51 protein-coding genes (1 of these 51 running past the window's edge) are annotated in these 57,671 nt (G+C 71.7%); 38 read left to right on the top strand and 13 right to left on the bottom strand.

Annotated features, from left to right (window positions below; genetic code table 11):
• From proS to AB0C01_RS23455, 18 genes are all read left to right on the top strand, one after another.
• Nucleotides 1-589, top strand: the final stretch of a protein-coding gene (gene proS / locus AB0C01_RS23540) for a proline--tRNA ligase (protein ID WP_357250419.1). Its footprint begins 818 nt before the window's first position; 589 of the gene's 1,407 nt are visible here — the last part of the coding sequence; its start codon lies beyond the left edge, outside the window; the stop codon is at nt 587-589.
• Nucleotides 590-602: 13 nt separating this feature from the next.
• Nucleotides 603-1,250, top strand: coding sequence for a DUF402 domain-containing protein (locus AB0C01_RS23535; protein WP_357250416.1), 648 nt, complete (start codon nt 603-605; stop codon nt 1,248-1,250).
• Nucleotides 1,251-1,352: 102 nt separating this feature from the next.
• The gene (locus AB0C01_RS23530) at nt 1,353-1,931 is read left to right on the top strand and encodes a hypothetical protein (protein ID WP_357572129.1); all 579 of its coding nucleotides are present in this window, start codon (nt 1,353-1,355) and stop codon (nt 1,929-1,931) included.
• Between the two features lie 115 nt (nt 1,932-2,046).
• Entirely contained in the window at nt 2,047-5,808 is a 3,762-nt protein-coding gene (locus AB0C01_RS23525; protein WP_357572128.1) for a PKD domain-containing protein, read from the top strand.
• Nucleotides 5,801-6,037, top strand: coding sequence for a hypothetical protein (locus AB0C01_RS23520; protein WP_357250408.1), 237 nt, complete (start codon nt 5,801-5,803; stop codon nt 6,035-6,037). Before AB0C01_RS23525 ends, AB0C01_RS23520 begins: the two co-directional genes overlap by 8 nt.
• Nucleotides 6,038-6,070: 33 nt before the next feature.
• Complete coding sequence (locus AB0C01_RS23515) at nt 6,071-7,651, top strand: hypothetical protein (RefSeq protein WP_357572127.1); 1,581 nt, start codon at nt 6,071-6,073, stop codon at nt 7,649-7,651.
• Between the two features lie 2 nt (nt 7,652-7,653).
• Nucleotides 7,654-8,637 carry a polyprenyl synthetase family protein gene (locus AB0C01_RS23510; protein WP_357572126.1) on the top strand — a complete coding sequence of 328 codons (984 nt, stop codon included), beginning with the start codon at nt 7,654-7,656 and terminating at the stop codon, nt 8,635-8,637.
• Nucleotide 8,638: 1 nt separating this feature from the next.
• A complete protein-coding gene (locus AB0C01_RS23505; protein WP_357572125.1) occupies nt 8,639-10,726 on the top strand; it encodes a geranylgeranyl reductase family protein in 2,088 nt (695 codons plus the stop codon).
• A 219-nt stretch (nt 10,727-10,945) separates the two neighbouring features.
• Entirely contained in the window at nt 10,946-11,434 is a 489-nt protein-coding gene (gene rpsP / locus AB0C01_RS23500; RefSeq protein ID WP_357375649.1) for a 30S ribosomal protein S16, read from the top strand.
• Nucleotides 11,409-11,669 (top strand): RNA-binding protein, encoded by a 261-nt coding sequence (locus AB0C01_RS23495; protein ID WP_172862164.1) that lies wholly within the window; start codon nt 11,409-11,411, stop codon nt 11,667-11,669. The genes rpsP and AB0C01_RS23495 overlap by 26 nt, the downstream gene beginning before the upstream one ends.
• Nucleotides 11,669-12,229, top strand: coding sequence for a ribosome maturation factor RimM (gene rimM / locus AB0C01_RS23490; protein WP_357250394.1), 561 nt, complete (start codon nt 11,669-11,671; stop codon nt 12,227-12,229). The genes AB0C01_RS23495 and rimM overlap by 1 nt, the downstream gene beginning before the upstream one ends.
• Nucleotides 12,230-12,239: 10 nt before the next feature.
• Nucleotides 12,240-13,013: a tRNA (guanosine(37)-N1)-methyltransferase TrmD gene (gene trmD / locus AB0C01_RS23485; RefSeq protein ID WP_357250391.1), complete on the top strand. Its 774-nt coding sequence runs from the start codon at nt 12,240-12,242 to the stop codon at nt 13,011-13,013.
• A 143-nt stretch (nt 13,014-13,156) separates the two neighbouring features.
• Nucleotides 13,157-13,513, top strand: coding sequence for a 50S ribosomal protein L19 (rplS, locus tag AB0C01_RS23480; protein WP_030335223.1), 357 nt, complete (start codon nt 13,157-13,159; stop codon nt 13,511-13,513).
• Nucleotides 13,514-13,696: 183 nt separating this feature from the next.
• Nucleotides 13,697-14,566, top strand: coding sequence for a signal peptidase I (gene lepB / locus AB0C01_RS23475; protein WP_357250387.1), 870 nt, complete (start codon nt 13,697-13,699; stop codon nt 14,564-14,566).
• 10 nt (nt 14,567-14,576) lie between these two features.
• On the top strand, nt 14,577-15,212 hold the full coding sequence (lepB, locus tag AB0C01_RS23470; protein WP_357572124.1) for a signal peptidase I: 636 nt from the start codon (nt 14,577-14,579) through the stop codon (nt 15,210-15,212).
• A 47-nt stretch (nt 15,213-15,259) separates the two neighbouring features.
• The gene (locus tag AB0C01_RS23465) at nt 15,260-15,745 is read left to right on the top strand and encodes an NUDIX domain-containing protein (protein WP_357572123.1); all 486 of its coding nucleotides are present in this window, start codon (nt 15,260-15,262) and stop codon (nt 15,743-15,745) included.
• Nucleotides 15,739-16,551 carry a ribonuclease HII gene (locus AB0C01_RS23460; protein ID WP_357250378.1) on the top strand — a complete coding sequence of 271 codons (813 nt, stop codon included), beginning with the start codon at nt 15,739-15,741 and terminating at the stop codon, nt 16,549-16,551. The genes AB0C01_RS23465 and AB0C01_RS23460 overlap by 7 nt, the downstream gene beginning before the upstream one ends.
• Complete coding sequence (locus AB0C01_RS23455; RefSeq protein WP_007075222.1) at nt 16,548-16,871, top strand: DUF2469 domain-containing protein; 324 nt, start codon at nt 16,548-16,550, stop codon at nt 16,869-16,871. The genes AB0C01_RS23460 and AB0C01_RS23455 overlap by 4 nt, the downstream gene beginning before the upstream one ends.
• A 60-nt stretch (nt 16,872-16,931) precedes the next feature.
• Here AB0C01_RS23455 and AB0C01_RS23450 read toward each other — a convergent pair whose 3' ends face one another.
• Nucleotides 16,932-18,059, bottom strand: coding sequence for a sulfite oxidase (locus AB0C01_RS23450; protein ID WP_357572122.1), 1,128 nt, complete (start codon nt 18,057-18,059; stop codon nt 16,932-16,934).
• A 232-nt stretch (nt 18,060-18,291) separates the two neighbouring features.
• Here AB0C01_RS23450 and AB0C01_RS23445 point away from each other — a divergent pair, with 232 nt between their 5' ends.
• Nucleotides 18,292-18,996, top strand: coding sequence for a M23 family metallopeptidase (locus AB0C01_RS23445; protein WP_357572121.1), 705 nt, complete (start codon nt 18,292-18,294; stop codon nt 18,994-18,996).
• Here AB0C01_RS23445 and AB0C01_RS23440 read toward each other — a convergent pair.
• Together AB0C01_RS23440 and AB0C01_RS23435 are read right to left on the bottom strand one after the other, a co-directional pair.
• Complete coding sequence (locus AB0C01_RS23440; protein WP_357572120.1) at nt 18,917-20,098, bottom strand: aminotransferase class V-fold PLP-dependent enzyme; 1,182 nt, start codon at nt 20,096-20,098, stop codon at nt 18,917-18,919. The two genes, AB0C01_RS23445 and AB0C01_RS23440, sit on opposite strands and share 80 nt — an antisense overlap.
• Nucleotides 20,099-20,190: 92 nt before the next feature.
• Nucleotides 20,191-21,228, bottom strand: a complete 1,038-nt coding sequence (locus tag AB0C01_RS23435; RefSeq protein ID WP_357572119.1) for a tyrosine recombinase XerC — start codon at nt 21,226-21,228, stop codon at nt 20,191-20,193.
• 240 nt (nt 21,229-21,468) lie between these two features.
• Between AB0C01_RS23435 and AB0C01_RS23430 the strand changes: the two genes are divergently transcribed.
• Complete coding sequence (locus AB0C01_RS23430; RefSeq protein WP_357572118.1) at nt 21,469-21,600, top strand: hypothetical protein; 132 nt, start codon at nt 21,469-21,471, stop codon at nt 21,598-21,600.
• Nucleotides 21,597-22,181 carry a hypothetical protein gene (locus tag AB0C01_RS23425; protein WP_357572117.1) on the top strand — a complete coding sequence of 195 codons (585 nt, stop codon included), beginning with the start codon at nt 21,597-21,599 and terminating at the stop codon, nt 22,179-22,181. Before AB0C01_RS23430 ends, AB0C01_RS23425 begins: the two co-directional genes overlap by 4 nt.
• Here the strand turns inward: AB0C01_RS23425 and dprA are convergent.
• The 3 genes from dprA to AB0C01_RS23410 are packed head-to-tail and all read right to left on the bottom strand — an operon-like array spanning nt 22,156 to nt 25,263.
• Nucleotides 22,156-23,355 carry a DNA-processing protein DprA gene (gene dprA / locus AB0C01_RS23420; RefSeq protein ID WP_357572116.1) on the bottom strand — a complete coding sequence of 400 codons (1,200 nt, stop codon included), beginning with the start codon at nt 23,353-23,355 and terminating at the stop codon, nt 22,156-22,158. The genes AB0C01_RS23425 and dprA overlap by 26 nt on opposite strands.
• Complete coding sequence (locus AB0C01_RS23415; RefSeq protein WP_357572115.1) at nt 23,352-24,872, bottom strand: YifB family Mg chelatase-like AAA ATPase; 1,521 nt, start codon at nt 24,870-24,872, stop codon at nt 23,352-23,354. Before AB0C01_RS23415 ends, dprA begins: the two co-directional genes overlap by 4 nt.
• Before the next feature lie 31 nt (nt 24,873-24,903).
• On the bottom strand, nt 24,904-25,263 hold the full coding sequence (locus AB0C01_RS23410; RefSeq protein WP_357572114.1) for a YraN family protein: 360 nt from the start codon (nt 25,261-25,263) through the stop codon (nt 24,904-24,906).
• Nucleotides 25,264-25,484: 221 nt separating this feature from the next.
• On the opposite strand from AB0C01_RS23410, the gene AB0C01_RS23405 reads away from it, so the two are divergent.
• From AB0C01_RS23405 to frr, 5 genes are all read left to right on the top strand, one after another.
• On the top strand, nt 25,485-26,696 hold the full coding sequence (locus tag AB0C01_RS23405) for a hypothetical protein (RefSeq protein ID WP_357572113.1): 1,212 nt from the start codon (nt 25,485-25,487) through the stop codon (nt 26,694-26,696).
• A 391-nt stretch (nt 26,697-27,087) separates the two neighbouring features.
• Nucleotides 27,088-28,020, top strand: coding sequence for a 30S ribosomal protein S2 (gene rpsB, locus AB0C01_RS23400; RefSeq protein ID WP_357250346.1), 933 nt, complete (start codon nt 27,088-27,090; stop codon nt 28,018-28,020).
• 130 nt (nt 28,021-28,150) lie between these two features.
• A complete protein-coding gene (gene tsf, locus AB0C01_RS23395) occupies nt 28,151-28,978 on the top strand; it encodes a translation elongation factor Ts (RefSeq protein WP_357250343.1) in 828 nt (275 codons plus the stop codon).
• Between the two features lie 161 nt (nt 28,979-29,139).
• Nucleotides 29,140-29,907: a UMP kinase gene (gene pyrH / locus AB0C01_RS23390; RefSeq protein ID WP_030487501.1), complete on the top strand. Its 768-nt coding sequence runs from the start codon at nt 29,140-29,142 to the stop codon at nt 29,905-29,907.
• Nucleotides 29,908-29,990: 83 nt separating this feature from the next.
• A complete protein-coding gene (gene frr, locus AB0C01_RS23385; RefSeq protein ID WP_357250340.1) occupies nt 29,991-30,548 on the top strand; it encodes a ribosome recycling factor in 558 nt (185 codons plus the stop codon).
• Nucleotides 30,549-30,600: 52 nt separating this feature from the next.
• Here frr and AB0C01_RS23380 read toward each other — a convergent pair whose 3' ends face one another.
• Nucleotides 30,601-31,044 (bottom strand): hypothetical protein, encoded by a 444-nt coding sequence (locus tag AB0C01_RS23380; protein ID WP_357572112.1) that lies wholly within the window; start codon nt 31,042-31,044, stop codon nt 30,601-30,603.
• Between the two features lie 369 nt (nt 31,045-31,413).
• Here AB0C01_RS23380 and AB0C01_RS23375 point away from each other — a divergent pair, with 369 nt between their 5' ends.
• From AB0C01_RS23375 to AB0C01_RS23365, 3 genes are all read left to right on the top strand, one after another.
• Complete coding sequence (locus AB0C01_RS23375; protein WP_357572111.1) at nt 31,414-32,856, top strand: phosphatidate cytidylyltransferase; 1,443 nt, start codon at nt 31,414-31,416, stop codon at nt 32,854-32,856.
• Between the two features lie 104 nt (nt 32,857-32,960).
• The gene (gene rlmN / locus AB0C01_RS23370; RefSeq protein ID WP_357572110.1) at nt 32,961-34,118 is read left to right on the top strand and encodes a 23S rRNA (adenine(2503)-C(2))-methyltransferase RlmN; all 1,158 of its coding nucleotides are present in this window, start codon (nt 32,961-32,963) and stop codon (nt 34,116-34,118) included.
• Nucleotides 34,119-34,149: 31 nt separating this feature from the next.
• Complete coding sequence (locus tag AB0C01_RS23365) at nt 34,150-35,406, top strand: DivIVA domain-containing protein (protein ID WP_357572109.1); 1,257 nt, start codon at nt 34,150-34,152, stop codon at nt 35,404-35,406.
• A gap of 76 nt (nt 35,407-35,482) precedes the next feature.
• Here the strand turns inward: AB0C01_RS23365 and AB0C01_RS23360 are convergent, their stop codons facing one another.
• Nucleotides 35,483-35,704, bottom strand: coding sequence for a DUF2631 domain-containing protein (locus tag AB0C01_RS23360; protein ID WP_130408195.1), 222 nt, complete (start codon nt 35,702-35,704; stop codon nt 35,483-35,485).
• Between the two features lie 190 nt (nt 35,705-35,894).
• Here AB0C01_RS23360 and AB0C01_RS23355 point away from each other — a divergent pair, with 190 nt between their 5' ends.
• The gene (locus AB0C01_RS23355; protein ID WP_357250325.1) at nt 35,895-37,475 is read left to right on the top strand and encodes a Rieske 2Fe-2S domain-containing protein; all 1,581 of its coding nucleotides are present in this window, start codon (nt 35,895-35,897) and stop codon (nt 37,473-37,475) included.
• A 181-nt stretch (nt 37,476-37,656) separates the two neighbouring features.
• Here the strand turns inward: AB0C01_RS23355 and AB0C01_RS23350 are convergent, their stop codons facing one another.
• Both AB0C01_RS23350 and AB0C01_RS23345 read right to left on the bottom strand, forming a co-directional pair.
• Nucleotides 37,657-39,252 carry an NAD(P)/FAD-dependent oxidoreductase gene (locus AB0C01_RS23350; RefSeq protein WP_357250321.1) on the bottom strand — a complete coding sequence of 532 codons (1,596 nt, stop codon included), beginning with the start codon at nt 39,250-39,252 and terminating at the stop codon, nt 37,657-37,659.
• A 137-nt stretch (nt 39,253-39,389) separates the two neighbouring features.
• Nucleotides 39,390-40,232 (bottom strand): YhjD/YihY/BrkB family envelope integrity protein, encoded by an 843-nt coding sequence (locus AB0C01_RS23345; protein WP_357250318.1) that lies wholly within the window; start codon nt 40,230-40,232, stop codon nt 39,390-39,392.
• Nucleotides 40,233-40,283: 51 nt separating this feature from the next.
• On the opposite strand from AB0C01_RS23345, the gene AB0C01_RS23340 reads away from it, so the two are divergent.
• A complete protein-coding gene (locus AB0C01_RS23340) occupies nt 40,284-40,835 on the top strand; it encodes a GNAT family N-acetyltransferase (RefSeq protein WP_357572108.1) in 552 nt (183 codons plus the stop codon).
• Between the two features lie 446 nt (nt 40,836-41,281).
• Nucleotides 41,282-45,250 carry a CARDB domain-containing protein gene (locus AB0C01_RS23335; RefSeq protein ID WP_357572107.1) on the top strand — a complete coding sequence of 1,323 codons (3,969 nt, stop codon included), beginning with the start codon at nt 41,282-41,284 and terminating at the stop codon, nt 45,248-45,250.
• A gap of 118 nt (nt 45,251-45,368) precedes the next feature.
• Here AB0C01_RS23335 and AB0C01_RS23330 read toward each other — a convergent pair whose 3' ends face one another.
• Nucleotides 45,369-45,491, bottom strand: a complete 123-nt coding sequence (locus AB0C01_RS23330) for a hypothetical protein (RefSeq protein ID WP_357248083.1) — start codon at nt 45,489-45,491, stop codon at nt 45,369-45,371.
• Nucleotides 45,492-46,075: 584 nt separating this feature from the next.
• Here AB0C01_RS23330 and AB0C01_RS23325 point away from each other — a divergent pair.
• The 4 genes from AB0C01_RS23325 to ispG all read left to right on the top strand — a co-directional run bounded on the left by AB0C01_RS23325 (nt 46,076) and on the right by ispG (nt 50,533).
• Nucleotides 46,076-46,732: a Uma2 family endonuclease gene (locus tag AB0C01_RS23325; protein ID WP_357247201.1), complete on the top strand. Its 657-nt coding sequence runs from the start codon at nt 46,076-46,078 to the stop codon at nt 46,730-46,732.
• A gap of 157 nt (nt 46,733-46,889) precedes the next feature.
• The gene (gene dxr, locus AB0C01_RS23320; protein WP_357572106.1) at nt 46,890-48,101 is read left to right on the top strand and encodes a 1-deoxy-D-xylulose-5-phosphate reductoisomerase; all 1,212 of its coding nucleotides are present in this window, start codon (nt 46,890-46,892) and stop codon (nt 48,099-48,101) included.
• Nucleotides 48,101-49,351, top strand: coding sequence for a site-2 protease family protein (locus AB0C01_RS23315; protein WP_357247207.1), 1,251 nt, complete (start codon nt 48,101-48,103; stop codon nt 49,349-49,351). The genes dxr and AB0C01_RS23315 overlap by 1 nt, the downstream gene beginning before the upstream one ends.
• Before the next feature lie 9 nt (nt 49,352-49,360).
• The gene (ispG, locus tag AB0C01_RS23310; RefSeq protein ID WP_357247209.1) at nt 49,361-50,533 is read left to right on the top strand and encodes a flavodoxin-dependent (E)-4-hydroxy-3-methylbut-2-enyl-diphosphate synthase; all 1,173 of its coding nucleotides are present in this window, start codon (nt 49,361-49,363) and stop codon (nt 50,531-50,533) included.
• A gap of 70 nt (nt 50,534-50,603) precedes the next feature.
• Here ispG and AB0C01_RS23305 read toward each other — a convergent pair whose 3' ends face one another.
• Nucleotides 50,604-51,197: a PadR family transcriptional regulator gene (locus tag AB0C01_RS23305; RefSeq protein WP_357247212.1), complete on the bottom strand. Its 594-nt coding sequence runs from the start codon at nt 51,195-51,197 to the stop codon at nt 50,604-50,606.
• A gap of 287 nt (nt 51,198-51,484) precedes the next feature.
• On the opposite strand from AB0C01_RS23305, the gene AB0C01_RS23300 reads away from it, so the two are divergent.
• A complete protein-coding gene (locus AB0C01_RS23300) occupies nt 51,485-52,324 on the top strand; it encodes a GNAT family N-acetyltransferase (protein WP_357247215.1) in 840 nt (279 codons plus the stop codon).
• 440 nt (nt 52,325-52,764) lie between these two features.
• On the opposite strand, the gene AB0C01_RS23295 is transcribed toward AB0C01_RS23300, so the two are convergent.
• A complete protein-coding gene (locus AB0C01_RS23295; RefSeq protein WP_357247218.1) occupies nt 52,765-53,328 on the bottom strand; it encodes a hypothetical protein in 564 nt (187 codons plus the stop codon).
• A gap of 695 nt (nt 53,329-54,023) precedes the next feature.
• Here AB0C01_RS23295 and AB0C01_RS23290 point away from each other — a divergent pair.
• A complete protein-coding gene (locus AB0C01_RS23290) occupies nt 54,024-57,581 on the top strand; it encodes an ABC transporter ATP-binding protein (RefSeq protein WP_357572105.1) in 3,558 nt (1,185 codons plus the stop codon).
• The last annotated feature ends 90 nt before the right edge of the window (nt 57,582-57,671 follow it).

Below are 57,671 nucleotides of genomic sequence, written 5' to 3'. Positions count from 1 at the left end.
CGACGACAACGGTCTGCGCGTGCCGCCGAGGTTGGCCCCGATCCAGGCGTACGTCATGATCGTCAAGGACGGCGAGGGCGTCGCGGAGGCGGCGGCCAAGCTGCGCGACGGCCTGCGCGACGCCGGTGTCCGGGTCGCGCTCGACGACCGGACCGACACCCCGTTCGGCCGCCGGGCCGTCGACGCCGAGCTGCGTGGTTATCCGGTACGCGTCGAGGTCGGCCCCCGTGACCTGGCCGCCGGCAACGCGGTGGTGGTGCGTCGTACGGACGGCTCGAAGTCCCCGACGCCGGTGGCGGACGTGGTCGCCGCGGTGCTGGCCGCGCTGGAGACCGACCAGCAGGTGCTGCACGACCAGGCTCTGGCCAACCGCGAGTCGCGCACGGTGGAGGTGGCGACGCTGGCCGAGGCGATCGAGGCCGCCGCGACCGGCTGGGCCCGGGTGCCGTGGTCGGCGGTCGGCGTGGCCGGCGAGGCCGAGGCGAACGGGCAGGGCGTCACGGTGCGCTGCCTGCTGCGCGCCGACGGTTCGGTGCCGGACTCGGAGGACGAGCCCGACCTGGTCGCCATCCTCGCCCGCGCCTACTGAGCGTAGGAAGGCAGTGCGCTTCGCGCCGGGTCGGCTGATCATGCACCGCAACGTGCGGCACGGTCGGATCGGATGGGTCCGACCGGGCCGCGTGGTCAGCGACGACGAGCGTGGTCTGCTGGTGTGGATCGCCCGGGACTCGCCGGTGGCCCACGAGGTGACCGAGGCGGGGCTGGGGATGCGGGCGATGCCGTTCGCCCAGTGGGTCTCGTCGTCGTACCGATTGGCGCACGGCCGCTGGAACGGGCCGCCGCTGCTGAAGTTCCTGCCCACCGGGGCGGCGCACTCCGTCTGGTGGTTCCGCGACGCGCAGGGGCACTTCCTGAACTGGTACGTCAACCTGGAGGAGCCGGGCGTCCGCTGGGACGACGGCACGGTGGCCGGTGTGGACGTGGTGGACCAGGACCTGGACGTGGTCGTCCACCCGGACCTCAGTTGGCAGTGGAAGGACGAGGACGAGTTCGTCGAGCGGCTTGCCTTCGGTGCCGACTACTGGGTGACCGACGAGAAGGCGGTCCGTGCCGAGGGGGAGCGGGTGATCGCGCTCGCCGAGACCGGCGCGTTCCCGTTCGACGGCACCTGGTGTGACTATGCCCCGCCGTCGGGCTGGGGCGTACCGGACGGGTTGCCCGCCGGCTGGGATCGTCCACCAGTTCGTTGACCTGCCGCGATTACTCTGTGTCGTCCTGCGGACATCGGGCGTGCGTGCGCGGCTGGGCGGCCTAGGGTTCAGGCAACGTCACCACCAGTTATGGGAGGCCCGATGGCCGACCAGATCAACACCTTCGCTGACCTACAGGCCCGCGCCGGCGTGATCCTCGCCAGGCTGAGTGCCGCTCCCGCCGTCGCGATCGCGGCAGCCACGAATCCGTTGCTGGCTGTCGAACACCTCGGCTACGAGTTCAACCCCGACACCCGTACCGGCATCGGCGACCGCATCCGACTCGGACCGTCCGCCGCAGAGAAGCTCGCCGAGCTGCGTACCGCGATCGCCCGGCTGGTCGATCGCCAGGTCGACCCCGACGATGGCCGCGCCGTCCGCCGGCTCCTGACCGACCTGGGCGTGCTCCCGTGCCCCGACGGTACTGACCCGGACACCGACCCGCCACGCTGGCAGCCCGGCGGCGCCGGCCCCGACCCGCTGGAACCGCTCCGGGACCGGCACCCGGTGCTGGAACCGCTGCTGGAGTACCGGCGGATCTCCGCCCGCCGGCCGAGGTTCGCGCCCCCGCACGCCTTCGCCGCGATCCTCAGCGGTGCGGTGACCACGCCGTTGACCGCCGTGCGTGGCCGGCTCCAGTCGCCAGCGCCGGATCCGGAACCCGACACCCACCCCCGCTGACCAACGGGCGGCCCGTCGCTCGGCGACGGCCCCGAGCAGTTCCTGACGTCCGGCCCGGCATCCGGCCGTCCACACACCCTCCGGCCTCCACCACACCGGCCCCGAAGGGGGACCAATGGCCGACACCCATGGCTTCGAGGTCGTCATCGAGGCGACCCCACCCGTACTCCGCAAGGCTCTCCAGGGTGCCTGGAAGTCGGCCGAGTGCGGCGACACCAGCACCGACGAGGGACGTATCCCGCAGTACCTGCCGGTCCCCGCCGGCCTCGGCATCGGGGGGTTCACCACGGCCGGCGGCCAGGTGGAGATCCCCCGGGACCAGCTCGACGCCACTCCACGACCCGACATCGACGGGTGCGACCTCACCTTCGGCCTGGTCATCCAGGTGATCGTCGCCGACCCGCCGGTGCCATCCGCGCAACTGCTGGACCTCACCGCCACCGCGCATGCCGTTGCGCCGATCGGGGTGCTGCCCGGTTCGAAGAACGTGGGGCTGCGTTTCGACGGCCTGCCCCGCAGTGCGGTCACCGCGACCCTGACCAGCGGCGACCCTCTCGCCCCGAAGCTCGTCCAGATCCTCGGCGAGTACGTCCACTTCGCCTACGAGAACGGCGGCCTCGGGGGCGTGCTGCACCCCGGTATCCCGGCGATCCCGCACGAGCAGGACGACACCGGGCTGGTGTTGGGCCTGGGCGTCGGCAGTTACACCCTCGACACCCACCTGGAGATCTACGACGACCAGGCCGACCCGGCCCACCGGATCGACGTCAGTCAGCCCGATCCGGGGCATGTCCTCATCAGCATGCCGATCTACCTGCGGATGTTCCACATCGTGGGTGGTGGCGCGGCGCCTTCGCTGGCCGACCCGATGGCTGTGGAAACCCGGCTCGCCATCACGGTGCCGTTGGAGACCCCGCCGGGGGCGTACACGTTGCGGTTCGACACGGCGACCGTGGTCGCGGGACCGATCAGCCCGGCGCCCGGCATCGAGGGCACCCATTTCACCACCAACAACGCCACCCTCTTCGGGTTCCTCGACAACGCGCTGCAAGCCCAGCTCAACCAGCAGGGGGCGGCGCTGGTGCACGGCTTCGGGGCGCAGAGCATCGTGGTGCCGACCGTGGCGCAGATCGAGACGGCCATCGGCGACCTGCTCTTCGACAACCTGGCCGGGCGGGGCTTCCTGGCACTGTGGACGCCGGAGGTCGGGGGCGAGGTGTTCGAGGCCGACAACGTCGCCACCCGGGTCTTCGCCGATCTGCTGGTGATCGCGATCAACGCCGGCGAGGGCGCCGACATCGGGGCGATGACCAACGTCGTACCGGCCGGTCGGGACTTCGCCATCCTGCTCGACGGGACGATCGTGCAGGAGAACATCGACTCCGCCCGGGTCACCAACGGTTGGGCGGACAGCGACCTGCCGCGCCGCGTCGACCAGGGCGACGACAAGGCGGACGTCCGTGAGTTGGACGTCGTCCTGCGCGACGGGTCGATCCGGATGACCGGAGAGCTGACCGTCATCGACGCGATCCTCGGCAGCATCGACGTCGATGCCAGCTTCCGGGCGGACGTGGGACTGCACTGGACCCCGAGCGGCGACCTCGATCCCGACGGTGTCCAGCGAATGGACAACCACCTGATCGGCGAGCCGGACGTCGACCCCGAGGAGTCGGTCCTGTTCTGGGTCATCGCCATCATCTTGGCGATCATCAGCTTCGGCGCCGGCAGCATCCTGATCGGGATCATCATCATCGTGGTCGCCGCGGTGATCACGGCCGTGGTCAACAACATCGGCGGGGCGCGCCTCGTCGACCCGATCACCGGAGCGGTCAGCGGCATCACCGGCTGGCCGCCCGAGTTGGCCCGCATCGGGCGGGTCCGGGCGGTCTTCTTCGACCCGGTCGTGATCAGCGCCGACGGGATCCTCCTCGGCGGTGACCTGGAGGTGCTCAGCTCCTGCGAGAGCACCGAGGTGCTCGCCGCGCGCAGCAGCGGGCCGTACACCGGGACGGCCCAGTCGGCCCTGCTGTTGGCCGCGGGGCACACCAGCGTCGCGGCCGGCTACACCTGGCTGACCGGCGACGGCGCGGCACCGGCCGCCACCGCGGACGTCAACCACGTCTACACGGCCAGCGGCACCTACCTGGCGGCGCACTCGTTGACGATCAACCAGCCCGGCGGCGCCACCAGCCGCCACTTCGCGCTGGTGTACGTCGCCAACGTGCCGCCCACGGTCGACGCCGGCCCGGACCTCACCGTCGACGAGGGTGAGGTGGTGACGCTCGTGGGGCGGTTCAGCGACGTCGAGTACGCCGACACCCACGAGACCACCTGGAACTTCGGCGACGCCCAACCCACCGAGCCGGGAACGGTCGTGGAGACCAACACCCCACCCCGGGCCGAGGGCACCAGCACGGTCCGGCACGCCTGGTGCGACAACGGTGTGTACGAGGTGACCCTGCGGGTCCGGGACCAGAACGGCGGCATGGCGACCGACACCCGGACCGTGACGGTGCGCAACGTCCCGCCCGTGGTCGACGCCGGCCCCGATCTGTTCACCTACCCCTGCACCGTCCTGACCCTCACCGCCCGGTTCACCGATCCCGGCTGGTGCGACACGCACACCGCGGTCTGGGATTTCGGCGACTGCACCCCGCCGCTGCCAGCCGTGATCGACGAGACGCACGAGCCGCCGGCCGGCCGGGGGACCGCCGTCGTGTCCCACCGTTACCCGGACTGCGGAACGTTCCTGGCCCGGTGCACGGTGACCGACGACGACGGCGGGACAGGCGTCGACGAGGTGGTGGTCCGGGCCGTCGACGTGGTCAACCGGCACTTCGAGGACGGGTTCGCCCAGCGCACCACCGGACAGGTCGCCAACGGCTGGGAGCCGTACGCGCTGGCCGGCTCGGCGGCCGGCGGCACCGGCCAGCACGCCGCGAGCAACTTCGTGGTGCACGGTGGTCGCCGGGCACAGGGGCTGGTGCCCGGGCCGCAGCAGCGGATCGGCGTCCGGCAGCAGATCGGGGCCAACCCGGGCTGGGCCTACCAGCTCACCGCCTGGTACGACCTCGACCAGGCCGACCCCTCGACGGCGCGACTCGGCGTCGATCCCACCGGCGGCACCGACCCGACCTCCGCCGCCGTCGTCTGGAGCGACGGCACGAGCGCCCAGCGGTGGAGCCCGCTGACGGTACGCGTCACCGCCCAGGCTGCCGCGCTGACCGTCTTCCTGGAGGCGGCGGCCGACGGGCGTGAACCCCGGAGGGGCGGTGGGCGGGTGTGGTTCGACGACGTGGACCTGCTGGCCGTGCAGCCGTACTGCCCGGCAGAGCCGCCGCCGCCCCGGCCGCGCGACTGCCTCGACTTCGCCGGCCGTCAGCCCGGTACGCAGTTCCCGGCGGAGTGGACGGACCACGAGTTCCTCATCCGTTCCGTGGACGGCGTCGGCCGGGTGGTCGTCGCGGTCGGGCCGCCCACCGGAGGTGCGGCCCTGCAACTCGGCGCCGGCGTCCAGGTCGAACTGACCCACCCGGCGGACCGGGTCATCGTCACCCTGGTCAACCAGGGCGGCAAACCGGTCGAGCTGACCGCGCTCGACGACGACGGTGCGTCACTCGACCGCGTCGACGTGCCGGCGAACTCACCACCGGGTGCGGCGACGGTGACTCTCAACGGTCCCGGCATCGTCTCCGTCCGGATCGTCGGGCGGTCGGCGGAAGGGCTGCTGGTCCGGCTCTGCGCCGAGTACGGCGACGACACCGGGCCGGACGACGAACACGGCGACCCCACGTCGCACCCGGTTCCGATCGACCCCGGTGCCACCGGCCCGACGCGCCGATCCGACCCGCCGTTTCGTGGTGGTTGCTGTGGCTGAGCCTGGCTCGCTCGACGCCGTCCGTGCCGTGCTGGCCGCGCACCGAGCCGACCTCACCCGGCGGTTCGCCGCCGTCGGCACCGGCATCGGCCGACCCGACCCGGCGGGCCCGTACGTCATCACCGTCTACGTCACCGACCCCGGGTTGGTGGCCGTCACCAGCGAGCGCGTCGACGGTGTCGCGCTGCGCTTCGTGCTCACCGGGCCGTTCGAGGCCCGCCGAACCTGATCCATCACCCCGTTCCACCGGCAGGAGGCGGCCATGTCCAATCCGTTCGACGACAGTTACGTCAAGGCCCGGGCGTTGGCCCGGGCGGCCCGTCAAGGACCACTGGCCGGGCTGCTCGGCGACCCGAACGTCAGCGGGCTCGCCTACGGCCGACGGGAGGTCAGCGGCCGCCGCACGGAGGAGCCGGCCCTGGTGGTGTACGTGGTCCGCAAGGTGCCGAGGCAGTTCCTACCGACCACCCGGCTGCTGCCGCGGCGGGTCTACTTCGGGTCCGACTTCGTCGAGGTCGACGTGGTGGAGACCGGTCCGTTCTTCGCCCAGGAGTTCACCGCCCGGGAACGTCCGGCGCCCAACGGGGTGAGCGTCGCGCACCTCAATGTCACGGCCGGCACGCTTGGCGCGCTGGTCACCGACAACACCGACGGTTCGCTCTGCATCCTGAGCAACAACCACGTGCTGGCGAATTCCAACGCCGGGGCGATCGGCGACGCGATCACGCAGCCCGGCTCTGCCGACGGCGGCACCACGCCCGCCGACACCATCGCCACCCTGAAGCGATTCGTGATGATCAACCCGGCCGGCAACCTGGTGGACTGCGCGATCGGCCAGGTCTCCCAGCCCAACGACGTGATCGACCAGGTCAAGGACAACATCTACCCGGTGGCCAACGGCAACCATCCGGCGATCGGTCTGCTCTTCGCCGGCTCGTGCAACCGGACCCTGATCAACCCCATCGACGAGGTACTGCGTCAACTCGACGTGACGTTCCTGAGCGGCGCGGGCGCCACCGCCGGCGTCGACATCGGCAGCAACGTGGAGAAGGTCGGCCGGACCACCGAGTACACCACCTCCACGGTGACCGAGCTGGATGTCAGCGCGAGCATCGACTACGGTCCCGGCGTCGGCGTGGCCACCTTCGAGGGCCAGATCGCCACCGCCCACCTGTCCGAGGGTGGCGACTCCGGGTCGGTGGTCTACCTGGGCGGCGAGGGTGGCAACGAGAGCGCCTGCGGTTGCGCATCCAGCAGCACCGCTCGCCGGGTCCTGGACCGGGACGTCGACCTCGACGTGGCGGTCGAGAAGGAGTTCCGGCAGCGCTACCTGCAGCAGACCAGGGTCGGCCGGTTCGCTGTCGACACCTACTTCGCCAACGAGGACGGGCTGGTGGCCCGGGTCCGGGCGACGAAGGTCTCCGACGCCGACCGGCGGCACCTGCAGAAGCTCTACGACACCTACGCCGAGACGGCCCGCGCGGTGCTGCTCCAGCCGCAGCGTTCCGAGGCGACGCTCACCAGCGAGCACCTCGACGAGGCCCGCAAGACGCTGCGCCGCTTCGCGGGCCGGTTGACCGCCGAGGAACTCTCCGCCGCCGAGGAGGTGCTGGCGCTGGCGAACGACGCCGTTGGTCGTACTCCCGTGGAGATCCTGCGGATGCTCGACGACGAGCAACTGCTGCACAAGGCACAGGAGTTGGTCGAGCGGGTGCCCACCCTGTCCGCTCCGGGCAGTGGGCGGCGCGGCGACGGTGGCTGTGGCTGCGGTGGGAGCAGCGGTGACGCCGGCCAACCGGCGGCCGAGAAGCCCACCAAGCCGAAGCCGAAGCGGAAGCGGTGACGATGGGTGCCGCACCCGATCCGGACTGGCTGGCCAGCGCTCCTACCCGAGAGGCGCTGGCCGGCCTGGACCGGCGGATGCGGGAGGCCGTCGCCGCGTCGGACCCGGCGTTGTGGGCGATGGCGACGGCGCTGCAGCGCCGGGGCGGCAAGCGGATCCGTCCCGCGCTGCTGCTGGTCGCGGCGGAATTCGGCACCGTGCGTCCGGCACATCTGCTCGACGCCGCCGCGGCGTTGGAGCTGCTGCACCTGGCCTCGCTCTACCACGACGACGTGATGGACCGGGCCGTCACCCGGCGACACGGCCCCAGCGTCAACGCCGAATGGGGCGAGCCGGCGGCCGTGGTCGCCGGGACCTTCCTGGTGGCCCGGGCGATCGCCCTGCTCGCCGCCTTCGACGACCGGTACGGCCGGGAGGCGGCCGCCGCGCTTGTCGCGCTCTGCACCGGGCAGCTCCGCGAGACGGAGAACGCGTTCTACACCGGCCTGACCGAGGCGGAGCACCTGGAGATCATCGCCGGCAAGACGGCGACCCTGTTCGAGTTGCCCTGCCGGTTGGGCGCGCTGCTCGCCGGGGCGCCGCCGGCGATCGTCGAGGCGCTGGCCGGGTACGGCCACGACCTCGGTGTCGCCTTCCAGCTCGCCGACGACGCGCTCGACGTGCGCGGCAGCTACGAGGCGCTCGGCAAACGGCCGCTGACGGACGTGCGGGAAGGGGTCTACACCCTGTCGGTGCTGCGGCTGCTGGCCCGCGACACACCGGCCGCCGGCCGGCTACGCGACCTTCTGGAGGTACGCGAGCCCACCCCGGCGGAGCTGGCCGAGGTGGCCGAACTGGTCGTCGCCTCGGGAGCCGTGGACGAGGTCCTCGCCGAGGCCCGGAGCCGGGCCGCCCAGGCCGCCCGACGGCTGGACCCGCTGCCTCCCGGCCCGGCCCGGGACTCGCTGGTCCGGCTCGCCGACTACGCCGTCACCAGGGCGGGTTGAGATGGATACGCTGGACCCGCCGATGATCCCGGACCGGCTCGACGGCTTCGACGCGGTCGTCGTGGGCGCCGGCCCGGGTGGCGCGGCCGCGGCCTACCGGCTGGCGACGTTGGGCCGCCGGGTTCTGCTGGTGGACCGGCGCGAGTTCCCCCGCGACAAGTGCTGCGGCGACGGCCTGACCCGCAGCGCCGTACGTCTGCTCGCGGAGCTGGGAGTGCTCGACGAGCTGACGGGTGCCCAGCGGGTCGGCGGGGTGCGGATTCGGATGCGTGGGCGCGGCGGTCGCGACTTCCACTACGAGGACCCCGACGGCACCGGGTACGGCATGGTGGTGCCCCGACTGGAGTTGGACGCGGTGCTGTGCCGACGGGCGGTGCGCGCCGGTGCGGTCCTCTGGACCGGGGCACGAGCCACCCGGCTGCTCGGCGGCGCCGCCGGGGTCCACGGCGTGCAGGTCGAGTACGCCGGCCGACGTTTCTCGCTGCGTACCCCGGCTGTGGTCGCCGCCGACGGGGCCTCCTCGCGGCTGGCTCACCAGGCCGGGTTGCGCAGCCCGGACCGGGAGTGGACCGGGTTCGCCGCCCGGGGCTACTTCACGCACATCGCGGACCTCGACGAGTTGCTGGAGATCCACCTTCCGCTGGCGGACGTCACGGACCGGCGGGTGCTGCCCTCCTACGGCTGGGTGTTTCCGGTCGGCGACGGGACGGCCAACGTCGGCGTGGGCCTCTTCGACCCGGCCCACCGGGAGAACGTCCGACTGCTGTACGAGCGTTTCGTCACCGAGCTGATGGCGACCGACCACCGGTTCCGGGCGGCCCGTCCGACCGGACCGATGACCGGTGCGCCGCTGCGGCTGGACTTCGACCCGTCCCGGTGCGGTGTGCCAGGGCTGCTGCTGGTCGGCGACGCGGCGGGGCTGGTGAGCCCGTTCACCGGCGAGGGCATCAGCTTCGCACTGGAATCGGGCCTGCTCGCCGCCGACCGGATCGACACGGCACGTCGCCGCGCCGAGACGGGACCGGTGGACCCAGCCCCGTACGCCCGGCAGTTGGCCGCCCGGCAGTCCGGCTACTTCGAGACCGGCCGGTACTCGGTGCGCCGCTACCTGCTCGCCTGGCGGGTGCTCGACGCCACCTTCGACGACGACCGGCCACTGTTCGCGCTCTGCCGCCGGCTGGCGCTCTTCCCGGACGGGGCACGGGCGGGTGTCCTGCTGGACCCGCTGCCGCAGCCGGCGCCGGAGCTGGCCCGCGACCTGCGGCGCGATCTGATGGCGGTGGGCGAGCTGCTCGCCGGCTGCGTACGTGAGGACTGGCCGATGTTCGTCCGGCTCGGCGGGGTGGACGAGGACCTGTCGACCCTCTCGCTGCGTCCGGCGGTGCTGCTGCTGGTCGCCGCGGCGGTCGGGGGCCGCGAGCATCCGCTCCGGCACGCCCTCGCCGCGGCGGTCGACCTGGGTCTGCTCGCCGGGCTGGCGGTGGACAGCGCCCGGGAGGAGCCCCGGTCGACCGGGCCACGACCGACGCCGTGGGGCAACCGGTTCGCGGTGCTGGTCGCGGACTTCCTGTTGGCCCGTGCGTACGAGTTCGCCGCGCAGGGCGGCGGCCCGGTGGTCGCCGAGTTCGCCGAGGCGTTGACCGTGGCCTGTGAGGGGCGGGCTCAGGAGTTGCGCGACGACCCGTCGTCGGGCGGCGGGGCCGGCGGTGCCGTCCTGGTCGGGCGCGCCGCCATCGCGTTCGAGTTGCCGTGTCGGCTCGGCGGCCGGCTCGGCGGCGCCCGGGTTCCGGTGGTGAACGCGCTGGCCACCTACGGTCGTGAGGTCGGCGCGGCCTATGCCCTCGGCGAGCAGCTTCGGGAGCTGGCCGGGGCGTCCCGGTGGGGTGGGTCGACGCAGCCCGGGGCGGTCGCGCCCGACGACCCACGGGTCGCCGGTCTGCTCGGCCTGATCGCCGAGCACGCCCAACGGGCGCGAGAGGCGTTGCGGATCGTGCCCGCCGGCCCGGCCCGTGAACTGCTGGCTCGGCTGGCCACCCCCGGGTTGCCGGGCACCGTGGATCCCGACGGCAGGGTGATGTCGGTCACGTAGCGGCGACCAGCGGGCGGGTCCGGGGCTCCGGTGTGAGTGATCGGCGCTTCATCTGGCAGAATGGGTCGCTGGTATCCGGCGCGCGTCCGGCGCCCTCTAACCCGGGCACGTCGCTAGTCCACCGAGTAGTCTCCGGCCCAACCCCACGGGTCCGGTCGGCGCTCACCCATGCACACCGCCCGCACGGGCCGGTGAGATCGCAACAGGAGCGAAACAACTGTGGCCGTAAAGATCCGGCTCCTGCGGATGGGCAAGATCCGCAACCCGCAGTACCGCATCGTCATCGCCGACTCGCGCACCAAGCGCGACGGCCGGGCGATCGAGTTCGTCGGGATTTACCAGCCCAAGGAAGACCCCTCGATCATCGAGGTCAAGTCGGAGCGGGTCCAGTACTGGCTGTCGGTCGGCGCTCAGCCGAGCGAGGCGGTGCAGCGCCTGCTGGAGCTGACCGGTGACTGGCAGAAGTACAAGGGCCTGCCGGCCCCGCCGCCGCTGCTCGTCGCCCCCGAGCGGGCCGACCGCAAGGCGACGTACGAGGCTGAGGCGAAGGCCGCCGCCGGGCTCGCCCCGGAGACCCCGGCCAAGCCGGCCAAGAAGGCCGCCAAGGCCGCCGAGGCTCCGAAGACCGAGGCTGCGGCCGAGGCGCCGAAGACCGAGGCCCCGGCCGAGGCTCCCGCCGCCACTGCCGACGCCGGTGAGCAGGCCTGACATGCCTCTGCGTCCGGCGTTGGAGCACCTGGTCAAGGGCATCGTCGATCACCCGGACGACGTCCGGGTGCGGATGGTCGATTCCCGTCGGGGCAAGCGGCTCGAAGTCCGCGTGCACCCCGAGGACCTCGGCACGGTGATCGGGCGGTCCGGCCGGACCGCCAAGGCGCTGCGCCAGGTGATCGGCTCCATCGGCGGGCGCGGGGTACGCGTCGACATCGTCGACTCGTACTGATGCAGCTCGTCATCGGAAGGATCGGCAAGCCGCACGGCGTCCGCGGTGAGGTCACCGTGGAAGTGCGGACCGACGAGCCCGAGGCACGGTTCGCCCCGGGTTCGGTGCTGCGCACCGAACCCGGGGCGACACCCCCGGCTCCCGCCACGGCGGACGAACCCGGGGTGCCGTTCCGGCTTCCGGCGGAGCTGACCATCGAGGAAGCCCGCTTCCACCAGGGTCGGGTGCTTATCGCGTTCGAGGGCATCCTGGACCGCAACACCGCCGAGGCGCTGCGTGGGACGCTGCTCGTGGTGGACAGCGCCGACGTGGACCCGCCGGACGACCCGGAGGAGTTCCACGACCACCAGTTGGTCGGGTTGGCCGTGGTGACCCCGGCCGGCGAACGGCTGGGCGACGTGGTCCGGATCGACCACGCGCCCTCCTCGGACCTGCTGGTGCTGCGACGCCCCGAGGGGCGCACCGCGTTGATCCCGTTCGTCCGGGCGATCGTTCCGGAGGTCGACCTGGCCGGTGGACGTGTGATCGTCGACCCGCCGGCCGGACTGCTCGATCTTTAGGAACACCCCCATGCGCGTCGACGTCGTGTCGATCTTTCCGGAGTACTTCGCCCCGCTCGATCTGTCGCTGATCGGGCGGGCGCGGGCCAACGGCGTACTCCAGCTTGCCGTGCACGATCTGCGGACCTGGACCCACGACGTGCACCGCACGGTCGACGACACCCCCTACGGTGGCGGGCCGGGAATGGTGATGCGCCCGGAGCCGTGGGGTGAGGCGCTGGACGCCCTCGCGCCGGTCGACGCCCCACCGCCACGGCTGCTGGTGCCGTCCCCGGCCGGTGCCCCGTTCACGCAGGCCATGGCTCACGAGCTGGCGGCGGAGTCGCATCTGCTCTTCGCCTGTGGCCGGTACGAGGGCATCGACCAGCGGGTGTTGGCGCACGCCGCCACCCGGATGCCGGTCACCGAGGTGTCGCTCGGTGACTACGTGCTCTTCGGCGGCGAGGTCGCGGTCCTGGTGATGCTGGAGGCGGTGACGCGGCTGCTCCCGGGGGTGCTGGGCAACGCGGGCTCGCTGGACGAGGAGTCGCACGCGCACGGGCTGCTGGAGGCCCCGATCTACACCAAGCCGCCGAGTTGGCGCGGGCACGACGTCCCGGAGGTGCTCCGCTCCGGTGACCACGGCAAGATCGCCCGCTGGCGGCGCGAGGAGGGTCTGCTGCGGACCGCCGCCCGGCGGCCGGACCTGATCGCCGCGCTGCCCGCCGACCGGCTCGACAAACGGGACATCGCGGCCCTGGACCGGGCCGGATTTCAGTCGCCACCGGGGGATGTGGCAAAGTAGGGGGGTTGCCGCATCCGTCCGCTCCCGCGGGCGGCTGCGAGGATCACCGACCGGGGTCGGCCCGCCGACCACCACCCGGGGATCAGAATCACCCACCCGCGCACCGAGTGACGGTGCGCCGTGAGCCTTACGAGGACGCAGCGATGAACATCCTGGACGCCCTTGACGCCCAGTCGAAGCGGACCGACCTTCCCGACTTCCGGGCCGGTGACACCGTCAAGGTGCACGCCCGCGTCGTCGAGGGCAACCGCTCCCGTGTCCAGATCTTCCAGGGCGTCGTGATCCGCCGCCAGGGTGACGGTCTGCGCGAGACCTTCTCGGTCCGCAAGGTCAGCTTCGGTGTCGGTGTCGAGCGGACCTACCCGCTCAACGGCCCGGGCATCGACCGGATCGAGGTCGTGACCCGCGGTGACGTGCGTCGCGCCAAGCTGTACTACCTGCGCGAGCTGCGCGGCAAGAAGGCCAAGATCAAGGAGAAGCGGGAGAAGCAGCCCAGCTGACTTCCCGCTCGCCACGCCGTCCGAGCTGCGCGTATGCCGTAACGACCAGACCGCACTACCCTGGTCGTCACGGGCGCAGCACGGCGGCGGACCCGCCCACGTGGGCGGGTAGCCGTCCACTGCCGCCCGTGGAGCCTCGACGAGGCTCCCGGGCGGTGGTGTTTCTGCGGACCGGGGAGTGGCGTGGTGCAGACGCTTGATGAGGACGGCACCGTCGATCCGTGGCGCCGACGGGCTCGCCGCACCCGCCGGCAGATGCCGCTCTGGCAGGAGCTTCCGCTGCTGCTGGTGGTGGCGTTCTGCCTCGCGGTGCTGATCCGCACCTTCCTGCTCCAGGCGTTCTACATCCCGTCCGGCTCGATGGAGGACACGCTTCTCGTCGATGATCGGGTGCTGGTCAACAAGGTCGTCTACGACGTCCGTGACCCGGTCCGCGGCGAGGTGGTGGTCTTCCGGGGGACCGACCGGTGGGCGCCACAGGTCGACGAGCAGCCGAAGCCGGGCTTCGTCGGCAAGGTGACCCGGACCGTCGGCGACCTGATCGGGGTGAGCCGTCCCGGTGAGAAGGACTTCATCAAGCGGGTGATCGGTCTCCCCGGCGACCGGGTCAGGTGCTGCGACAGTCAGGGGCGGGTGACAGTCAACGGCACGCCCCTCGACGAGCCGTACGTCCTGCGGGACTCCCCGCTGGACCTGCCGCCGAACCCCTCGGAGTGCCGCTCCCGGCGCTTCGACGAGGTCGTCGTACCGCCAGGTCAGATCTTCGTGATGGGCGACCACCGGGAGGTCTCCCAGGACGCGCGTTGCCAGGGCCCGGTGCCGATCGACAACGTGATCGGCCGGGCCTTCATGGTGGTCTGGCCCTCGTCGCGGTGGCACTCGCTGCCGGTGCCGCCGACGTTCGACGACGTGTCCGGGCCGAGCGTGGCATCCTCGGGCGTGCCCCCGGCGCGACCGACCCCGCAGGGCGGTGTGGTGCTCATCCTCCCGTTGGCGGCCGCTCTCCGCGGTTCCCGCGCGTTCCGGTCGATGACGTCCAGTTCGGCAACGTAGGCTCCTTGGCGTGATTGACGAGCAGACCGACAAGCCGCGCAGCTCCTTCTGGAAGGAGCTGCCGATCCTGCTGGGTGTGGCGATCCTGGTCGCGGTGCTGGTCCGCGCCTTCGTGCTGCAGACCTTCTTCATCCCCTCCCCGTCCATGGAGAACACTCTCAAGATCGACGACCGGGTGCTGGTCAACAAGCTGGTCTACGACTTCCGATCACCGCACCGCGGTGAGGTGATCGTTTTCAAGGCTCCGATCGAGTGGAGCGGCAACCCCAAGGGCGAGGACTTCATCAAGCGGGTGATCGGCGTTCCCGGTGACCACGTGGTCTGCTGCGACCCGCAGGAACGGCTGATGATCAACGGCAGGTCGTTGGACGAGCCGTACATCTTCTCGATGGACGGGGTCCGCGACAAGCCGGCCGACCAGGAGTTCGACATCACCGTGCCGAAGGGTCGGCTGTGGGTCATGGGTGACCACCGCTCGGCCTCCGGTGACTCGCTGGAGCACTGGCAGCAGTCCGGGCAGAACATCACCGAGGCCACCATCGCCGAGGACGACGTGGTCGGGCGGGCGTTCACCGTCTTCTGGCCGGTCAACCGGGCCACCTGGCTGACGGTGCCCGACGGGTTCGACGGCATTCCCAAGCCGTAGGCCGACAGGGCGTGGGCGATCCGCCGTCGGTCTGGCAGGCTGGTGCGGTGACCGTCTACACCCCTCGACGCGCGGCCCGCGTGCTGCTCGTCGACGCGGCCGACCGGGTCCTGCTCTTCGAGGGCTTCGACCCGGCCCGACCAGGGCACCGCTACTGGTTCACCCCCGGCGGTGGGCTCGACCCGGGGGAGGCGCCGGCAGTGGGCGCCGCCCGGGAGTTGGCCGAGGAGACCGGCCTACGACTCGACCCGGTCGAGTTGGGCGAGCCGGTCTGGTCCGACGCGACCGAGTTCTCCTTCGACGGTGTCTGGTACCGCCAGGAGCAGGATTTCTTCCTCGTCCGGGTGGAATCCTGGCGGGTGGACACCACGGGCTTCAACGACATCGAGCGGCGCAGCATCGCCGACCACCGCTGGTGGCTTCCCACCGAGTTGGTGGCCAGCGGCGACCGGTTCTACCCACCGGAGTTGCCCGCCCTGCTGACCCGGCTGGGGATGTCGACCACCGCAGGCCAGGGCGAGGCGCCGTGCTGACCCCGCCGCGCACCGTGGTGCGCCGTGAGGCCGGCCTGTACGCCCTGGAACGGGCGCTGCAACGCCGCGGCTTCCGACACGTCGCCGGCGCCGACGAGGCGGGCCGGGGGGCGTGCGCCGGTCCGCTGGTCGCCGCCGCCGCGGTGTTGCCCGAAGGTCGGCGCGGCGAGATCGAGGGGCTGGCCGACTCGAAGCTGCTCACCCCGGCCAGCCGGGAACGGGTGTACGCGGAGGTGGTGGACCGCGCCCTCGCGTACGCCGTGGTGGTCATCCCGGCCGAGGAGGTCGACGCCCGGGGCCTGCACGTGTGCAACCTCGCCGCGATGCGCCGGGCGCTCGCCTCGCTCACCACCCGGCCGGAGTACGTGCTGACCGACGGCTTCGGCGTGGACGGCCTGGGGGTGCCGGGGCTCGCGGTGTGGAAGGGTGACCGGGTGGCGGCGTGCGTCGCGGCGGCGAGCGTCCTCGCCAAGGTCACTCGGGACCGGTTGATGGTGGAGTTGGACGGGGTGTTCCCGGCGTACGGCTTCGCCGAGCACAAGGGTTACATCACCCCGGAGCACTCGGCGGCGCTGCGCGAGCACGGACCGTGCCGGGAGCACCGGTTCTCGTACGTCAATGTCGCTACGGTCTCCGGCCGCGACGGACGGCCGCCGCGCGCCAGACGTCCCGGCGGTCCCGGCCGGGACGAGCCGATGGAGCGCTCCGGGGCGTCAGGGGGTACCGTCGGCGTGGCGTTGGGCGAGCAGCCTCGGCCTCCGACGCCGGTGGGGGAAGATGTGGCCATGGAAGGCGGAGTGCGATGAGCGCGGAAGATCTCGAGAAGTACGAGACCGAGATGGAGCTGCAGCTCTACCGGGAGTACCGCGACATTGTCCGCCAGTTCTCGTACGTGGTGGAGACGGAGCGTCGGTTCTACCTGGCCAACCAGGTCGACCTGCACGTGCGCAACTCCGACGGCGAGGTCTACTTCGAGGTCGAGATGCACGACGCCTGGGTGTGGGACATGTACCGTCCGGCCCGTTTCGTGAAGAACGTCCGAGTGATGACCTTCAAGGACGTCAACGTCGAAGAGCTGGAGAAGCCCGACATCTCGTTGCCCGCCGACTCCGGCTTCGGCGGCTGACCGCAACCGCACCGCTCGGCCGCACCGCGGGTCCCCCACCCGTGACGTGGCACCCGCCGGTCACTCGGCCGGCACCACGACCTCGACCCGCTGCACCAGGTTGTTGGCGAAGCCGCCACGGTTCCACGGCTGCTCGACCGGCTGGGTCCGCCCGGACGCGTCGGTTGCCCGCGCGCCGAGCACGTACCGGCCCGGGGTGGCGGTCCACTCGTACCGCCAACGCCGCCAGGCGAAGTCGCCCCCGCCGGCCGGGTCCAGCTCGGCCGGAGCCCAGCTCTGCCCACCGTCGGTGGTGACCTCCACGGCGACCACCGGCGCGTGCCCCGACCAGGCCCGACCGTCCACCGTGCACGCGCCGGCCCGCACGACCCGGCGACGGGACATGAAGTCCGGAAAGCCGGGCGGCCGGACCAGCGCACGGGGCTCGATCCGGGTTACCGGCACGCCCGGGTCGTCGGCGTCGGTGCGCACCCGGTAGGCGACCGCGTTCTGATAACCCTCAAACGGCTCGGTCCGGACGTCGACGGAGTGGACCCACTTCACGTGCGCCATGCCGTACCAGCCCGGCACGATCAGCCGCAGCGGCGCACCGTGCTGCGGCAGCAGGGGAGCGCCGTTCATCTCGTACGCCAGCAGCACCTCCTCGCGCAGCGCGTCGGCGACCGGAAGCGCCCGCTGGTAGTCCTGCTCGATCCCGCGCTCGACGCCGTGGTCCGCGCCGGTGAAGACCACGTCCACCGCGGCCGGGTCGAGGCCCGCCTCCCGCAGCAGCGGAGCAAGGGGGGTGCCGGTCCACTCGGCGTTGCCGACCGCCTCGACCAGCCACGGCTGGCTGACCGGCCGAGGGTGCAGCAGGGCTCGGCCGTTTCCGGCGCACTCCAGCGTCACCTGGTGCGTGACCCGCGGTCGCTCGCGTAGCTCGGCGAGCGTGACCGTCAGCGGCCGGTCCACCGCGCCGCCGACGGTCAGCGTGTGCGACGCCGCGTCCAGCTCCGGGATGTCGTAGTGGATGAGCAGGTAGTGCAGCCCGGCCGGGGTGACGTCGTAACGCAGCGCCTCCAACGGGATGCCGTGGTTGCGGGCGGCGAGCTGCAACTCCTCGGCGCTGATCGCCTCGTCCGGCCCCGCGAGCCGGGACGGGCCGCTCACGTCGGCCACCGTCGGCGTCCGGTCATCGACAGTGGTCATACCTGGGCCTCCCCGGTCCACACGGCGGCACCCGCCGTACTCGGTCCAGCCTAGGGCCTGTTTCACAAGGGCGGTCAAGCCGAGGCGGAGTGCGGTCGGCCGGTTGGGCCGTGGACGGCGTCCGCATAACAGATCACCGAAGCTGTTGGGTGGTCGTCCACAGCCACCCCGGTTGTCCACAGCCCCGTCGGCCGGGCTGGCGGACGAGCCAGCCTCGGCCGAGGCTGCCGTCATGCGACCACGATCCGGTCATTCGATCCGCCGCACGCTGCTGTCCTGCGTCGCGCTTCCGCTCGCACTGACCGTCCAGCTCGGCGGGCTGGCGGTGCTGGTCGTGGCGGTGCCCGGCCAACCACCGACGTCGACCGTGCCGGTCGCCGCCCGGACCGTCCCGCTCGCCGACCCACCGCCGGCCGACCCGGCACCGGCCGGGCGGTTTCGCTGGCCGGTCGACGGGCCGCCTCGTCCGGTGCGCCGGTTCGACCCGCCGCCGCGACCATGGCTGCCGGGCCACCGCGGCGTCGACCTGGCCGCCCCGGCCGGAGCGGTGATCCGCAGCCCGGGGCCGGGCACGGTGCTCTTCGCCGGCCTGGTGGCCGGCCGGCCGGTGGTCACCGTGGGCCACGCCGGTGGCCTGCGGACCACCCACGAGCCGGTCCAACCGGCCGTACGACCCGGCCAGCCGGTCACCGCCGGCACACCGCTGGGCGGGCTGCTGCCCGGTCATCCGGGTTGCCCGGCCGAGGCGTGCCTGCACTGGGGACTCCGCCGGGACGAGGAGTATCTCGATCCGCTTGCCCTGCTCGGCCTCGGCCCGGTGCGCCTACTCCCGGTCGGGGGAGCCGGCGGCGGTGAGGTCAGCGCTGGGCGAGCAGCGCCGGCAGGCGCACGGCCAGCCGCTCGTACTCGTCGGCGGTGTTGTAGACCTGACCGGTGAGCCGCAGCCACCCACGGCCGTTCCAGCTCATCACCGCCACCTCGGTGGCGAGCCGCTCGCCGATCCGCGCCTGCAACGCCCGCGCCGCGTCGATCGTGGTGCCCGTGCCGGGCGGCAGCGGGATGAGACGCAGCGACACCCCCGGCCCGCCGGGGTCGGGCAGGTCGGCGGGTGCCACCCCGAGCGAGTCCCCCACCACCCGCTGGCCGTACGCGGCGAGCGCGGCGTTGTGCGCCCGCACCCGGTCCAGGCCGAGACTTCGCAACGTGAACAGCCCCGCCGGGGCGGCCAGCCAGGACGTGTAGTCGAGCGTCGCCTGCCACTCGATCCGGGCCGGGAAACCCGACTCCTGCTCCCAGGAGACCACAAGCGGTTCGATCCGGTCCCGCCACCGCGGTGCCACCGTCAGCAGGGCGGTCCCGCGCGGGGCGTACGCCCATTTGTGCAGGTTGCCGGCCCAGAAATCGGCACCGATGCCGCTCACCGGGGTGGCCAGCATTCCGGGGGCGTGTGCCGCGTCCACCAGGACGGGCACGCCCTGCTCGTGGGACGCCCCGACGATGGCGGCGGCCGGGAAGAGCTTCGCGGTGGCCGAGGTGACCTGGTCGACGACGAGCAGCCGGGTCCGCCCCGGGCGCAGCCCGGCGCGGACGATCTGCACGATCTGTTCGTCGGTGGCGTCCAGCGGGATGGGCAGGACGCGGCTGACCGCCCCCGTGCGGCGACACTCGCGCTGGATGGCCAGGCTCACCGCCCCGTACCCGTGGTCGGTGCTGAGCACCTCGTCGCCGGGTTGCAGGCCCAGCGACTGGAGGACCACGGCGACACCTGTGGTGGTATTGCCCACCAGGGCGCTGCCGTCGGGGTCGGCGCCGAGGAAACCGGCGAGGTGCCGGCGGGTGTGCGCGATCCGGTCGACCAGGCCCTGGGTGAAGAAGCGCAGCGGGTTGGCCTCCATCTCGTCGCGCAGCCGCTGCTGGGCTCGCTGCACCGCGATCGGGACCGCGCCGAACGAGCCGTGGTTGAGATGGCTGACCGCCGGGTCCAGGGAGAAGAGCAGACGGGCGCCCGGGATCGGCTCAGGGGGCTGCGGGACGCTCACCTGATGATCGTAACCGTCGGGCTCGTTCGCCTCCGGTGCTTGATCGGGCGAGCGGGTGGGCCTGCCGGTGGGCGGCGCGTTTCCGCTCGACATCAGGCGCGCGGGTGGGCCTGACGGTAGGCGGCACGCAACCGCTCCACCGACACGTGCGTGTAGATCTGCGTGCTCGCCAGCGACGAGTGGCCCAGCAGCTCCTGGACGGCCCGCAGGTCCGCACCGCCCTCCAACAGGTGGGTGGCCGCCGAGTGGCGCAGACCGTGCGGGCTCGTCCGGGGCAGGCCAACGGCCTCGGCGTACGCGCCGACGATCTGACGCGCCGTAGTCGGGTTGAGCCGACCGCCCTTGGCACCCAACAGCAACGCGTCTCCGGAGCGGGCGCCCACCAACGCCGGGCGGCCCCGGCGCAACCAGTCGTCCAACGCTCGCTGCGCGGGCACCCCGTACGGCACCGCGCGCTCCCGCCCACCCTTGCCGAGCACCCGGATCACCCGCCGGCTGTGGTCGACGTCGCCGACGTCCAACCCGCACGCCTCGCTGACCCGTACCCCGGTCGCGTAGAGCAGCTCCAGCAACACCCGGTCCCGCAACGGCACCGCCTCCGTCGCGGTGTCCTTCGCCGCTTCCGATGGCGGCGCGGTTGCGAACGGGGCCTGCTCGGCCGGTGCCTCGGCCGATCGAGGCGCGGGCGTGCGCGGGGCCGGCCGGGCCGGTGCCTCGACCAGGGCGGCGGCCTGGTCGGCGCGCAGGACGGTTGGCAATTCCCGGTGCGCCCGAGGGCTGGCCAGCGCGGCCCCCACGTCGGCGGGGAGCAGCCCGGCCCGGTGCGCCCAGGCGCTGAAGGCCCGCGCCGACGCTGCCCGCCGGGCCAACGACGTGCGGGCCGCCCCGGTGGTGCGTTGCCGCGCCAACCAACTGCGCAGCACCGACAGGTCCAGGTCGGCGAGGTCGACGCAACCCATCCGTACGGCGTGGTCGAGCAACGAGACGAGATCCGTGACGTACGCGCGGACGGTGTGCGCCGACCGGTTACGCACCCGGGACAGGTGCGCGGCGAAGTCGTCGACGGCGTCGCGCAGCTCGGGCGGCAGCGCCTGGTGCATGGCCCGGGTGCCTCGATCGGGCCGACTCATCGTGGCCGCGCCGGTTTGCGGACCGGTCCAGCGGCCCAGGCACCTTTACCGGCAGCTAGCACGGCACCAGCCTACGGCCGAGCGACGAGGGTCACCGGCCGCCACGGTGCCGGTGTTCGTCGGACTGGCCACGTTTCGCTGGTTACCGTGACTCGCTGCGAAGCTGGGCAACGCGACGCTGAGGCGGGTGGTGCGTGCCCCCGCGATCCGCCGGTAGGGTCACCTGCGCGGTATCGACCGATGGCCACCCTCGTCGTGGTGGTGCCAAGGTTCGTCGGCGACGAGGCGGTCATCATCGGCAACACCCGCCGCGGCTGCTCGATTTGGAGATCGATGAACACAACCGACGCCCTCGGTGTGCTGATCCGGTGACCGCTGACTGGAAGCGGGTGACAAGGCTCGACCGGTTGAGCCTCGTCACCTGGCTCCGCTCATCCGAGCACCACGACGTCCAGTGGACGGGCAACGAATGGCTGGGCGTCCTGCAACTGTTCACCTGGCGCCTCCATCGGGAGGGCGCCGAGGTTGCGCCGGCCGAGTGGCCGGCCTACTCCGCCGCCTACGACGTGCTGCTCGATCGGACGCAACGTGCCGATGGCATCGACGCCCGGGAGGCGGCCGTCCGACGGCTGCTCCTGACCGCTTTCGCTCTCACCCACAGCGTCTCGACCCGAGAGGTCGCGCTGCTGGACCCCCGGCATGCGATCACCGCGTTCAACGCCGCGCTGCCGATGCGGACGGCGGAGGCGATTCGGGTCGCGCCGCAGTGGCGTTTGTTGGGTCCCGAAGAGATGCGCCGGCTGGTCCTGGCTGCCGGGCTGGTCACCGCGGCCCGCGCGCTCAGGCCGTACCTCGACGAAACCGACGCCGGTAGTAGAGCCTTCGCCGCGGAGCTGGCGGCCTGGGAGCGCGACGTGCTCGTCCATCTCAGGTCCGAGTCTCCCCCTTCTTGACGGAGGGTTGGGGGGCGAGGGCGTAGCCGTCGTCTCGACGAACCACCATGGACAACTCCTCGAGCAAGGACAGCTTGCGCAACGCGGTCCGTACGTCGACACCGGCGCGGGCCGCGAGCCGGTCCACGCCCATCGCGCCGCGGCGGGGCAGCGCCTCCAGCAGTGACCGCGCTTCGTCGTCGAGCGCGTCGGTGGGCCGCTGCGGTCCGCGCGCCACCGGCGCCAGGTCGGCCCCGATCCGCCCCACCTCCTCGAGCACGTGCGCCACCCCGGTGACCAACCGAGCCTTGTCGGGGTACTCGCGCAGGAGCTCGTGCGCGCCGACGGACATCGCCGAGGTCACCGGGCCAGGCACCACCATGGCGACCCGATTGGTGTAGATGGCCCGCCGGGCGGTCTGCGTCGCGCCGCTGCGCGCCGACGCCTCCACCACGACGGTGCCGAGAGTGGCCCCGGCGATGACCCGGTTGCGGATCAGAAACCGGGGCCGCAGCGGCTCCGCGCCGGGTGGCCACTCGCTGACCAGCAGCCCGGTGTCGGCGATCCGGTCGAAGAGCGCGGTGTTGCCCATCGGGTATGGCCGGTCCACCCCACAGGCGAGCACCGCGACGGTCAGGCCGCCCGAGTTGAGGGCACCCCGGTGCGCGGCCGCGTCGATGCCGAACGCGCCACCGGAGACGACCGTCCAGTCCCGTTCGGCCAGCCCGTATCCCAGTTCGGTCGCGACGTGCTGGCCGTACGCGGTGGCCGCCCGCGCACCGACCACCGCCACCGAACGGTCCAGCGCCGCACCCAGCGGCCAGGCCCCGCGTACCCAGAAGCAGAGCGGTGGGGCGGTCTCACCGTCCACCCGGCGGCTGACGTCCGGCAGGCGCAGCGTGGACAGGCCGGCCACCCGTGCCGGCCACTCCTCGTCGTCGGGTGTGACCAGGCGGGCGCCGAGCCGGTCCGCCCGGTCCAGCGCCTCGGCCGCCACCGCCCGAGCGTCGCCGGCCACCGACCGGGCGGCCACCGCGGTACGCAGCCGGCCGTCCGGGCCGCCGCCGTCGAGCAGCAGGTCCAGAGTCGCCACCGGGCCGAGCCGTTCGACCAGTTGGTGGACCACGCGGGTGCCCGGCTCGGCCAGCCAGGTCAGTGCGACCCGGGCCAGCCTGCGGTCGTCATCGGCGCTCACGTCGCCTCTCCTGTCCGTAGTTGCAGCGCCTCCCGGACGTCGTTCAGGTCTGGTCGGTCCCGACCGTCCAGGTCGGCGATGGTCCACGCCATCCGGATCACCCGGTCGAAGCCGCGGGCGGACAGCGAGCCGGAGTCGAGCCGGCTCCGCAACTCGGCGGTGACCCGGGCGGGCAGCCGCCACGGCGGTCGGCGCAGGTGTGGGCCTTCCACCTCGGCGTTGAGCCGCCGACCGAGGCCGGCCCAGCGGGTGGCCGCCGCCTGCCGGGCGGCCGCCACCCGGGCGGCGACCGTCGCCGAGGGCTCGACGCCGCCGTCGGTCGCCATCAGCTCGGCCGCCCGCACCGGCATCAGCTGCACCTGGACGTCGATCCGGTCGAGCAGTGGCCCGGAGAGCCTTCCCAGGTAGCGGCGGCGAACCAGCGGGCTGCACTCACAGCGGGCGTCGCCTGCTGGTTGGGCGCACGGGCAAGGGTTGGCGGCAAGCACCAACTGGGTTCGGGCCGGATAGACCGTGCCGCCCCCGCTGCGGGTGAGCCGGATGCGGCCGTCTTCGAGCGGTTGGCGCAGCGCCTCCAGCGCGCCCTTGCTGAACTCGGGTGCCTCGTCGAGGAACAGCACGCCGCGGTGCGCCAGCGACACCGCGCCGGGTCGGGCCAGCCCCGAGCCGCCACCGACGAGCGACGGCACGGTCGCGGTGTGGTGCGGCGCCTGGAACGGTGGGCGCCGCAGCAGTTGACCGCCCGGCGGTAGCAGCCCGGCGACCGAATGCAGGGCGGTGACCTCCAGTGCCGCGTCGTCGTCCAACTCGGGCAGGATCGACGGCAGCCGCTCGGCGAGCATCGTCTTGCCGGCGCCCGGCGGCCCGAGCAGCGCCACGTGATGCCCGCCGGCCGCGGCGACCTCCAGTGCGCGGCGGCCGAACTGCTGCCCGGCGACGTCGGCGAGATCCGGCCCGTCGACGGCCGGCGTCGAGGTGGCCTCCGGAGGCTCGATCAGCGGGGCGCCGTCCCGAACGAAGGCGACCAGGCGGTGCAGGGAGTCCACCGCTCGCACCCGTACTCCGGGGATGACCGCGGCCTCGGCGGCGTTGCCGAGCGGGACGATCACCCGTGCGATGCCGGCCCGGGCCGCGGCGGCGACCATCGGGAGCACACCGCGCACCGGCCGGACCGTGCCGTCCAACCCCAGTTCGCCGAGGACCACCACCCCCTCCAGGGGAAGCAGCGGCAGCTCACCCGAGCCGCCCAGGAGCGCCGCGGCGATGGCCAGATCGAAGGCCGAGCCGGATTTCGGCAGCGTCGCGGGCAGCAGGTTGAGGGTGATCCGCCGGTTGGGCCAGCGCTGGCCGGAGTTGACCACTGCCGCGCGGACGCGGTCGCGGGCCTCGTGCAGGGCGGTGTCCGGCAGACCGGAGATCACCACGGCGGGCAGGCCGGCGGCCAGGTCGGCCTCCACCTCGACCAGGTGGCCGGTGACCCCGACCAGCCCGACGCAGAGCACCTTCGCGTAGCTCACGGCGCGTCACCGATCCTTCGGGGCGCGCATCTCAGAACGCGCCCTTGAGGTGGTCCACCTGTGCCGGGCCGGCGTCGGGCAACCGCACCGACAGCACGTCGAAACGCACCTCGTCGGCGGTCGTGCCGGTCTCGGAGAGCCAGCGCGCGGCGAGCCCTCGCAGGCGACGGGCCTTGGCCGGCACGACCGCCTCGGCCGGGGTGCCGAAGTCGTCGCCTCGGCGGGTCTTCACCTCGCAGAAGGCGAGCACCGGCCCATCCCACGCGATGATGTCGATCTCCCCGGCCGGGCAGCGCCAGTTTCGGGCGATGGGGCGAAGACCCGCCTCGGTCAGGTGCCGGGCGGCGCACCGCTCGCCGTACGCGCCGACCGCCTGGTTCCGCTTCGTCATGGCCGGAACCGTGCCCGCCCGGGTACCACCGCGGCTACTCCGACGGTGGCTCACCTGTGGACAACGGGGTCGCTGTGGACAGCCGGACGATCATGCCCGCGGTGTGCTAGCGGCGTTGGGCCTCCCCGACCGATGCCGGCAGCGCGGCTGCCTGCGCTGCGGGGACCGGTGGCGCGTGGCCGACCGGGCTGAGATGGCGCGGGCGTGGCCGGTCGCATACGGTGCCTGACGTGGACGGACGACGGAGTTTTCCGGAAGATCAGGAGTCGCGCTGGTACCCCGACGAGCGGGGTCGCGGTTACGGCGAGTCGGAGTGGCGCGGCGCGGGCGAATCGCGGTACCGGGACGGCGAGATCCCCGAGCAGCGTGGTGCGGAAGACAGCCGCTCCGTCGAGGACACCGGCGTCCGCCGGCGCCGCGAGCCGGACTCGGGACGCTTCGGCGCCGTCGACGCCAGCCGCTTCGGTACGCCTGAGTCCGACTCAGGTCGGCTGAGTGCGGTGGACGGGGGCCGCCTCGGTACGCCGGAGTCGGACTCGGGACGTTTCGGTGCCGTCGACGCATCCCGCTTCGGTACGCCGGAGTCGGACTCGGGTCGACTGAGTGCGGTGGACGCACCCCGCTTCGGTACGCCCGAGTCGGACTCGGGTCGCTTCGGCGCCCTGGACGGTCAGGCCGGTCGGTTCGGGGTGAGTGAGGCAGATTCGGGGCGTTTCGGTGCGGTCGACCCGGGCGCCGCACGACCGGAGGTGGACGGTTATCGGGCCACCCGCTCGCGGCGGGCGGATCGGGACCCCTCGGAGATCTCCGGTGAGCTGCCCGGTCGTCGGGCGGCCCGGGAGGCCACCGCCGCGACGCCCCCGCTGACCGGCCCCCCGCTGAGTGGCCCCCCGCTGAGTGGTCCCGCTCCGGAGGCCGCCCGCGACACTCCGTCGGCGGCCGTCCCGCCGGGCGGTGTGTTCGCCGAGCAGGCTCGTCCCGCCCCGCTCGGTGGCTACCCGATCGTCGAGCCGACCCGGGCCGGCGACACGCCGCACCCCCTGGAGATGCCGACCGGTCCGATGCCGGGGATCGGCCCCCGGCCCGACCTGCCCGCCGCGGAGCCGCCGACCTACGCCCCGGTGGCCGACGGCGTCTACCGGACCCGACGGCCGGTGCTGGCCGTACTCTTCGCTCTGCTGGTGTTGATCTTCGAGATCCCCGCGCTGCGGGTGCTGCTGGCGGGCGTGACCGGCGATCCGGTGGACGCCGGGAACGTGGTGGTGGGTATCGCCCTGGTTGCCGGGCTGCCGATCTTCGCGACCGGGCTCTACGGGCTGCGAACCGGCGGTCTGGCGCTCGCCGACGGTGGTCGGGGCTGGTTGCGCCCACCCACCGCCTACCTGACCGTCGGCCTCGTGCTCTTCCTCGCCGCCGCACTCGCGGCCGGCTGACCCGGCCGGCCTCGCGCCTTCGGGTCCAGCAGTTCCGTGGGGGGACACGGCGCCGCCGGGTTGGGACAACAACCAGGAAATAGTGGCCTCCTGCGACGCGGAGGGCACTATTTTCGCGAACCAGTGCGATCTTCCCGGCAACTTCCGCGATGGAGCTGAGCGGCCCACCCCGCGCACCCCGGGGCGGGTGGACGGGTGAGGGGCGTACACTGGCCAACTGGCGACCGCCTCGTGCGGTCGACCTCGCGCGCCCTCTTCACGAATCGTCGTGGAGCGACGGCCTCCCTGGTCCCGATCTTGATCGGGTCCACCATGGGTCGGCGACCAGGCGCCAGGACGCCCGGCCACCGGCCGGGCGTGACAACCAGGGATCTTGAGGAGTACCCCAACCATGGCCGTCGTGACCATGCGCCAGCTGCTGGAGAGCGGTGTCCACTTCGGGCACCAGACCCGGCGCTGGAACCCGAAGATGAAGCGCTTCATCATGACCGAGCGCAACGGCATCTACATCATCGACCTGCGCCAGACCCTCGAGTACATCGAGAAGGCGTACGAGTTCGTGCGTGGGACCGTCGCCGAGGGTGGCAGCATCCTGTTCGTCGGCACCAAGAAGCAGGCCCAGGAAGCGATCGCCGAGCAGGCGACCCGGGTCGGCCAGCCGTACGTCAACCACCGCTGGCTCGGTGGCATGCTGACCAACTTCCAGACGGTGTACAAGCGGCTCCAGCGGATGAAGGAGCTGGAGGGCCTGGGTGACCTCAGCGGCACCGCCGCCGGTTACACCAAGAAGGAGACCCTGCAGCTCTCCCGCGAGAAGATCAAGCTGACCCGCACCCTCGGTGGTCTGCGGGACATGCAGAAGCTTCCCGCCGCGGTCTGGATCGTCGACACCAAGAAGGAGCACATCGCCGTCGACGAGGCCCGCAAGCTGGGCATCCCGGTGATCGCGGTGCTGGACACCAACTGTGACCCGGACGAGGTCGACTTCCCGATCCCGGGCAACGACGACGCGATCCGCTCGGCCGAGTTGCTGACCAAGGTCGTGGCCGCCGCCGTCGCGGATGGTCTGATCGCGCGTTCCGGCCGTCGCCGGGGCAACGACGAGAAGCCCGAGGGTGTCGCGAGTGACGAGCCGCTGACCGAGTGGGAGCGCGAGCTGCTGGAGCCGAAGAAGGCCGACGAGTCGGCCGCCCCGGCCGAGCAGCCGGCCGCTGCCGCCGCCGAGCAGCCCGCCGCCACGGCGACCGAGCAGCCCGCCGCCGCCCCGGCCGAGCAGCCCGCCGCTGCTGCCACCGAGCAGCCGGCGGCCGCCACCGCGGAGTGATCGCATCGCCGCTGCCCGTCCGTTTTCGCAGACGGCGGGCAGCGGCGGTACGCCGGGCACGATCTGCCCGGATCCGGGTAACCGGCACCTCTGACCATCCACACGCCGTCTCAACACCGAAGAGAGAGCCATGTCCCAAATCACCGCCGCGGACGTCAAGAAGCTCCGCGACCTCACCGGCGCCGGCATGATGGACAGCAAGAAGGCGCTGACCGAGGCCGAGGGCGACTTCGACAAGGCCGTCGAGATCCTGCGCGTCAAGGGCGCCAAGGACGTCGGCAAGCGGGCCGGCCGTACGGCCGCCAACGGCCTGGTCGCCCACTCCGGCAAGGCGCTGCTCGAGCTCAACTGCGAGACCGACTTCGTCGCCAAGACCGAGTCGTTCATCGCGCTGGCCCAGCAGCTCGTCGAGCACGGCGAGCGCGCCGGCGTGAACACCGCCGAGGAGCTGCTCGCCACCGAGCTCGACGGCAAGGTCGTCGCGGACCTGATCCAGGAGCAGTCCGCCAAGATCGGCGAGAAGCTGGTGCTCAACCGGTTCGCCCGGGTCGAGGGCACCACCGCCGTCTACCTGCACCGCAAGGCCCAGGACCTGCCGCCGGCCGTTGGTGTGCTGGTGTCGTACACCGGCAAGAGCGACGAGGCGGGCGACGCCGACGCCCGTGGTGTGGCCATGCAGATCGCCGCGATGCGGCCGAAGTACCTCACCCGGGACGAGGTTCCGGCCGAGGTCGTCGAGTCCGAGCGGCGCATCGCCGAGCAGACCGCCCGCGAGGAGAACAAGCCCGAGGCGGCCCTGCCGAAGATCATCGAGGGTCGGGTGAACTCCTTCTTCAAGGACTACGTCCTGATCGAGCAGGCGTCCGTCGCCGACAACAAGAAGTCGGTGAAGCAGCTGCTGGCCGAGGCCGGCATCGAGGTCACCCGCTTCGTGCGGTTCGAGGTCGGCCAGGCCTGAGCCGCCACCGGGCGCCACGTGCGCCCGTGGGCAGAAGACGTCAACGAGGAGGCCGCCGGTGTACGTGACAGGCACCGCGGCCTCCTCGTCACATAGGGTCGGCAGCGGCAGGTTCGCGGTACGCGCCGCACGGGGCGTGCGCGTGGGGAAGGGCGGGGCGGATGACGCAGGTTGTGAGTGACCGGACGCTGGAGCTGGACGATCCGACGGCGCCGCCGCCGGGGCGCGCCCGCCGAGTGGTGCTGAAGCTCTCCGGTGAGGTGTTCGGTGGCGGCGCGATCGGCGTCGACCCGGACGTCGTCCAGGCGATCGCCCGGCAGATCGCCACCGTGGTCCGCCGCGGCGTGCAGGTCTCCGTGGTGGTCGGCGGCGGCAACTTCTTCCGCGGCGCGGAGCTGCAGAAGCGCGGGATGGACCGGGCCCGCGCCGACTACATGGGCATGCTCGGCACCGTGATGAACTGCCTCGCCCTCCAGGACTTCCTGGAGAAGGAGGGCATCGAGACCCGGGTGCAGAGCGCCATCACCATGGCCCAGGTCGCCGAGCCGTACATCCCGTTGCGGGCGATCCGGCACCTGGAGAAGGGCCGTGTGGTCATCTTCGGTGCGGGCGCGGGCATGCCGTACTTCTCCACCGACACGGTGGCCGCCCAGCGGGCTCTGGAGATTCGGGCCGACGTGGTGCTGATGAGCAAGAACGGCGTGGACGGCGTCTACACCGCCGACCCGCGGATCGATCCCACCGCCAGCAAGCTCGACTCGATCACCTTCTCCGAGGCGCTGCGCCGCAACCTGCGGGTGGCCGACGCGGCGGCGTTCAGCCTCTGCATGGAGAACGGCCTGCCGATGCTGGTGTTCGGCGCGCAGGGTGACGACACCATCATCCGCGCGGTGGGTGGCGACAAGATCGGCACCCTGATCACCGCCTGAGCCCCGCCGATGGCGACGGCACCGGCGGTCCTGACGACTTTCAGCAGAGCCCACCACGAGCACAGAAGGAGGCGAGGAGACCGGTGATCGACGACACCCTCCTCGAGGCCGAGGAAAAGATGGATCGTGCGGTTGAGCACGCCAAGGAGGAGTTCGGCGCCATCCGTACCGGTCGCGCCAACGCCGCCATGTTCTCCAAGGTCATCATCGACTACTACGGCACGCCCACGCCGCTGACCCAGATGGCGTCGATCGCGGTGCCCGAGCCGCGGATGGCCATCATCAAGCCGTACGACAACTCGCAGATCAATGCGATGGAGAAGGCGATCCGCGACTCGGACCTCGGGGTGAACCCGAACAACGAGGGCAACCAGCTGCGCATCCTGCTCCCGCAGATGACCGAGGAGCGTCGCCGCGACATGATCAAGGTGGCCAAGAACAAGGGCGAGGAGGCCAAGGTGGCCATCCGCAACGTCCGCCGCCGTGGCAAGGAAGAGCTGGACCGGATCGTCAAGGACGGCGAGGCCGGCGAGGACGACGGTCGCCGCGCCGAGAAGGAACTCGACGACCTGACCCAGCGCTACGTGGCCACCATCGACGACCTGGTGAAGCACAAGGAAACCGAGCTGCTCGAGGTCTGAACCATGCTTCGAGGCCCGTTCCCGACATCGGGAACGGGCCTCGTGTCGTATCTCAGCAGGGAATCCAGACGGTCCTGGTGCCCTCGGCGAACTCCTCGTTGGTGGTCGCGTCGCGCAGCGAGAAGTGGGCGGTGGCGCGACCGGGGTGCAGTGCCGGGGTGATCCGGGCGAAGGCCATCGCGAGCTCGACCGTGCCACCGTCGCAGAGGATCTCGCCGGCGCCGTGGCCGCCGGTGGCCCAGAGGGTCGGCAGGCCGTCCTGCACCAGCGAGGCCGACATGAGGACGATGCCGGCCGGGCAGTGCCGGGCGGTCGCGGTGACGGCGGTCGCCGGGTACGTCACCCCCGGCTCACCGACGGGCGGCTCGAACGGGAACAGTTCGCTGGCGTGCCGATCGATGGTGATCCTGGTCGGTGCGGTGGTGGCGGCGGCTGGTGCCCCTGCTCCGAGGACGATCGCCGCGGCCGCCAGCACCCCCAGACTGATCTTGTACATGTGCGTGCCCTTTCCCCGTGGTCACGTCGGCGGAGACCGGCGCGGCCCCAGCGGACCACGTCGGGCGGGTACGGCTCAGTACCTGATCGTGCAGCGAACGAGTCGGATCGATGGCTGCGAATCTGCGTACCGGATGGGTGCGTTTCGGTCGCGATGGCCTGCCGGCCAGGGGCGACGCCCGTCGCCGTGCCTCGTCCGCCGTGCCGGTCCGGCGGGTGCAGTAGGCTCGGCAGGATTCCCGGCCACCGGGCGGTGAACACCGGGGATCGACCGACCGTCGGGGCGGTCAATCGGAGGAACATCGCACGTGTAGGGGATGCTTGTGGTCTTGCGTCATGTGGTGGTTCTCGCGCCCCGTCGCGGTGCGTGATGTCCCACCCCGACCCCTACGGCAGCGAGCCTCGCGGCTGGGACCGCCCGGAGCACCCAGTGGCACTGCCCTGGCCCGAGCAGGACCTGGACGCCGGCCAGTGGCAACGCCGACCCACCGCCGGTCCTGAGCTGTACGCCGACCCGCGTACCCGGCCACCCGCCGACCCGCACCCGACGGACCCGTACGACGAGCGTGGCCGCGCGGTCCGCCCGGACGACCGTTTCGACGACCGCGACCGGCGCGACCGTTTCGACGGCCGCGACCGGTACGACGACGACCGGAACCAACCCGACAGGTACGACGACCGGGGTCGCGCCGGCCGGTACGGCGATCGTCCGCCCGCCGGCCCGGACGGCGCCCCGGCCCGCCCCGGTGACCCGGAGCGGTTCGACGAGCCCGGCCGGTTCGACGAGCCCGGCCGTTACGACGGCCCGCAGCCGTTCGACGGGCCGGTCCGTTACGACGACGACGCCGGTTTTCCGACCGCGCAGCTCGCGCCCATCGGGGCCGAGGTGGCACCGGACCTGCCGCCGGCGACCGAGCCGGATCCGCCGGGTGGCCGACGGCCGAAGGGCCGACGCCGGGCCAGCGTCGACCGACCGGCCACCCAGCAGGTGGGCAACGGGCGGGCCGGCCGCAACCTGCCGGCGGCGATCGGCGTGGGGCTCGGTCTCGGCGCGCTGATCGTGGTGCCGCTGATCTTCTACCCGTTGGCGTTCCTGCCGGTGATCGCCGCCGCCGTCGCCGTCGGCAGCTGGGAGATGGCCCGGGCGGTCCGCCGCAGTGGCGCGCACCCGCCGCTGGTGCCGTTGATCGCCGGCGGGGTGCTGACCGTGGGTCTGGCCTGGTTCGCCGGTCCGGACGCGCTCAGTCTCGGACTGCTGGTCACCGTGCTCGGCACCATGATCTGGCGGCTGGGTGACGGTCCGGCCGGCTTCCAGCGGGATGTCACCGCGACCACCCTGATCGCCGTCTACGTGCCGTTCCTCGCCGGTTTCGCGGCGCTGCTGGCGGCGGCGCCCGACGACGGTTGGATGCGGATCCTGGCCACCCTGATCGCGGTGGTCCTCTCCGACACCGGCGGGTACGCGGCCGGCGTCTCGTTCGGTCGCCACCCGATGGCGCCGTCGATCAGCCCGAAGAAGTCCTGGGAGGGTTTCGCCGGTTCGGTCACCGCCGCGGCCGTGGGCAGCGCGCTGCTGCTGTGGCTGATGTTCGACCTGGAGCCCTGGTGGGGTGCCCTGTTCGGGGTGGCCATCTCCTGTGCGGCGGTCCTCGGCGACCTGGCCGAGTCGATGATCAAGCGGGATCTCGGCGTCAAGGACATGAGCAACCTGCTGCCCGGCCACGGCGGGCTGATGGACCGACTGGACTCGATCCTGTTCGCGGTGCCGACCGCGTACCTGCTCCTGGCGATCTTCGTGCCGGCGGTGAACTGAGGTATGAATCACGGCGTCCTGGTCATCCGGCTCCGGTGGTGGCGGCCCGTTCGACACCTCCGGACCGGCACCTGCCGCCGAGGGCGTGACACACTGGACCAGCCATGACGAGCCTGCCGTTGATCCCCGCCATCTCGGACGCCCCCGCCGCGCGCCGGGCCTCCATGCCGCCGAAGCACCTCGCCGACCTGGACCTGGCCGGCCGCCAGACGCTGGTCACCGAGCTGGGTGAGCCCGCCTTCCGCGCCAAGCAAATCTCGAATCACTACTTCGGGCGGCTGGTCCGCGACCCGCAGGCCATGACCGACCTGCCCGCGGCGACCCGGGAACGGCTGTCCGAGCAGCTCATGCCGACCCTGCTCACCCCAGTGCGTGAACTGGCCTGTGACGACGGCGCGACCCGTAAGGCGCTCTGGCGGCTGCACGACGGCGCTCTGGTGGAGAGCGTGCTGATGGGTTATCCGGACCGGGTGACCGTCTGCATCTCCAGCCAGGCGGGCTGCGGGATGGCCTGCCCCTTCTGCGCGACCGGCCAGGCCGGGCTGACCCGCAACCTGTCCACCGCCGAGATCGTCGACCAGGCCGTGTACATGGCCGGCGTGGCGGCCTCCGGCGCGGTGGTCGGCTCCCCGCCGCGGCTGTCGCGTGTCGTGTTCATGGGCATGGGCGAGCCGCTGGCCAACTACAACCGGGTCATCGGGGCGATCCGCCGCCTGGTCAGCCCAGCTCCGGAGGGGCTCGGCCTGTCCCAGCGGCACATCACCGTTTCCACGGTCGGCCTGGTTCCGGCCATCCGCCGACTGGCCAGCGAAGACCTCTCAGTGACCCTTGCGCTGTCGTTGCACGCGCCCGATGATGATCTGCGCGACGAACTCGTGCCGGTGAACCAGCGCTGGAAGGTAGCCGAGGTGCTGGACGCGGCGTGGGACTACGCCGCCCGGACGGGCCGTCGCGTGTCGATCGAGTACGCGATGATCAGGGACGTGAACGACCAGCCGTGGCGAGCCGACCTCCTCGGGCGGCTGCTGGCCGGCAAATTGACCCACGTGAACCTCATTCCACTCAATCCGACGCCGGGCAGCCGCTGGGACGCGAGCCCGAAGCCGGTTGAGCGGGAGTTCGTCCGGCGGTTGCGCGATGCCGGGGTGTCCACCACCGTACGGGACACCCGAGGTCGCGAGATCGACGGCGCGTGTGGTCAACTCGCCGCCGCCGAGGACAACGACACCTTCACCGACCGCGCCGGAGAGGCACCGGCGTGACCGGGCGTAGCGAACGAGACCAGGAGACATAGTGGCGAGTCAGGGTCAGCGTTTCCGGCGCAAGGCGCTCCGCCGGGGATACAAGGTCGACGAGGTGGATGCCTTCCTCGACCGGGTCGAGGCGACGCTCGACGGCCGCCAGGTCGGCGCGCCGGTGGCCTCCCAGGAGGTCCACGACGTCGTCTTCCGGGTCCGCTTCAACGGCTACGACGAGTGGCAGGTCGACCTGCACCTGGACCGGGTCGAGCGGCAGTTGGCCGAGCTTGAGGAGCGCACCAGCGCCGGTCGCGGTGGCGACCCCCGGATGGGTGACCGGATGGGTCCACCGGACCGGATGGGGCCACCGATGCGCGATGACCGCGGCATGGTCCCGCAGCCGATGCCGCCCCGGCCGATGCCCGCGCAGGCCGGTCCTCCCGCCGATCGCTACGGCCGCTACGACGAGCCGACCGGTGCCTTCGCCGGTGGGTACGACGCCCCCCGCGGCGGCTACGACGCGCCGCGAGGCCCGGCCGGCCCCGGCCCGATGGGACCTGGCGGCCCGATGGGTCCCGGCGCTGCGATGGGTCCCGGCCCGATGGCGGGCCACGGTGTTCCGCCGCGCGGCCTGCCCGCCGGCCCCAGTGGTTACGGCCCCCCCGACGACCAGCGCGCGCCCGGTGGTTATGGCCCGGACGACCAGCGCTCTCCCGGCGGCTACGGCCCGGACGATCACCGCGCGCCCGGTGGGTACGGCCCGGACGATCACCGCTCTCCCGGCGGCTACGGTCCGGACGACAAGCGTTCGCCCGGCGGCTATCCCCCGGAGGAGCCGCGCTTCGACGGCTTCGAGGCCGGGCGGCACGGGCGTACCGACATGACCGCGGAGATCCGGATGCCGGAGCGGGACCTGCGCGACATGCGCCGGGGCCCCGCCGGTCCGCCTCCGCTGGCCCAGCAGGGCATCGGTGGGCCCCCGATGGCCGGCCCGCCCGCCGTGGCCGGTCCGCCGATGGGTGGCCCGCCGATGGTCGGCCCGCCGATGGCTGGCCCGCCCGGCAGCGATCTCTACCGGGTCGACCAGATCCGCCGGAGCTTCCAGGTGCGCCGGTTCGGCAGCGGGTACGACCCGGACCAGGTGGACCGGTTCTTCGACACCCTGCTCGGCGGCATGCAGCGCCGCAACCCGATGCCTGTCGACCCGAAGGACCTGGACACGCTCCGGTTCGGTCTGGTGCCCGGTGGCTACTTCGAGGCTGAGGTCGACGCCGCGCTCAAGGACGTGCAGGACATCCTCTTCGGGCGCTGACCCCGAGACGTACGGACGAGGGCCCGTTCCCCGGGTGGGGGCGGGCCCTCGGCGTTGTCGTCCGGTGCGGGTCGGGTCAGGAGCGCAGACCGTTGCGCCGCAGCACGATGTCGCCGATCACGATGATCAGCAGCAGTGCGGCCAGGCCGATCAGCCAGATGTCCTCGACCCTGCCCTCGTGGTTGCCGCAGATCATCGCCAGCAGCGCCAGTGCGGAGAGCACGGCGCCGATCTGCCCGGCCTTGCGGTGCCCGGGCTTGTGCTGGTCTGGCGACGTTACCGGCTCGCTTCCTGCCACTGTCGGTCCTTCCCTCGCGATCGGATCTTTGGTTAGTCTGGCACGCCTCGTACCGGCCCCGGCGCAGGGTCCGACCAGTGAGCCCTTCCCGGCTGGTCGAACGGCACTACCGGCGTCGCGGGGCGGCGGTCCGACGCACTCCGGTAGCGTTTGGCGTACACCTGATTGTCTGTTTGAGGGGGACTGTGCGGTGCGAGTGACCGGAACCGGGCACGCCAGCATGCGGATCGACACGGCCGCGGGCAGCATCCTGTGCGACCCGTGGGTCAACCCGGCCTACTTCGCGTCGTGGTTCCCGTTCCCGGACAATTCCCTGCTCGACTGGGACAGCCTGGGCCAGGTCGACTACCTGTACGTCTCGCACCTGCACCGGGACCACTTCGACGCGAAGCACCTGCGGGATTTCGTCTCGAAGGACGCTACGGTCCTGCTCCCCGAGTTCCCGACCTCGGAGATGGAGGACGAGTTTCGGGCGCTGGGCTTCACGAAGTTCCTGAGGACGCCCAACGAGCAGGTGGTGGAGCTGCCCGGCGGCCTGAAGATCATGATTCAGGCGTTGACCAGCCCGACCGACGGGCCGATCGGTGACTCCTCGCTCTGGGTCGAGTACGACGGGGTACGGCTGCTCAACCAGAACGACGCCCGCCCCACCGACCTGAGCGTCTTCGCCGAGCTGGGGCACGTGCACGCGCACCTGCTCCAGTTCTCCGGCGCGATCTGGTACCCGATGGTCTACGAGTTGCCGCAGGCGGCGAAGACCGCGTTCGGCAAGCAGAAGCGGGACCGGCAGTTCGACCGGACCTGGCGCTACATCGACGACCTGAAGGCCGACCACGTCTTCCCGATCGCCGGCCCGCCGTGTTTCCTCGACGACGCCCTGTGGCAGTTCAACGACATCCACGGCGACGAGGGCAACATCTTCCCCGACCAGTCGGTCTTCCTCTCGGAGTACGCCAAGGTCGGTGGCACCAACGGGATCGTGCTGCTGCCGGGCAGCGTCGCCGAGGTCACCACCGAGGGCGCGAGCACCACCCACCCGGTGCCGGTCGAGGAGTTCTTCGCGAACAAGGTCGCCCACCTGGAGGAGATGCGGGAGCGCAAGCGCCCGATCATCGAGGCGGAGAAGGCGTCCTGGCGGCACCCCGAGGTGGACGTGCTGGGCGAGATGAAGCGTCGGATCGAGCCGCTGCTCGACGAGTCGATCTACCTGGCCAAGGGCGTGGGCGGTCCGGTCCGCTTCGATCTGGTCGGCTACGACGGCGCGAGTGTCGAGTCGATCGTGGTGGACTTCCCCGGCAAGGAGGTCCGGCCGTACGCGGACGAGAAGGTCCGCTACCGGTTCCGGACCGAGCGGTCGCTGATCGAGCACCTGCTCTTCATCGACGAGGTGGACTGGGTCAACTCGCTCTTCCTGTCCTGCCGGTTCTCGGCGGCCCGGATCGGCCAGTACAACGAGTTCGTCTACGCGTTCTTCAAGTGCCTCTCCGAGGAGCGACTCCAGTACGCCGAGGGCTGGTACGACGAGCACGAGCGCAGCACCGACGCCGAGGACATCACGCTTGGCGACTGGGTGGTGCAGCGGCGCTGCCCGCACCTGAAGGCGGACCTGACCCGGTTCGGCATCGTCGAGGGTGACCAGCTCACCTGCCAGCTGCACGGCTGGAAGTTCGACCTGCCCAGCGGCCGCTGCCTGACGAGCGTGGGCCACAAGGTACGAGCCCACCGCGTGGACGCGGAAACCCCGGCCCCCGCCGGCGAAGCGGTGATCTGACCCCGCGCCTCCAGGCGCGCGTCGATCATGGAGTTGTGGTGGGTGACAAAGGTTGCTTACGGTCTCAAAGCAGGCACCACAAGTCCATGATCGACGCGGTGAGGGGGATCGCGCGGTGAGGGGGCTCGCGCGGTGAGGGGGCTCGCGCGGTGAGGGGGCTCGACGCGGGGAGGGACCGGGGTCAGCTCGCCAGGTCCGTGAGGATTCGGCGGGCGGCGTTGTGGCCGGCTGCGCCGATGACGCTGCCGGCCGGGTGGCAGCCGGCGCTGCCGGCGTACACACCGTCGATGCCGGTGGCGTAGGGCATCCGGTCGGTGAACGAGACGGTGTTGTCGACGTGGTGGATGTGCCCGCCGGTGATGCCGAAGTGCGCCTCGATGCCGGGCGGGGGCAGCGGCACCGCGTCGGCGATCAGGTCACCGGTGCCGGGCGCGTACCGTTCGACGATCTCGATCAGCCGGTCGACGTAGCCGGGCAGTTCCGCGTCCCAGGTGGTGCCGGCCAACTCGTACGGGACCGACTGGACGAACAGCGCCGACGAGTGGTGCCCGGCGGCGTCGGAGAGCGACGGGTCGACGGTGGTGTGCAGGTACCACTCGATCGTGGGCTCCGCCGGCAGCCGCCCGGCCCGCACGTCCGCCCACATGTCGCGCAGCGCGGTCATCGGCGAGGTGGCGTCCCCGCCGACCAGCGACGCGGACCCGGGCAGCAGGTGGATGGTCGAGCCGAACGGGCTCGGCGTACCGTCCGGCAGGCAGGAGAACCGCGGCAGCCCGCTGAGCGCCAGGTTGAGCTTGAGGGTGGTGCCGGGACGGCGGACCGCCGCCATCCGTTGGCCGAGCGGCGCCGGGAGCGCGCCGTCGGGCAACAGGTCCATCAGCCGGTACGGGTCGCACGCGCCGAGCACCACCCGGGCGGCGACCTGCCGTCCGTCGGCCAGCACGACTCCGCTGGCCGCGCCGCCGTCCAGGGTCACCGCGTGCACCGGCGTACCGGTCAGGATGGTCGCCCCGGCGGCGCGGGCGGCCTCGGCGAACGTCCGGGAGACCGTGCCCATCCCACCCTCGGCGATCATCCAGGTGCCGCCGGAGCCGGGCAGTCTGCACATGTTGTGCACGAGGAAGTTGTGACCGGTGCCGGGGTCGTCCGGGCCGGCGTTGAGCCCGGACAGGCCGTCGGTGACCGCGTACATGCTGACCAGCAGCTCCGAGCGGAACTCGAACCGGGCCAGGTAGTCGGCGACCGAGCCCCGTACGAGGTCGACGAAGACCTGCCGCAGCGCTGGGCGGACGTACCGCTCGGCGGTCTCCTCGGCGGTCAGCGGCTCCGCCAGCCAGGCCGGGGCGAGGTCCTCGCGCAGCGCCGCCAGTTCGGCCTGCATGGCGTCGTCGGCGGCCACGTCGGCGGGGGAGAAGAACTCCGCGAGCTGCGCCCGGGTGGCGGCGGTGTCACTGCCGAAGAGCAGGTACGGCGAGCCGAGGCCGCCCGGTGTGGGCAGGAAGTAGTGCGGGTCGCGGCGCAGCACCGGGATCCGTACGTCGAGCGTGGCGAGCAGTTCCGGGGGCATCAACCCGAGCAGGTACGAGCCGGTGGAGTGCCGCAGCCCCGGCACCTTCGGGAACGGGGCCTCGGTGCGGGCCGCACCGCCGATCACGTCGGCGGCCTCCAGCACCAGGACATCCAGGCCGGCGCGGGCCAGCAGCACGGCGGAGACCAGACCGTTGTGCCCGGCACCGACGATCACGACATCGGCGCGGGCGGGAATCTCACTGCTCATGCCGCGGCAGCCTAGTCCGCCCCACCACCCAGGTCACCCCTCCGCTCCCCACCCACCCCACCCCACCCCCGCCCCCGCCCCCGGTGATCAAGAGCTTTGCGTCAAGAAGTGGCCTCCCGGTGACGCAAAGCTCTTGATCAACTCGGCGGGGTGGGGGTGCGGGTGGTGCGCCAGCGGGAGAGGGCCAGGGTGGCGGAGTAGCCGGCCAGGACGATCACGTGGAACAGGTAGAGCCAGAGGAGTACGGCCACCCCGGCGCCGATGTCGTCGAAGCCGCCGAACGGCACGCCCAGGTCCAGCGGGAGCGAGGCGAAGAGCACGAAGCCGTGCAGGAAACCGGAGAGGTTCGCCGCGGTGAACGACCCGATCCCGATTGTGGAGAGCCAGTCCGGTGACGCCGGGCCGACCACCCGGAACACCCACACCAGCACGGGCGTGAGCACCAGCCAGACCGCGAGGAACGACAGCACCACGCCGAGCACGCCGAGCCAGCCGCCCTGGCGGACGAGTCGGGTGGTGAGCGGGAGCGCCAGCAGGATCGAGAGCAGCAGGGCGGGGGCCGGCGCGAGCAGGGGCAGCAGCAGAAGCCGGCCCCGCCAGCCGATCAGGTGCTCGTCGGAGCGGGGTGCGGCGACCGAGACGAACGCCCGGCGCAGACCCTCGCCGTAGAGGGACGCGGGCAGGAGGGAGGCCAGTGCCAGCAGCGGGGTCAGTTCCACCCCGGCGTTGACGAGCGCGTCCACCGCCCGGGGTGCGCCGATCGCGGTGGGCAGGGCTTCCACGGCGTACGAGGTGAGCCGGCGTACCCGGTCGGCCCCGGCCACCAGTGCGGTGAGCCAGATCGCCAGCAGGGCGACCGGCACCACGGCGATCGCCCCGTAGAAGGTGATCGCGGCGGCGTGCAGCGACAGGTCCCGACCGCGCACCGGACGGAACGCGGCACTGGTGATCCGTTTCGTGCGCTGCCATCCGTTGCCCATCGGGTCCTCCTTCCCTGTCGTCGGGGCCGTCACTCCTTAAGATCGCCGGTCATGACTGTTCTCACCACCGAACGCCTGATCCTGCGCGATTGGACCGACGATCCGACCGATCTGGCTCGGATCTACGACATCTACTCACGTCCCGAGATCAGCCGGTATCTGGGCGCGGCGCCGGGTCTGCCGATGACCAACCCGGCCCAGGCCGCCGAGCGACTGCGGAGCTGGCAGGAGCGGCACGCCGCCGACGGCGGCCGGTACGGCACCTGGGCGATCGAGGTACGCGAGACGGGGCAGGTGGTGGGCACGGCGTTGCTCAAGCCGCTGCCGGGCCGGGATGAGGCGGTGCGGACCGACGACATCGAGGTGGGCTGGCACCTGCACCCGGACGCGTGGGGTAACGGCTACGCCACCGAGGCGGCCCGCGCGGCGGTAGCCCGGGAGTTCGCCGCCGGTGCCCGGGAGATCTACGCCGTCGTGTCGTCGGGCAACGAGCCGTCGATGGCGGTGGCGCGGCGGCTGGGCATGACCCATGTGGGCCAGCGCAGCGACTGGTACGGCGGCGAGCTGCTGGAGACCTTCGTGCTGAGGGCACCAGATGCCTGATCGTTCTCGCACGACCTGACGCAAGATCCGCGCAAGTTCGGGGAAGGTGTCGCCTCCAGTCGTCGGGAGGTGGCCCCTTCCCCGAATTTGTGGGCAGGTTGGCGCTGGTGACGGCTGCCAGGGCAGACAAGTCCGTCAATAGTCACGGTGGTCGAAGTGTTGACGCTCCCGTAGCACGTCAGTAACCTTTGGCCAAAGTAACGCAAGATTTTGACAAACAAGTGCACTGTTCTGTGCACCCTCTCGGAAGATTCAACGGGCCTCCTGGGGAGGCCCGTTGATGGTCGTACCCATCTGGTGTTTCCAGGACGAGCGGCGCCCCCGCGCCGCCCGGACCTCCGTCTCTCTCGACACCGGCCCTCGCGCGTCGGCCGGCGCCGCACCGCCGCACCCCCGCCCGGTGGTCCCGCCACCGGGGCAACCGTCCCCCGACGACAAGGACAGTGATGAGACGAACGAATCTGTTCAGGATGGTGGCGGCCACGGCCGCCGCCGCGCTGATCGCCACGGTCGGAGCGACAGCCGTCGCGAACCCGGCCGCCGCCCGCCCCGCCGAGCCGGCAGCAGCGGCACCGAGCAGCGGGTTCGCCGCGGCGGCCACCAACCTCGCCCAGGGTCGTCCCACCCAGTCCAGTGGCCACGCCGACGTCTACGACTCGTCGAAGGTCGTCGACGGCAACGCGGGCAGCTACTGGGAGAGCGTCAACAACTCGTTCCCGCAGTGGGTGCAGGTCGATCTCGGCTCATCGCAGTCCGTCAACCAGGTCGTGCTGAAGCTGCCGACCTCCGGGTGGGGGACCCGGACGCAGACGTTGAGCGTGCAGGGCAGCACCAACGGTTCGTCGTTCAGCACCCTGGTCGGGTCGCAGACGTACACCTTCAACCCGGCGAGCGGCAACACGGTCACGATCAACGTCAGCCAGACCGCCACCCGCTACGTCCGGATCACCATCACCGCCAACAGCGGCTGGCCGGCCGGGCAGCTCTCCGAGCTGGAGGTGTACGGCAGCGGCGGCACCACCCCGGACACCACCGCGCCGAGCGTGCCGGGCAACCTCTCGTACACCCAGTCGGGCACCACCATCAGCCTCAACTGGGTGGCATCGACCGACAACGCGGGCGGCAGCGGCATCGCCGGCTACGACGTCTACCGCAACGGCGCGTTCCTCCAGTCCGTCGGCAACGTCACCACGTTCAACGACACCCAGCCAGCCACGGCGACCGTCTCGTACTACGTCCGGGCGCGCGACGCCGCGGGCAACCTCTCCGGCAACAGCAACACGGTCACCCGGACCGGCAGTGGTGACACCACCGCGCCGAGCACCCCGGGGACGCTGTCGCAGAGCACGTCGGGCAGCACGATCACGCTCACCTGGGGGGCCTCCACCGACTCCGGCGGCAGCGGGCTGGCCGGCTACAACGTCTACCGGGGCGGCAGCCTGATCGCCACGCTGGGCACCGTCCTCACCTATCAGGACACCCAACCGGCGACGGCCACGGTGTCCTACTACGTCCGCGCCCGGGACGGCGCCGGCAACCTCTCCGGCACCAGCAACACCGTCACCCGGACCGGGAGCAACCCGCCCGCCTGCACCAACGTGGCGCAGGGCAAGAGCATGACGGCGGGCGGCTCCACCTTCAGCTTCACCCCGGACAAGGCGAACGACGGGCAGCTCGGCACCTACTGGGAGGGCGCGGCGAGCTACCCGCAGAACCTGACCGTTGCGCTGGGTGCCAACCACTCGATCTCCGGCGTCACCGTGAAGCTCAACCCGGATTCGGCGTGGGGCACCCGTACCCAGACCATCCAGGTCCTCGGCCGCGACCAGTCGTCGTCGGCGTACACCAGTCTGGTGTCGGCGGCGGCCTACCAGTTCGTGCAGGGCACCAACGCGGTGACCATCCCGGTCAGCGCGACCACGGCGGACGTGCAGTTGCGGTTCACCGGCAACACCGGTGCCCCGTCCGGCCAGGTCGCCGAGTTCGAGGTGTGCGGCACCCCGGCGCCCAACCCGGACCTGGTGGTCAGCTCGGTGACCTGGTCGCCGACCTCGCCCAGCGAGGTCAGCACGGTCACCCTCTCGGCCGTGGTGCAGAACATCGGGTCGGCGTCCGCCGGCGCGACCACCGTCAACGTCAGTCTGGCCGGTGCGGTCGTCGGCAGCGCCACGGTGGGCGCGCTCGCCGCGGGTGCCTCGACCACCGTCTCGGTCAACGCGGGCACCCGCCCGATGGGCAGCTACGCCGTCACCGCGGTGGTCGACCCGACGAACACGATCGTCGAGCAGAACAACGGCAACAACAGCTTCACGGCGGCGTCGCCGCTGGTGGTGGCGCAGGCCCCCGGCCCGGACCTCCAGGTGCTCAGCATCGCCTCGAACCCGCCGAACCCGGCCGTCGGCGCGTCCGTCACCTTCACCGTGGCGGTGCGCAACCGGGGTACCACCGCGACCGGCGCGACCACCGTCACCCGGCTGGTGGCGGGCAGCACCACGCTCAACACCAACACCGCCTCGATCGCGCCCGGCGCGACGGTCACCGTGGCCGTCACGGGTAGCTGGACCGCCACCAGCGGCGGCGCCACCATCACCGCCACCGCGGACGCCACAAACGCGGTCGCCGAGACCAACGAGACGAACAACGCGTTCAGCCAGTCGATCGTGGTCGGGCGCGGGGCTGCCGTCCCGTACGTCTCCTACGAGGCGGAGGCCGGCCGTTACCAGGGCACGCTGCTGGAGACCGACGCCCTGCGTACCTTCGGGCACACCAACTTCGCCAGCGAGTCCTCCGGCCGCAAGTCGGTACGGCTCACCGGCACCGGCCAGTTCGTCGAGTTCACCTCGGCCAACCAGGCCAACTCCATCGTGGTGCGCAACTCCATCCCGGACGCGCCGGGTGGCGGTGGCATCGAGGCGACCATCAGCCTGTACGTCAACGACGCCTTCTCCCGCAAGCTGACCCTGTCGTCGAAGCACAGCTGGCTCTACGGCAACACCGACGGGCCGGAGGCGCTGACCAACACCCCGCAGGCCGACGCCCGACGGCTCTTCGACGAGTCGAACGCCCTGCTGGCGCAGTCGTACCCGGCCGGCACCCGGTTCAAGTTGCAGCGCGACTCGGGTGACACCGCGTCCTTCTACGTCATCGACATGATCGACCTGGAGCAGGTCGCCCCGGCGGCCAGCCAACCGGCCGGCTGCACCTCGATCACCTCGTACGGTGCGGTCCCGAACGACGGGCTCGACGACACCGCCGCCATCCAGCGGGCGGTGACCGACGACCAGAACGGTGTCATCGGCTGCGTCTGGATCCCGGCCGGGCAGTGGCGGCAGGAGCAGAAGATCCTGACCGACGACCCGCTGAACCGGGGCATGCACAACCAGGTCGGCATCAGCAACGTCACGATCCGGGGCGCCGGGATGTGGCACTCGCAGCTCTACACGCTCACCGAGCCGCAGAACGTGGTGGGCGGCATCAACCACCCGCACGAGGGCAACTTCGGCTTCGACATCGACAAGAACACCCAGATCTCCGACATCGCCATCTTCGGCTCGGGCCGGATCCGGGGCGGTGACGGCAACGCCGAGGGTGGCGTCGGTCTGAACGGTCGCTTCGGCACCGGCACGAAGATCAGCAACGTGTGGATCGAGCACGCCAACGTGGGTGCCTGGGTGGGCCGCGACTACGACAACATCCCCGACCTGTGGGGGCCGGCCGACGGGCTGGACTTCAGCGGCATGCGGATCCGCAACACGTACGCCGACGGCATCAACTTCAGCAACGGCACGCGCAACTCGCGGGTGTTCAACTCGTCCTTCCGGACCACCGGTGACGACGCGCTCGCCGTCTGGGCCAACCCGTACGTCAAGGACCGCAACGTCGACATCGCCCACGACAACCACTTCGTCAACAACACCATCCAGCTGCCCTGGCGGGCCAACGGCATCGCCATCTACGGCGGCTACGACAACTCGATCGAGAACAACCTGATCTACGACACCGCGAACTACCCGGGCATCATGCTGGCGACCGACCACGACCCGCTGCCGTTCTCCGGCACGACGCTGATCGCCAACAACGGGCTCTACCGCACCGGTGGCGCGTTCTGGAACGAGGACCAGGAGTTCGGTGCCATCACCCTCTTCCCGGCCACCCGGGACATCGTCGGGGTCACCATCCGGGACACCGACATCATCGACTCCACTTTCGACGGCATCCAGTTCAAGAACGGCGGCGGCACCATGCCGAACGTCGCCATCACCAATGTGAAGATCGACAAGTCGAACAACGGTGCCGGCATCCTCGCGATGAGCGGGGCGCGCGGCAACGCCAACCTGACGAACGTGACGATCACCAACTCGGCCGACGGCAACATCGTCATCCAGCCGGGCTCCCAGTTCGTCATCACTCCCTGATCCACACGTTTTGCATAAAGTCGGGGTGTCCGCGGCATGCGGACACCCCGACTTCTGTAATCCCGAGTCGATCATCGCGGTGCGTCTCGGCGGCCAGGCCGAAGCGCGCCGGCCCCGGTCAGGCGGTCGGCACGGGCACCAGGGCCGCCGCGAGGGCCTCGGCGTTCTTCTTGTCCACTCGGGGGAAGGTCAGGGTGACGCCGTCTCCCGCGGTGCCGAAGGCGATGCGCAGCAGACTCACGATGCCCATCCTCCTCGCTGAGCGTCATCTCGCCGAAGTCGACGACGGCAAGGTGGCCGAGCGAGTCGCACAACGCCACGGCCAGCGCGGCGACCTCGTCGAGGCTGGTCAACGTGGTCGGCAGGTGGATGATCCAGCGTGGTCGGGTTGCGAAGCTCATGGCAGGATCACGGTTCCTCCAGCGATCAACGTCTGGATCTGCCCGTCGGTCAACCCGCGCACAGCAGTTGGCCAACCGCCGCTGAGCCGCTCGGCGAACTCGTTCACCAGAGATCTTGGAAGAATCCGGCCCCGGGAGGGGCGATTTCCCTCCAAGATCTGTCGCGGTCCGGGTCCGGGTCCGGGTTGGCCGCCCCGCGATTTCTGCGGAGGGGGTGCCGGGTGGACGCCCGGGGGATCGCACCGGCCGCCGCTCGCTGCTGCCCGCAGATCTTGGACACTTTCCGTTTCGCCTTGACGGAAAGTGTCCAAGATCTGCGCGACACCGTGGTCCGTGGGCGGACTGGGTGTGCGATGACGCGCATCTGGGGCTGCGGTGGCTAGGCTGACCTGAGCAGGATGGTCCGCTGAGGGGGTGAGCCCGGATGGCCCAGGCCGCGTTCGCGCCGGAGCCGGCGCCGCAGCACACCGAGCCGTCGTTCGACGTGCTGCGGTGGCACGACGAACCCTGGACCGCGCAGCTCGCCCTCGACCTGTTGCCGGAGACCAACGGCCCCAAGGTTGAGGTCCTGAGCGGAAGCGTGATCGTGACACCACACGCGGGAATCGATCATCAGTCGGTCGAGCGGGAGTTGCCGTACGTGCTGCACCGTGCTGCGCGGAAGGCCGGATTCTGGGTCTACCCGGAGATCAACGTGATCTCCGGGGATGATCTTTTTATCCCGGACATCGCTGTGCTGCGTAACTCGGGCGGTGGCCGCACGACGGTTCCCATCGCCGAGGCGGTGCTGCTGGGGGAGATCGTTTCCCCAGGTAACCGACGCAAGGACGTGATCGACCGGCCTCGAGAGTACGCAGCCGTCGGAGTGCCGTTCTTCCTCCGGGTGGACCTGCGCAACCGGGTGCCGACCATCGCCCTGTTCGAGCTGGTCGACGCGGAGTACCGGCCGCTGGCCGCCGCCGCGGCAGGCAGCACGTTCGCCATGCGCGAGCCGTTCGAGTTCGCCATCGACCCGGCCGAACTGCTCGACGAGGAAGCACCGGACGCGACGCCCACCGACTCGGCTGACGACAACGCTTGATCGACACGGCTTCGTTGAAGTCGGGGTGTCCGGGTGCCGGGGATAGCGCGACTTCCTTGAAAGCGAGTCGATCAAACGCCGGGCGCACGGCGCGGGCGGGCGGGAAAGGGCTGAGGCTCCCAGCGGGCGTTCAGTGACGGTGGGGGAGAATGGCCGCGTGACTTCCCCCCGCGACCTCGTCCTGCTCGGGTCCACCGGTTCGATCGGCACCCAGGCCATCGACATCGTCCGGCGTAACCCGGACCGGTTCCGGGTGGTCGCGGTGGGTGCCGGCGGCGGCAACGTCGAGCTGCTGGCCGCGCAGGCCCTCGAGTTGGGCGTCGAGGCGGTCGGGGTGGCCAAGGCGTCCGCCGCCCAGGACCTGCAACTCGCGTTCTACGCGGAGGCGAGCCGGCGTGGCTGGGCCACCGGCGACTTCAAGCTTCCCAAGATCGTGGCCGGCCCGGACGCCATGACCGAGCTGGCCCAGTGGCCGTGCGACATCGTGCTCAACGGGGTGGTCGGTTCGCTGGGCCTCGCTCCTACGCTGGCCGCGCTGCGTGGTGGTCGTACCCTCGCGTTGGCCAACAAGGAGTCGCTCGTGGCCGGCGGCCCCCTGGTCAAGGGCGCGGTGACGCGGCCGGGGCAGATCGTGCCGGTCGACTCGGAGCACTCGGCGCTGGCCCAGTGCCTGCGCAGCGGGACGCGCGGCGAGGTGCGCCGGTTGATCGTCACGGCCAGCGGCGGCCCGTTCCGGGGTCGGCGACGCGACGAGTTGACGCAGGTCACACCGGAGCAGGCGCTCGCACACCCGACGTGGAACATGGGGCCGGTCGTCACGATCAACTCGGCGACCATGGTCAACAAGGCGCTTGAGGTGGTCGAGGCGCACGAGCTGTTCGACGTGCCGTACGCCGACATCACCGTCATGGTGCACCCGCAGTCGGTGATCCACTCGATGGTCGAGTTCGTCGACGGGTCGACGATCGCCCAGGCCAGCCCACCGGACATGCGGCTGCCCATCGCGCTCGGCATCGGCTGGCCGGACCGGGTGCCCGAGGCGGCCACGGCGGTCGACTGGACGGCGGCGCACGCCTGGGAGTTCGCGCCGCTCGACGACGAGGCGTTCCCGGCCGTCGCGCTGGCCAAGGCCGCGGGGGAGGCCGGGCGCTGCCGCCCGGCGATCTACAACGCGGCGAACGAGGAGTGCGTGGCGGCGTTCGTGGCGGGCCGACTGCCGTTCCTCGGCATCGTCGACACCCTGGAACGCGTGTTGGAGGACGCTCCGGACTTCGACGAACCAGGTACCGTCGAGGACGTGCTCGCGGCTGAATCGTGGGCACGCGCGCACGCGCAGGAGATCATCGCGGGTTCGGTGGAAGGAGCTTGATGTCGTACCTGCTCGGGGTGGTCCTCTTCGCCCTGGCCATCCTCGTCTCGGTCAGTCTGCACGAGGCGGGGCACCTGCTGACCGCCAAGATGTTCGGGATGAAGGTCACCAAGTACTTCGTCGGTTTCGGCCCCACCATCTGGTCGTTCCGGCGGGGTGAGACCGAGTACGGCCTCAAGGGCATCCCGCTCGGCGGCTTCTGCAAGATCGTCGGGATGACGCCGCAGGACGACGACGTCGAACCGGGCGACGAGTCGCGGGTGATGTGGCGCTACCCGGTGTGGAAGCGCACGATCGTGATGGCCGCCGGGTCGATCACGCACTTCGCGCTCGCCCTGGTCACCATCTGGATCCTCGCCGTCTCCGCCGGCCTGCCCAACCCGGACTTTCCCACCACCGACACGGAGGCCCGCAAGGAGCCCGCCGTGATCCAGCTCAGCCAGTGCGTGGTGCCGGAGAACGCGGTGCGGGCGTGCACCTCCACCGACGCGGCCAGCCCGGCGGCCCAGGGTCAGCTGCGCAACGGTGACCGGATCACCTCGATCAACGGCACCGCGATCGGCAACTACGGCGACCTGCTCACCACCCTGCGCGCGCTCAAGCCAGGAGAGACCGCGCAGATCCAGTACGTCCGTGACGGGCAGCCGGGCAGCACCAGCACGGTGCTCGCGCAGACCCAGCGTCCGCCGCTGGACGACCCGACCGGTGCCACCGTGCCGGTGGCCGCGCTCGGCGTCGGGCTCGTCCCCAGCACCCCGACCCGGGTGACGTACGGGCCGGTCGGAGCCTTCGGCGCGACCGCCGACTTCACCGGTGACCTGGCCGTCGGCACCGTACAGGCGCTGCAACGCCTCCCCCAGAAGGTCCCCGCCCTGTGGACCGCGCTCACCGGCGGCGAACGCGACGTCGACACCCCGATCAGCGTGGTCGGCGCCAGCCGGCTCGGCGGCGAGGCGGTGGAGAACAACGCCTGGCTGGTCTTCTTCATGCTCTTCGTGTCGCTGAACTTCTTCATCGGCGTGTTCAACCTGCTGCCGCTGCTCCCGGTGGACGGCGGCCACATCGCCATCGCCTGGTTCGAACGGGCCCGCTCCTGGGTCTACGCGCGGATCGGCCGGACCGACCCCGGCCGGGTGGACTACCTCAAACTGATGCCCTTCACGTACGTGGTGATCCTGATCGGTGGCGCGTTCACGCTGCTGACCATCGCCGCGGACGTCGTCAACCCCATCACGCTCTTCTCAAGGTGAGTGCCTGAAGTGACAGCTATCAGTCTCGGTATGCCCGCCGTGCCGCCCCCGCCACTCGCTCCCCGCCGGGCCAGCCGCCAGATCATGGTCGGTTCGGTGCCGGTCGGTGGCGGCGCGCCGGTGTCGGTGCAGTCGATGACCACGACCCTCACCTCCGACATCAACGCCACGCTTCAGCAGATCGCCGAGCTGACCGCGTCCGGTTGCCAGATCGTCCGGGTGGCCGTGCCCTCGCAGGACGACGTCGAGGCACTGCCCGCGATCGCCAAGAAGTCCCAGATCCCGGTGATCGCCGACATCCACTTCCAGCCCAAGTACGTCTTCGCCGCGATCGACGCCGGCTGTGCGGCCGTCCGGGTCAACCCGGGCAACATCCGGCAGTTCGACGACAAGGTCAAGGAGATCGCTCGTGCGGCTGGCGCGGCGGGCGTGCCCATCCGGATCGGCGTCAACGCCGGGTCGCTGGACAAGCGACTGCTGAGCAAGTACGGCAAGGCCACCGCCGAGGCGCTCGTCGAGTCGGCGCTGTGGGAGTGCTCGCTGTTCGAGGAGCACGGCTTCCGCGACATCAAGATCTCCGTCAAGCACAACGACCCGGTCGTGATGATCCGCGCGTACCGGCAGCTCGCCGAGCAGTGCGACTACCCGCTGCACCTGGGCGTCACCGAGGCTGGCCCGTCCTTCCAGGGCACCATCAAGTCGGCGGTCGCCTTCGGTGCCCTGCTCGCCGAGGGGATCGGCGACACCATCCGGGTGTCGCTGTCCGCCCCGCCGGTCGAGGAGATCAAGGTCGGCAACCAGATCCTGGAGTCGCTGGGCCTGCGTGAGCGGGGCCTGGAGATCGTCTCGTGCCCGTCCTGCGGTCGCGCCCAGGTGGACGTCTACAAGCTCGCCGAGGAGGTCACCGCCGGCCTGGAAGGACTGCCGGTGCCGCTGCGGGTCGCCGTGATGGGCTGCGTCGTCAACGGTCCCGGTGAGGCCCGCGAGGCCGACCTGGGCGTCGCCTCCGGCAACGGCAAGGGTCAGATCTTCGTCAAGGGCAAGGTCGTCAAGACGGTCCCCGAGGCGCAGATCGTGGAGACGCTGATCGAGGAGGCGCTGCGGATCGCCGACGAGATGGGCGCCGAGCTTCCCGAGGAACTGCGCGGGCTGGTGACCGGCCCGACCGTGACCGTGCACTGATCGTTCACTCGGAAAAGCGGCCGTTCCCCGTGCGGGGAACGGCCGCTTTCGTCTGCACAGGCCTCGCTCGTCACTCGGATTCGGCGAGGATCGCGTACAGCTTGCGCCGGGTCTCGTCGAGCACCTGGGCGGCCCGCTCACGCTGGTCGTCGGTGCCGTTCATCATCACCTGACGCAGGGCGTTCATCGCCTGCGCACCGGAGTCGCGGATGTCGTGCCAACTGGTCACGGTGCCCTGGGCGACGTCCGCCCACGCCGGGGTCTGCGCCGCCTCGGTGGCCTCGGCCTGGCCGGCCTCGGTGACCGTGAACCGCTTCCGCCCGCCGCCGGACTCCTCCGTGCTGGCGACGATCACACCCTCGTCCTCCAGCAGTTGGAGAGTGGGGTAGATCGAGCCCGGACTCGGCCGCCACGCACCGCCGGTGCGGGAGTCGATCTCCTGGATCATCTCGTAGCCGTGCATCGGCCGCTCGGTGAGCAGAGCCAGCACGGCGGCTCGGACGTTGGGGCGTCGGCCCCGACCCCGGCCACGGCCTCGACCGCCCCAGGGGCCGCCGTGTCCGTGCTCGTGGCCATGACCGTGCGGACCGGGCGGGACCGGCGGGAAGCCGAATCCCCGCATCCGGGCCTCGTGCAACGGGTGGTGCTGTCGGTGGAACCGCATCGGGTTCTTCCTTCCGTAGGACTATCGCTGATGCATCAACGATATATCGGCAATGCATCGCCGACAAGTCCCCGGGCGATTGACGCGGTGGCTGCTCGCCGCGGGGGTGCTCGCCCACCCACCGGGGAGCTGTGGTACTCCGACGCCCTTTTATCCTGGTCTGGGCACTGTGCTCCCGGTCGTACGGTGGGCCGGGCGGACCCGTCCGACCAGCGGGCCGGCCGAGCCGCTGCCGGCCTTGCCACTCGACCGGCGGAGCGGGGGGTCGATCTGGCAGGCTGGTAGGCGTGCTGACGGTGCCGGTACGCCAACTGGGGGAATCGGAGCGCCGCGCGGTCGAGCGTCTACTCGACCATGACCCGTTCGCGGGCGCGCAGGTCGCCGAGCGGATAGCCGCGCGCGGGCTCTCCTGGTGGCGGGCCGAGGGCAGAATCCTGGGGTACGGCGCGCGCCGCAACCTCGAATCGCTGTGCTGGCTCGGTGGCAACCTCACACCGGTGCTGGCGACCGACGCCGCGGTGGCCGCCTTCGCCGACCTGCTCGCCGGCGAGGAGCGGCTCTGCTCCTCCATCGTCGGCCGAGCCGATGCGGTGCTCGGGCTCTGGGACCGGCTCTCGGACACCTGGGGGCCGGCGCGGGACGTCCGCCCCAACCAGCCACTGCTGGCCACCGACACCCTGCCACAGGTACCGGCCGACCCGGAGGTACGCCAGGTCCGCTCCGGCGAGGTCGATCGGCTCTTCCCGGCCGCGGTGGCCATGTACACCGAGGAGGTCGGCGTCTCCCCGCTGGCCGAGGACGCCGGGCGCAGCTACCGTCGACGGGTCAACGACCTGGTCCGGGCCGGTCGGGCGTACGCCCGCTTCGTCGACGGCAAGGTCGTGTTCAAGGCCGAGCTGGCCGTCGTCACCAAGCGGACGGCGCAGGTCCAGGGCGTCTGGGTGGCACCGGAGTGGCGGGGCCGGGGGATCGCGACGGCCGCCATGGCAGCCGTGGTCCGCGACGCGCTGCTGCGGGTCGCCCCCACCGTCAGCCTGTACGTCAACGACTTCAACCTCCCGGCCCGCCGGGTCTACGAGCGCTGCGGCTTCCAGCCGATCGGCACCCTCGCCACCGTCCTCTTCTGACCCCTGCTGCGTGCCGTCGGGTTGCGCGCCGCGCGCCGGGCCGGGTCGGCGTGCCGAGCCGTCGTGCCGGCGTGCCGCGTGCCGGGCCGCGCCGGCGTGCCGCGTGCCGAGCCGCGCCGGCGTGCCGCGTGCCGAGCCGTCGTGCCGGCGTGCCGCGTGCCGGGCCGCGCCGGCGTGCCGGGCCGCGCCGGCGTGCCGTGCCGGGCCGGCCGCGTGCCGCGTCGCCGGTAGATCTTGGACAGTTTCCGTTTCCGCGTGAACGGAAACTGTCCAAGATCTCCGAAAAGCCGCCGGCCACGGCCGGGTCATCACCTCTGCGGCACGCCCGACGGCGCGTATCCCATTCGCTCGCGCCGACCAGGCGGCGGATACGCCGCTGGCCGGCACCCCGAATTGCGGGGCGCCGGCCAGCGGTCGGTGTCGTGCGGGTGGTGCTGGTGTCAGCTGTTCCAGTACTGGGCGACGAGGTCGGTGGCCTGCTGCTCCCACTGGGCGTAGGCGTCGGGGTAGGCGGAGACCTGGACGGTCTGTGCGGCCTCGGTCAGGGGCATGTCCTGCCAGCCGTCGACCTGCTTGAGGCCCTTGAGGAACGCGGTGGTGGAGTAGGCCGGGTCGGTGATCTGCTCCGGCGTGCCCCAACCCGAACTCGGGCGCTGTTGGAACAGGCCCAGCGAGTCGTGGTCGTTCATGTCGCCCAGGTGGCCGAGGTTGTCCAGCTTCGACTCCTGCAGGCTCGTCGCGATCGAGATCACCGCAGCCCGCTCCGGGAGGCCGGCCTTCTTCGTGGCGGCGATGATCGCCTTGACGTTGGCGGTCTTCTCGTCGTTGAGGTCGATGTGCGACTGCTCGCCCTGCGGCTTCGGCGCGGTGGTCTGCACGGCGGCCGCGACGGGCTTGCCCTCGACCGGGGTGGCGGCGTGGGCGGCGATCGGGCCGGCGAACACACCACCGGCGAACGCGAGACCAGCAACGGACAGGACGCTCTTACGCATGATCGTGTTCATGGGGGTAGCTCCTTCGGGGGTAGGAAACACCCCGACCGCCAAAAGGGGGGAACGGCGGCAGGGTGTGAGCACCTCGTCCGGCGCTGCACGTTCACAAGGGGGAAGTCTGAGGGGTGACACCCTGTCGGGCGTCGGAGTCGGCGACCTGCCGAGCGGGGGACTCGGGGCGCCGGGGTTCAGGTGTAACGACCGGCGGGCCGGGGTGATTCCGGGGGGCGGCCCATCCATCGGCACCCACGTGAAGGCGGTGCCCGCGGTCGTTCGTGGGGGCTGTAACGACCCGGCCGGGTCCCGCATTCCCACCCCCGGGGGGCGGGGGCGGCGGGGCGGTGGTCCTGCGATCGTCAGGGTATGTAACGACGCCGCCCCGGCCATGATTCCGCCCCACGGGTGCGGCCGGTCACCACCCAGCGACCCCTTGAATCGGACAAACCTCGCGCCGACCGCCACGCCGGGCATGCGCGGCGCTGGGTGCCGCGCGCTCCGGCACCCAACGGTCACCAAACGGCATGATCCACTCGACGTCACGGATATCGGGGTGTCCGGGACGGGCTGACCCCGCGACGTCACGGAAGCCGAGTCGATCATGGGATCGGCGGAAGCTGATGCCCTGTTCGGGGCCGGAAATTCGGTTGAATCTGGGCGTCGTCGCCGCCAGGCTGAAGTCTCCGCCACCCCACGTCCGGAGGACTTCCATGCGCCTGCTCCGTGATCTGTGGGGCACCTCGGCACGTCGGATGACGGTCGTGGCCGTCCTGATCGTGCTCGGCGCCGCCGGCCAGGCGGGCGCCTCGGCGTTGGCCGGTGCGGTCCTGGTGCACCGGTCGTCCGGTTTCTTCGCCGTGCTGGCCGCGGCGCTGGTCGCGGTGGTGCTCAGCGACCTCGCGGTGAGCCTGCTGATGGCCGGCGTGACGGCGGACTGGTCCGCCGACGTACGCCGCCGGCTCTGCCGGGTCGCTCTCGGGCAGGACCTGCCCACCCTGGAGACCACCCCGGTGGGTGAGCTGCTCGACCGGATCGACGGGGACGTCTACCAGGTGGCCTCGGCGATCCGCAACCAGGGCACCCGGCTCGCCCAGGGCCTCTGCGTCGGCCTGTTGTCGATGGTCGTGGCGTTGGCCGTGTGGTGGCCGGCCGGGGTCGCGATGCTGCTGCTCACGGTGCTGCTCGCCGCCGGCCTGCGGCGGCCCACGGCGCGGATCGCCCCGGCCCGGATGCGCGAGGAGGAGGCGTGGTCCGACCTGGCCGCCGTGATGGAGGAGGCGGTGCACGGCCAGGACGACGTACGTACCAGCCTGGCCCGGCCGTACGTGCTGCGGCTCTACGCCCGGCGGGCCGCCGCCGTGTTGTCCCGGGGCAGCCTGGTCTGGGTGTTGTCCGCCCGGGTGGCCGCGGCCGCCACCGCGACGATCCGCGGCGGCATCGGCGCGGTGGTACTCGGAGGGGCCTGGGCGTTGGCCACCGGCCGGATCGACGCCGCCCGGCTCACCGCCATCTGGCTGCTCGCCCTGGCCTTCGGGGCCACCGCGGAACACGTCAGCCGAATGGTGCCGGAGATCCAGGAGGCTCTGGGCGCATGGGCGCGGGTGCGGCTGCTGCACAGGGCCCGGCAGGAGCCCGTCGGCGGGGCCAGCCCGACCGAGGGTGACCTCCGCATCCGCGACCTGACCTTCGAGTACGAGGTGAGTGGCCCCGAGGGCGGCCGGGGGGCCGCGTTGCGCGGGCTCAGCCTCACCTTCGCGCGCGGACGCTCGTACGCGCTCATCGGGCGGACCGGTTCGGGCAAGTCGACGTTGGCGAAGGTGCTCACCAGGGCGGTCGACGTGCCGTCGGGCACTGTCTTCCTCGGTGGCACCGACCTGTGCGACCTCGACGTCGAGCAGTTGCGCCGCTGGGTGGCGCTGGTGCCGCAGCGTACCGAGATCCTGGCGGGCACTCTCGCGGAGAACGTCGCGCTCTACGACCCGGAGCTGCTCGACGCCGCGGCGAAGGCGCTTGACGAGTTGGGCCTGGCCGGCTGGATCGCCGAGTTGCCGGACGGGTTGGCGACCCGGCTCGGGGAGGGCGGGCACGTGCTCTCCGCGGGCCAGGAGCAGCTGGTGGCGTTCGCCCGGATCCTGGTCCGTGACCCGCATGTGGTGGTCCTCGACGAGGCCACCGCGCGTCTGGATCCGGTGACCGAGGCGCGGGTGCAGCGGGCCACCGAACGACTGCTGCGTGACCGGATCGGCATCGTCATCGCGCACCGGCTCTCCTCCGTGCGCCGCTGTGACGAGGTGGTGGTGCTGGCCGACGGCGCGGTGGTCGAGGCCGGTCCACTGGAGACGTCGACGCGTTTCGCCGAGCTGCTGGCGACCAGTCACGCCGCCACGTACGCCGCGGTGGCACCGATGGGCCGTGCCGGCGCGGGCACCGACCTGCTGGTCGGCCCCGATCCGGCCGATGCCTGGCCGAGCGAACCGCCGACGACCGGTGCCGTCCCGAAGGCCGGGTCGATCGCCGACCAGATCGAGCAGGTCACGCCGGCCGAGCAGGTCGGGCCGACGCGGGCCGATCCGCCGCCGCTGCCGCCCGTGCCGCCGGCCCGGACACTGCGGGAGATCTTCCGGCTCTGCACCAACGATCCCCGGTACGGGCTGGCCGCGATCGGGTTGTTCCTCGGGCTCAGCCTGCTGGGGCTGGACGGCCCGGTGCTGCCCTGGCTCTGGGCCGACCTGGTCGACGGGACCGGCAACCCGTACCTGCCGGCAGTCGGGATCGTGGCCGGGCTGCTGATCACCCTGCCGCTGCCGTTCTACACCCACGTCTGGTTCCCGCAGTGGTGGGTGCGGCAGATGCTGCGGATCAGCCTGCGCCTGGTGCACGGGCAGACCGGGCCGCGCCGGGTCAGCTCGCACACCCCGGCGGAGGTCGTGGCGCAGGGCGGCGACACCGAGCGGGTGGTCCAGCTCGCCGACAACGTGCTGGATCAGGCCGTCGCGCTGGTCCTGGTGGTCGCCATGACGGCGGTCACCGGCAGCGTCGTACCGGGGCTGTTCTTCCTCGGCACGATGGTGGTCTCCGGGCTGGCCGCGACGCTGTTCGGGCCGAAACTCGAACGTGCCGCCCAGGCGACGGTGACGGCGCGCGCCGCCTTCGCCACGGCTCTGGTCTCCGCGCTCTCCGCAGCACGGACGGTGAAGCTCGCCGGCGCGACCACGGCGGTGCTGCGCCACCTGGCGGGTCTGGACGTGCTGCGCAGCGACCGGCAGCGGCGGGAGATCTCGGTGCAGGTGTGGGCGCGTTCCACGCCGTCGATGGCCAGTGGGCTGTTGCCGATCGGCGCGTGGGCGCTCTACCTGAGCGGCTCGCTCTCCGCCGGGGCGGTGCTGGTGGCCGTGTCCACGTTGGGCGCGGCACGGTGGTTCGCCTGGACCACCGCTTCGTTGATCTCCCAGCTACCGTCGGCGCGGGTCTGGACGCGGCGCACGGTGGCGATGACCGGGGTGAGCACGTACTCCGCGGGGGTTGCCGCGGTCGACCTGGCGGCCGGGACGGCGCCCGCGCCGACACCCGCGCCGCGACATCCGCTGCGACGGCTGGAGTTGCGCGGTTTCGGGGTGGTGCACTCCGACGGCACGGTGGCCGTCCGCGACGTGGACCTGACCGTGCAGCGGGGGCAGTTGGTGCTCGTCGTCGGGCCGGTGGGGTCGGGCAAGTCCTCGCTGCTGCGAGGGCTGGCCGGGATCGTGCACCACACCGGGGAGCTGGCCTGGAACGGTGATCCGGTCACCGAGCCGGAACTGTTCCTGCGCCCCAACCAGGTCGGCTACGTCGGCCAGTTGCCGCGGGTGCTGTCCGGCACGGTCGCGGACAACATCGCGCTCGGGCACCAGGTGGACGCGGCCGGGGCGGTCAGCACCGCCCAGCTCGACCACGACCTGGCCGCCGCCGGCGGTGGGCTGGGTCTGCTCATCGGGCACAAGGGCACCCGGCTCTCCGGCGGGCAGTTGCAGCGGTTGGCGTTGGCTCGGGCGCTGGCGCCGCGTACCGAACTGTTGGTCGCCGACGACGTGTCGTCGGCGCTGGACGTCACCACCGAGTTGGCGTTGTGGCAGGCGTTGCGCGACCACGGGGTGACAGTGGTCGGCTCGACCGCGAAGCGCGCCGCGCTGGTCCGCGCCGACCACGTGGTGGTGCTGATCGGTGGCACGGTGGCGGCGCGAGGCAGCTGGCAGGACCTGGAGGGGGACTGGTCGCACCTGGCGGGCTGACCCGTCGGACGGAGGCGGTGGACGACCAGCGGCCGCGAGGCAGGAAGAAGTAGGTGAGCACCAGGGTCGCGAGCAGGACGGTGGCGGCGG

The organism is Micromonospora sp. NPDC048905 (genome assembly GCF_040649655.1).
Lineage (GTDB): Bacteria > Actinomycetota > Actinomycetes > Mycobacteriales > Micromonosporaceae > Micromonospora.
The sequence above is the reverse complement of the archived record's forward strand: the minus strand, read 5'-3'. Positions and strand labels throughout refer to the sequence as shown.

Excerpts from the sequence above, each read along its gene's own strand:
- AB0C01_RS23505 (WP_357572125.1), top strand. The coding sequence starts at position 8,639 with ATGGATACGCTGGACCCGCCGATGATCCCGGACCGGCTCGACGGCTTC.
- AB0C01_RS23375 (WP_357572111.1), top strand. The coding sequence starts at position 31,414 with ATGTCCCACCCCGACCCCTACGGCAGCGAGCCTCGCGGCTGGGACCGC.
- AB0C01_RS23325 (WP_357247201.1), top strand. The coding sequence starts at position 46,076 with ATGGCCCAGGCCGCGTTCGCGCCGGAGCCGGCGCCGCAGCACACCGAG.
- AB0C01_RS23380 (WP_357572112.1), bottom strand. The coding sequence starts at position 31,044 with ATGTACAAGATCAGTCTGGGGGTGCTGGCGGCCGCGGCGATCGTCCTC.
- AB0C01_RS23295 (WP_357247218.1), bottom strand. The coding sequence starts at position 53,328 with ATGAACACGATCATGCGTAAGAGCGTCCTGTCCGTTGCTGGTCTCGCG.
- AB0C01_RS23525 (WP_357572128.1), top strand. The coding sequence starts at position 2,047 with ATGGCCGACACCCATGGCTTCGAGGTCGTCATCGAGGCGACCCCACCC.
- AB0C01_RS23340 (WP_357572108.1), top strand. The coding sequence starts at position 40,284 with ATGACTGTTCTCACCACCGAACGCCTGATCCTGCGCGATTGGACCGAC.
- AB0C01_RS23530 (WP_357572129.1), top strand. The coding sequence starts at position 1,353 with ATGGCCGACCAGATCAACACCTTCGCTGACCTACAGGCCCGCGCCGGC.
- AB0C01_RS23510 (WP_357572126.1), top strand. The coding sequence starts at position 7,654 with ATGGGTGCCGCACCCGATCCGGACTGGCTGGCCAGCGCTCCTACCCGA.
- rimM (WP_357250394.1), top strand. The coding sequence starts at position 11,669 with ATGCAGCTCGTCATCGGAAGGATCGGCAAGCCGCACGGCGTCCGCGGT.
- AB0C01_RS23445 (WP_357572121.1), top strand. The coding sequence starts at position 18,292 with ATGCGACCACGATCCGGTCATTCGATCCGCCGCACGCTGCTGTCCTGC.
- AB0C01_RS23515 (WP_357572127.1), top strand. The coding sequence starts at position 6,071 with ATGTCCAATCCGTTCGACGACAGTTACGTCAAGGCCCGGGCGTTGGCC.
- rlmN (WP_357572110.1), top strand. The coding sequence starts at position 32,961 with ATGACGAGCCTGCCGTTGATCCCCGCCATCTCGGACGCCCCCGCCGCG.
- AB0C01_RS23345 (WP_357250318.1), bottom strand. The coding sequence starts at position 40,232 with ATGGGCAACGGATGGCAGCGCACGAAACGGATCACCAGTGCCGCGTTC.
- AB0C01_RS23430 (WP_357572118.1), top strand. The coding sequence starts at position 21,469 with ATGGCCACCCTCGTCGTGGTGGTGCCAAGGTTCGTCGGCGACGAGGCG.
- rplS (WP_030335223.1), top strand. The coding sequence starts at position 13,157 with ATGAACATCCTGGACGCCCTTGACGCCCAGTCGAAGCGGACCGACCTT.
- AB0C01_RS23290 (WP_357572105.1), top strand. The coding sequence starts at position 54,024 with ATGCGCCTGCTCCGTGATCTGTGGGGCACCTCGGCACGTCGGATGACG.
- AB0C01_RS23410 (WP_357572114.1), bottom strand. The coding sequence starts at position 25,263 with ATGACGAAGCGGAACCAGGCGGTCGGCGCGTACGGCGAGCGGTGCGCC.
- AB0C01_RS23455 (WP_007075222.1), top strand. The coding sequence starts at position 16,548 with ATGAGCGCGGAAGATCTCGAGAAGTACGAGACCGAGATGGAGCTGCAG.
- AB0C01_RS23335 (WP_357572107.1), top strand. The coding sequence starts at position 41,282 with ATGAGACGAACGAATCTGTTCAGGATGGTGGCGGCCACGGCCGCCGCC.
- AB0C01_RS23435 (WP_357572119.1), bottom strand. The coding sequence starts at position 21,228 with ATGAGTCGGCCCGATCGAGGCACCCGGGCCATGCACCAGGCGCTGCCG.
- AB0C01_RS23350 (WP_357250321.1), bottom strand. The coding sequence starts at position 39,252 with ATGAGCAGTGAGATTCCCGCCCGCGCCGATGTCGTGATCGTCGGTGCC.
- trmD (WP_357250391.1), top strand. The coding sequence starts at position 12,240 with ATGCGCGTCGACGTCGTGTCGATCTTTCCGGAGTACTTCGCCCCGCTC.
- rpsB (WP_357250346.1), top strand. The coding sequence starts at position 27,088 with ATGGCCGTCGTGACCATGCGCCAGCTGCTGGAGAGCGGTGTCCACTTC.
- AB0C01_RS23450 (WP_357572122.1), bottom strand. The coding sequence starts at position 18,059 with ATGACCACTGTCGATGACCGGACGCCGACGGTGGCCGACGTGAGCGGC.
- tsf (WP_357250343.1), top strand. The coding sequence starts at position 28,151 with ATGTCCCAAATCACCGCCGCGGACGTCAAGAAGCTCCGCGACCTCACC.
- AB0C01_RS23305 (WP_357247212.1), bottom strand. The coding sequence starts at position 51,197 with ATGCGGTTCCACCGACAGCACCACCCGTTGCACGAGGCCCGGATGCGG.
- AB0C01_RS23315 (WP_357247207.1), top strand. The coding sequence starts at position 48,101 with ATGTCGTACCTGCTCGGGGTGGTCCTCTTCGCCCTGGCCATCCTCGTC.
- pyrH (WP_030487501.1), top strand. The coding sequence starts at position 29,140 with ATGACGCAGGTTGTGAGTGACCGGACGCTGGAGCTGGACGATCCGACG.